Source organism: Roseburia sp. AF42-8 (genome assembly GCF_003435965.1).
Taxonomy (GTDB): Bacteria; Bacillota; Clostridia; order Lachnospirales; family Lachnospiraceae; genus Roseburia_C; species Roseburia_C amylophila.
Window position 1 is genome coordinate 1 of sequence record NZ_QTVB01000002.1, and the last position, 57,671, is coordinate 57,671.

General features: G+C 41.4%; 53 protein-coding genes and 3 pseudogenes (1 of these 56 running past the window's edge). 52 read left to right on the plus strand and 4 right to left on the minus strand.

Features of this window, described 5'->3' with window-relative positions:
* The first annotated feature begins 180 nt into the window (after positions 1–180).
* From argC to holA, 13 genes and pseudogenes are all read left to right on the plus strand, one after another.
* Positions 181–1,235, plus strand: a pseudogene (gene argC / locus DW059_RS17480) (N-acetyl-gamma-glutamyl-phosphate reductase).
* Positions 1,236–1,247: 12 nt separating this feature from the next.
* On the plus strand, positions 1,248–1,709 hold the full coding sequence (locus tag DW059_RS01055) for a GNAT family N-acetyltransferase (RefSeq protein ID WP_117696967.1): 462 nt from the start codon (positions 1,248–1,250) through the stop codon (positions 1,707–1,709).
* A 63-nt stretch (positions 1,710–1,772) separates the two neighbouring features.
* Positions 1,773–2,996: a bifunctional glutamate N-acetyltransferase/amino-acid acetyltransferase ArgJ gene (gene argJ, locus DW059_RS01060; protein WP_022243102.1), complete on the plus strand. Its 1,224-nt coding sequence runs from the start codon at positions 1,773–1,775 to the stop codon at positions 2,994–2,996.
* A gap of 65 nt (positions 2,997–3,061) precedes the next feature.
* Positions 3,062–3,961 (plus strand): acetylglutamate kinase, encoded by a 900-nt coding sequence (argB, locus tag DW059_RS01065; protein WP_022243101.1) that lies wholly within the window; start codon positions 3,062–3,064, stop codon positions 3,959–3,961.
* The gene (locus DW059_RS01070) at positions 3,954–5,147 is read left to right on the plus strand and encodes an aspartate aminotransferase family protein (RefSeq protein ID WP_117696970.1); all 1,194 of its coding nucleotides are present in this window, start codon (positions 3,954–3,956) and stop codon (positions 5,145–5,147) included. Before argB ends, DW059_RS01070 begins: the two co-directional genes overlap by 8 nt.
* Positions 5,148–5,156: 9 nt before the next feature.
* Positions 5,157–5,483, plus strand: a complete 327-nt coding sequence (locus tag DW059_RS01075) for a hypothetical protein (RefSeq protein WP_117696971.1) — start codon at positions 5,157–5,159, stop codon at positions 5,481–5,483.
* Positions 5,480–6,301, plus strand: a complete 822-nt coding sequence (locus DW059_RS01080; protein ID WP_117696973.1) for a hypothetical protein — start codon at positions 5,480–5,482, stop codon at positions 6,299–6,301. The genes DW059_RS01075 and DW059_RS01080 overlap by 4 nt, the downstream gene beginning before the upstream one ends.
* 106 nt (positions 6,302–6,407) lie before the next feature.
* On the plus strand, positions 6,408–6,983 hold the full coding sequence (locus DW059_RS01085) for a helix-hairpin-helix domain-containing protein (RefSeq protein ID WP_117696976.1): 576 nt from the start codon (positions 6,408–6,410) through the stop codon (positions 6,981–6,983).
* Between the two features lie 8 nt (positions 6,984–6,991).
* Positions 6,992–7,681, plus strand: coding sequence for a response regulator transcription factor (locus tag DW059_RS01090; RefSeq protein WP_022243097.1), 690 nt, complete (start codon positions 6,992–6,994; stop codon positions 7,679–7,681).
* 33 nt (positions 7,682–7,714) lie between these two features.
* Positions 7,715–9,163: a sensor histidine kinase gene (locus DW059_RS01095; protein ID WP_117696977.1), complete on the plus strand. Its 1,449-nt coding sequence runs from the start codon at positions 7,715–7,717 to the stop codon at positions 9,161–9,163.
* 10 nt (positions 9,164–9,173) lie between these two features.
* Positions 9,174–10,136 (plus strand): GerMN domain-containing protein, encoded by a 963-nt coding sequence (locus DW059_RS01100; RefSeq protein WP_117696980.1) that lies wholly within the window; start codon positions 9,174–9,176, stop codon positions 10,134–10,136.
* A 203-nt stretch (positions 10,137–10,339) separates the two neighbouring features.
* Positions 10,340–12,739 (plus strand): DNA internalization-related competence protein ComEC/Rec2, encoded by a 2,400-nt coding sequence (locus DW059_RS01105; protein ID WP_256385499.1) that lies wholly within the window; start codon positions 10,340–10,342, stop codon positions 12,737–12,739.
* Positions 12,740–12,782: 43 nt separating this feature from the next.
* Positions 12,783–13,760 (plus strand): DNA polymerase III subunit delta, encoded by a 978-nt coding sequence (gene holA / locus DW059_RS01110; protein ID WP_117696985.1) that lies wholly within the window; start codon positions 12,783–12,785, stop codon positions 13,758–13,760.
* 73 nt (positions 13,761–13,833) lie between these two features.
* Here the strand turns inward: holA and rpsT are convergent, their stop codons facing one another.
* Positions 13,834–14,097, minus strand: coding sequence for a 30S ribosomal protein S20 (rpsT, locus tag DW059_RS01115; RefSeq protein ID WP_022243092.1), 264 nt, complete (start codon positions 14,095–14,097; stop codon positions 13,834–13,836).
* Positions 14,098–14,289: 192 nt separating this feature from the next.
* On the opposite strand from rpsT, the gene gpr reads away from it, so the two are divergent.
* The 15 genes and pseudogenes from gpr to thiI all read left to right on the plus strand — a co-directional run bounded on the left by gpr (position 14,290) and on the right by thiI (position 32,225).
* Positions 14,290–15,237: a GPR endopeptidase gene (gpr, locus tag DW059_RS01120; RefSeq protein ID WP_117696988.1), complete on the plus strand. Its 948-nt coding sequence runs from the start codon at positions 14,290–14,292 to the stop codon at positions 15,235–15,237.
* Positions 15,238–15,297: 60 nt separating this feature from the next.
* On the plus strand, positions 15,298–16,623 hold the full coding sequence (locus tag DW059_RS01125; protein ID WP_242986050.1) for a stage II sporulation protein P: 1,326 nt from the start codon (positions 15,298–15,300) through the stop codon (positions 16,621–16,623).
* A 116-nt stretch (positions 16,624–16,739) separates the two neighbouring features.
* On the plus strand, positions 16,740–18,074 hold the full coding sequence (locus tag DW059_RS01130; RefSeq protein WP_117696991.1) for an MBOAT family O-acyltransferase: 1,335 nt from the start codon (positions 16,740–16,742) through the stop codon (positions 18,072–18,074).
* Between the two features lie 12 nt (positions 18,075–18,086).
* Positions 18,087–18,950, plus strand: a complete 864-nt coding sequence (locus DW059_RS01135) for a GDSL-type esterase/lipase family protein (RefSeq protein WP_117696993.1) — start codon at positions 18,087–18,089, stop codon at positions 18,948–18,950.
* Between the two features lie 27 nt (positions 18,951–18,977).
* A complete protein-coding gene (lepA, locus tag DW059_RS01140) occupies positions 18,978–20,789 on the plus strand; it encodes a translation elongation factor 4 (protein ID WP_022243087.1) in 1,812 nt (603 codons plus the stop codon).
* A 17-nt stretch (positions 20,790–20,806) separates the two neighbouring features.
* Complete coding sequence (hemW, locus tag DW059_RS01145; RefSeq protein WP_117696996.1) at positions 20,807–21,994, plus strand: radical SAM family heme chaperone HemW; 1,188 nt, start codon at positions 20,807–20,809, stop codon at positions 21,992–21,994.
* A gap of 206 nt (positions 21,995–22,200) precedes the next feature.
* A complete protein-coding gene (hrcA, locus tag DW059_RS01150; RefSeq protein WP_022243085.1) occupies positions 22,201–23,244 on the plus strand; it encodes a heat-inducible transcriptional repressor HrcA in 1,044 nt (347 codons plus the stop codon).
* A gap of 20 nt (positions 23,245–23,264) precedes the next feature.
* On the plus strand, positions 23,265–23,918 hold the full coding sequence (gene grpE / locus DW059_RS01155) for a nucleotide exchange factor GrpE (RefSeq protein WP_022243084.1): 654 nt from the start codon (positions 23,265–23,267) through the stop codon (positions 23,916–23,918).
* A gap of 18 nt (positions 23,919–23,936) precedes the next feature.
* A complete protein-coding gene (dnaK, locus tag DW059_RS01160) occupies positions 23,937–25,817 on the plus strand; it encodes a molecular chaperone DnaK (protein ID WP_117696999.1) in 1,881 nt (626 codons plus the stop codon).
* A gap of 77 nt (positions 25,818–25,894) precedes the next feature.
* Entirely contained in the window at positions 25,895–27,070 is a 1,176-nt protein-coding gene (dnaJ, locus tag DW059_RS01165) for a molecular chaperone DnaJ (protein ID WP_117697001.1), read from the plus strand.
* A gap of 280 nt (positions 27,071–27,350) precedes the next feature.
* Positions 27,351–27,881 carry a molecular chaperone DnaJ gene (locus DW059_RS01170; RefSeq protein WP_242986051.1) on the plus strand — a complete coding sequence of 177 codons (531 nt, stop codon included), beginning with the start codon at positions 27,351–27,353 and terminating at the stop codon, positions 27,879–27,881.
* 240 nt (positions 27,882–28,121) lie between these two features.
* Positions 28,122–29,077, plus strand: a pseudogene (prmA, locus tag DW059_RS01175) (50S ribosomal protein L11 methyltransferase).
* Positions 29,078–29,082: 5 nt separating this feature from the next.
* Positions 29,083–29,823: a 16S rRNA (uracil(1498)-N(3))-methyltransferase gene (locus DW059_RS01180; protein WP_022243079.1), complete on the plus strand. Its 741-nt coding sequence runs from the start codon at positions 29,083–29,085 to the stop codon at positions 29,821–29,823.
* A 30-nt stretch (positions 29,824–29,853) separates the two neighbouring features.
* Positions 29,854–31,020, plus strand: a complete 1,167-nt coding sequence (locus DW059_RS01185; protein WP_117697004.1) for a cysteine desulfurase family protein — start codon at positions 29,854–29,856, stop codon at positions 31,018–31,020.
* 17 nt (positions 31,021–31,037) lie between these two features.
* Positions 31,038–32,225 (plus strand): tRNA uracil 4-sulfurtransferase ThiI, encoded by a 1,188-nt coding sequence (thiI, locus tag DW059_RS01190; protein WP_117697007.1) that lies wholly within the window; start codon positions 31,038–31,040, stop codon positions 32,223–32,225.
* Positions 32,226–32,407: 182 nt separating this feature from the next.
* Here thiI and DW059_RS01195 read toward each other — a convergent pair whose 3' ends face one another.
* A complete protein-coding gene (locus tag DW059_RS01195) occupies positions 32,408–32,638 on the minus strand; it encodes an HPr family phosphocarrier protein (protein WP_022243076.1) in 231 nt (76 codons plus the stop codon).
* 89 nt (positions 32,639–32,727) lie between these two features.
* Between DW059_RS01195 and mtaB the strand changes: the two genes are divergently transcribed.
* From mtaB to coaBC, 12 genes are all read left to right on the plus strand, one after another.
* Complete coding sequence (mtaB, locus tag DW059_RS01200; protein ID WP_117697010.1) at positions 32,728–34,080, plus strand: tRNA (N(6)-L-threonylcarbamoyladenosine(37)-C(2))-methylthiotransferase MtaB; 1,353 nt, start codon at positions 32,728–32,730, stop codon at positions 34,078–34,080.
* Between the two features lie 136 nt (positions 34,081–34,216).
* Positions 34,217–34,480 (plus strand): IreB family regulatory phosphoprotein, encoded by a 264-nt coding sequence (locus DW059_RS01205; RefSeq protein WP_022243074.1) that lies wholly within the window; start codon positions 34,217–34,219, stop codon positions 34,478–34,480.
* Between the two features lie 10 nt (positions 34,481–34,490).
* Entirely contained in the window at positions 34,491–34,928 is a 438-nt protein-coding gene (ruvX, locus tag DW059_RS01210) for a Holliday junction resolvase RuvX (RefSeq protein WP_022243073.1), read from the plus strand.
* Between the two features lie 2 nt (positions 34,929–34,930).
* Entirely contained in the window at positions 34,931–35,191 is a 261-nt protein-coding gene (locus tag DW059_RS01215; RefSeq protein ID WP_117697013.1) for a DUF1292 domain-containing protein, read from the plus strand.
* A gap of 66 nt (positions 35,192–35,257) precedes the next feature.
* The gene (locus tag DW059_RS01220) at positions 35,258–36,922 is read left to right on the plus strand and encodes a ribonuclease J (RefSeq protein ID WP_022243071.1); all 1,665 of its coding nucleotides are present in this window, start codon (positions 35,258–35,260) and stop codon (positions 36,920–36,922) included.
* A 15-nt stretch (positions 36,923–36,937) separates the two neighbouring features.
* Positions 36,938–37,282 (plus strand): YlbF family regulator, encoded by a 345-nt coding sequence (locus DW059_RS01225; RefSeq protein ID WP_022243070.1) that lies wholly within the window; start codon positions 36,938–36,940, stop codon positions 37,280–37,282.
* A 15-nt stretch (positions 37,283–37,297) separates the two neighbouring features.
* Positions 37,298–37,687 carry an endolytic transglycosylase MltG gene (locus DW059_RS01230; RefSeq protein ID WP_022243069.1) on the plus strand — a complete coding sequence of 130 codons (390 nt, stop codon included), beginning with the start codon at positions 37,298–37,300 and terminating at the stop codon, positions 37,685–37,687.
* Positions 37,684–38,325: an O-methyltransferase gene (locus DW059_RS01235; RefSeq protein ID WP_117697016.1), complete on the plus strand. Its 642-nt coding sequence runs from the start codon at positions 37,684–37,686 to the stop codon at positions 38,323–38,325. The genes DW059_RS01230 and DW059_RS01235 overlap by 4 nt, the downstream gene beginning before the upstream one ends.
* A 35-nt stretch (positions 38,326–38,360) precedes the next feature.
* Positions 38,361–39,587 (plus strand): peptidase U32 family protein, encoded by a 1,227-nt coding sequence (locus DW059_RS01240; protein WP_117697019.1) that lies wholly within the window; start codon positions 38,361–38,363, stop codon positions 39,585–39,587.
* Positions 39,588–39,590: 3 nt separating this feature from the next.
* On the plus strand, positions 39,591–40,643 hold the full coding sequence (locus tag DW059_RS01245) for a lactonase family protein (protein ID WP_117697022.1): 1,053 nt from the start codon (positions 39,591–39,593) through the stop codon (positions 40,641–40,643).
* A gap of 235 nt (positions 40,644–40,878) precedes the next feature.
* Complete coding sequence (locus DW059_RS01250; RefSeq protein ID WP_022243065.1) at positions 40,879–41,724, plus strand: ECF transporter S component; 846 nt, start codon at positions 40,879–40,881, stop codon at positions 41,722–41,724.
* Positions 41,725–41,729: 5 nt separating this feature from the next.
* Positions 41,730–42,923 carry a bifunctional phosphopantothenoylcysteine decarboxylase/phosphopantothenate--cysteine ligase CoaBC gene (gene coaBC, locus DW059_RS01255; RefSeq protein ID WP_117697025.1) on the plus strand — a complete coding sequence of 398 codons (1,194 nt, stop codon included), beginning with the start codon at positions 41,730–41,732 and terminating at the stop codon, positions 42,921–42,923.
* Between the two features lie 99 nt (positions 42,924–43,022).
* Here the strand turns inward: coaBC and aroC are convergent.
* Positions 43,023–44,125: pseudogene (aroC, locus tag DW059_RS01260) on the minus strand (chorismate synthase).
* 145 nt (positions 44,126–44,270) lie between these two features.
* On the opposite strand from aroC, the gene tgt reads away from it, so the two are divergent.
* The 5 genes from tgt to DW059_RS01285 all read left to right on the plus strand — a co-directional run bounded on the left by tgt (position 44,271) and on the right by DW059_RS01285 (position 48,181).
* Complete coding sequence (tgt, locus tag DW059_RS01265) at positions 44,271–45,422, plus strand: tRNA guanosine(34) transglycosylase Tgt (RefSeq protein ID WP_117697028.1); 1,152 nt, start codon at positions 44,271–44,273, stop codon at positions 45,420–45,422.
* A 97-nt stretch (positions 45,423–45,519) separates the two neighbouring features.
* Entirely contained in the window at positions 45,520–45,855 is a 336-nt protein-coding gene (yajC, locus tag DW059_RS01270) for a preprotein translocase subunit YajC (RefSeq protein WP_022243061.1), read from the plus strand.
* 227 nt (positions 45,856–46,082) lie between these two features.
* Positions 46,083–46,847 carry a type IV toxin-antitoxin system AbiEi family antitoxin domain-containing protein gene (locus DW059_RS01275; protein WP_117697031.1) on the plus strand — a complete coding sequence of 255 codons (765 nt, stop codon included), beginning with the start codon at positions 46,083–46,085 and terminating at the stop codon, positions 46,845–46,847.
* Entirely contained in the window at positions 46,834–47,814 is a 981-nt protein-coding gene (locus DW059_RS01280) for a nucleotidyl transferase AbiEii/AbiGii toxin family protein (protein ID WP_117697033.1), read from the plus strand. Before DW059_RS01275 ends, DW059_RS01280 begins: the two co-directional genes overlap by 14 nt.
* Positions 47,798–48,181, plus strand: a complete 384-nt coding sequence (locus DW059_RS01285; protein ID WP_117697035.1) for a PAS domain-containing protein — start codon at positions 47,798–47,800, stop codon at positions 48,179–48,181. The genes DW059_RS01280 and DW059_RS01285 overlap by 17 nt, the downstream gene beginning before the upstream one ends.
* An 18-nt stretch (positions 48,182–48,199) precedes the next feature.
* Here the strand turns inward: DW059_RS01285 and DW059_RS01290 are convergent, their stop codons facing one another.
* The gene (locus tag DW059_RS01290; RefSeq protein WP_117697038.1) at positions 48,200–48,541 is read right to left on the minus strand and encodes a phenylpyruvate tautomerase MIF-related protein; all 342 of its coding nucleotides are present in this window, start codon (positions 48,539–48,541) and stop codon (positions 48,200–48,202) included.
* Positions 48,542–48,990: 449 nt separating this feature from the next.
* Between DW059_RS01290 and leuB the strand changes: the two genes are divergently transcribed.
* The 7 genes from leuB to DW059_RS01325 all read left to right on the plus strand — a co-directional run.
* On the plus strand, positions 48,991–50,091 hold the full coding sequence (leuB, locus tag DW059_RS01295; RefSeq protein ID WP_022243051.1) for a 3-isopropylmalate dehydrogenase: 1,101 nt from the start codon (positions 48,991–48,993) through the stop codon (positions 50,089–50,091).
* Between the two features lie 50 nt (positions 50,092–50,141).
* Positions 50,142–51,824 carry a dihydroxy-acid dehydratase gene (gene ilvD / locus DW059_RS01300; RefSeq protein ID WP_117697041.1) on the plus strand — a complete coding sequence of 561 codons (1,683 nt, stop codon included), beginning with the start codon at positions 50,142–50,144 and terminating at the stop codon, positions 51,822–51,824.
* Between the two features lie 58 nt (positions 51,825–51,882).
* Complete coding sequence (gene ilvB, locus DW059_RS01305) at positions 51,883–53,556, plus strand: biosynthetic-type acetolactate synthase large subunit (protein WP_117697205.1); 1,674 nt, start codon at positions 51,883–51,885, stop codon at positions 53,554–53,556.
* Between the two features lie 52 nt (positions 53,557–53,608).
* A complete protein-coding gene (gene serC / locus DW059_RS01310; RefSeq protein WP_117697043.1) occupies positions 53,609–54,691 on the plus strand; it encodes a 3-phosphoserine/phosphohydroxythreonine transaminase in 1,083 nt (360 codons plus the stop codon).
* On the plus strand, positions 54,691–55,854 hold the full coding sequence (locus DW059_RS01315) for a phosphoglycerate dehydrogenase (protein WP_117697045.1): 1,164 nt from the start codon (positions 54,691–54,693) through the stop codon (positions 55,852–55,854). The genes serC and DW059_RS01315 overlap by 1 nt, the downstream gene beginning before the upstream one ends.
* A gap of 120 nt (positions 55,855–55,974) precedes the next feature.
* A complete protein-coding gene (locus DW059_RS01320; RefSeq protein WP_117697047.1) occupies positions 55,975–57,213 on the plus strand; it encodes a DUF1015 domain-containing protein in 1,239 nt (412 codons plus the stop codon).
* A 31-nt stretch (positions 57,214–57,244) separates the two neighbouring features.
* Positions 57,245–57,671: the start of a mechanosensitive ion channel family protein gene (locus tag DW059_RS01325; RefSeq protein ID WP_117697049.1), read on the plus strand. It continues 485 nt past the right edge of the window; the window shows 427 of its 912 coding nt (coding positions 1–427); it begins with the start codon at positions 57,245–57,247; its stop codon lies off the right edge, out of view.

Genomic DNA, 57,671 nt, shown 5'->3' on the forward strand with positions numbered 1-57,671 from the left:
TGTATAAAAACGGATAATATATTAATAAAAGAAGACTTATAGAATCATAAATTAACTGAAAAAGCGTGAAAACAGAAAATAATACTTGCATAATGTATAAAACGAATGTATAATTATGCATTGTAAATGGCATGTAAATTCCATGTGTGCCATAATCTTAAGAAGAAAGAAGATGTAAAAATGATTAAAGCAGGAATTATCGGAGCAACCGGATACGCAGGAGCAGAACTGGTAAGAATTCTTATGGGACATCCTTCCGTAGAGATTAAGTGGTATGGCTCCAGAAGTTATATAGATAAGAAGTACGCAGATGTTTACCGTAATATGTTTGAAATCGTAGAGGATACCTGCCTTGATGATAATATAGAAGAGCTGGCAAAGCAGGTGGACGTTATCTTTACAGCAACACCGCAGGGATTCCTTGGTTCTGTATTGAATGAGAAGATTTTATCTGAGACAAAGGTAATTGATTTGGGCGCAGATTACCGTATCAAAGATGTGGCTATTTATGAAAAATGGTATAAAATTGGACATAAGAGCCCACAGTTTATTGAAGAAGCCGTTTACGGACTTTGCGAAATCAATCGTGAAAAGGTGAAAAATGCAAGACTGGTAGCCAACCCGGGATGCTATACTACCTGTTCCATTTTAACTGCATATCCGCTGGTAAAAGAGGGACTGATTGATGCCAATACATTGATTGTAGATGCAAAGAGCGGTACTTCCGGTGCAGGACGTGGAGCAAAGGTCAACAACCTGTTCTGTGAAGTAAATGAAAATATGAAGGCATATGGCGTGGCAGCCACAGACATACACCGGAAATTGAAGAACAGTTAGGTTATGCAGCCGGAAAAGAGATTACCATCAGCTTTACACCACATCTTGTTCCGATGAACCGTGGTATCTTAGCAACAGAGTACGCATCACTGGTGAAGAAAGCAGACGGAAGTTATCCAACCAAAGAAGAGCTTCGTGCAGCTTATGAAAAATATTATAAGAACGAGAAATTCGTCAGGGTATTAGAGGATGGTGTGTGCCCGGAAACCAAATGGGTAGAAGGAAGCAACTATGTAGATGTGAATTTTGTAGTAGATGAGCGTACCGGAAGAGTGATTATGATGGGTGCTCTGGATAATCTGGTAAAAGGAGCTGCCGGTCAGGCAGTACAGAATATGAATTTATTATTTGGATTAAAGGAATCAGAAGGTCTGGAACTGGTACCGATGTTCCCATAAGCAGGAGAGAATATGGCAGAAGCTACATATATATTAAGAACAATGAAAGAAGACGATTTTAACGAAGTCCATGCACTCTGGATGAGCATTCACGGATTTGGCATCCGGAGCATTGATGATTCGGAAGAAAATGTGAAGCGTTTTATCCGAAGAAATCCGGACACCAGTATCGTGGCATGTATGGATGGAAAAATCGTAGGAGCTATTCTTTGCGGACAGGATGGAAGAAGAGGATGCTTTTATCATGTATGTGTCCATGAGGATTACCGGAAACATGGTATTGGAAAAGCGATGGCAATGATGGCAATGGAAGCATTGAAAAAAGAAGGCATTAACAAAGTAAATCTGGTGGCATTTACCAGTAATGAGCTGGGTAATGGATTCTGGAAGAATATGGGCTGGACATTCCGGAAGGATATGAATTATTATGAATTTGATTTGAATCCGGAAAATGTAACTGTATTTAATCCATAAATAAATTCGGAAAGCAGACAGCTTAAGACAAAAGACAGAGGAAAGCAGGACAGGAGGCATATTATGAAAAAAGTAGAAGGCGGCGTTACCGCAGCAGAAGGTTTTCAGGCTGCATCCACAGCAGCAGGTATTAAGTATAAAGACAGAACAGATATGGCAATGATTTATTCCACAGAGCCATGTGCAGTTGCCGGAACATTTACCACGAATGTCGTAAAGGCAGCACCGGTAAAATGGGATAAGGACATTGTAAAGAACAGTGCATTTGCACAGGCAGTTGTAGTAAATGCCGGAATTGCCAATGCATGTACCGGAACAGAAGGATTAGGATATTGCAAAGATACCGCAAAGAAAACTTCAGAGTTAATGGATATTCCGGAGGATGCAGTTCTTGTGGCATCCACAGGAGTAATTGGAAAACAGCTTCCGATTGACCGTATCTGTGCCGGTGTGGAACAGATGAGTAAAAAATTAAGTGGTGATTTAACTAGTGGACATAATGCAGCACTTGCTATTATGACAACAGATACCCATGAGAAAGAGGCTGCAGTGGAGGTAGAGCTTTCCGGTAAGAAGGTTACCATCGGTGGAATGTGTAAAGGCTCTGGCATGATTCATCCGAATATGTGTACCATGTTAAGCTTTATCACAACAGATGCGGCAATTTCAAAAGAAATGTTGCAGGAAGCACTGAGCAGTACCGTAACAGATACTTATAACATGATTTCCGTAGATGGAGACACTTCCACCAACGACACCTGCCTGGTACTGGCAAATGGTCTTGCAGGCAATGAAAAAATCAAAGAGAAGAATGAAGATTACGAAACATTCTGTGAAGCACTTTATTATGTCAATGAAGCATTGGCTAAGATGATGGCAGGAGATGGCGAAGGCGCAACTGCTTTATTTGAAGTAAAAGTAGTGCATGCGGCATCCAAAGAAGATGCGGTTATCTTAAGCAAATCCGTAGTAACATCAAGCCTTACCAAGGCTGCAATCTTTGGACATGATGCTAACTGGGGAAGAATCCTATGTGCATTGGGCTATTCCGGCGTGGAATTTGATCCGGAGCAGGTTGACCTTTACTTTGAAAGTGCAGCCGGCAAGCTGATGATTATCAAAGATGGTGTTGCCGTAGATTATTCCGAGGAAGAGGCAACTAAGATTTTATCTGAAAAAGAAGTAACTGCCATTGCAGATATGAAGATGGGTGAAGCCTGTGCAACAGCATGGGGCTGTGATTTGACCTATGATTATATTAAAATAAATGCAGATTATCGTTCTTAAAAAAGATTTGATTGAAAAAATATACGAAAAAAGATTTTTTAAGAAAAGGAAAGAGGATTGGACAGATGGAAGAAAACAGTATGCAGGAAATATTGAAAAAAGCTGAGGTATTAATTGAGGCATTGCCATATATCCAGCGTTTCAACCGCAAAATTATCGTAGTAAAATACGGCGGAAGTGCAATGGTAGATGAAGAGTTAAAGCAGAGCGTTATCCAGGATGTAACTCTTTTAAAACTAGTTGGTTTCAAACCGATTATCGTTCATGGTGGCGGTAAGGAAATCAGCAAATGGGTTGCAAAAGCCGGAATGGAGCCGGAATTTATCAATGGACTTCGTAAAACCGATGCACCTACCATGGAAATTGCAGAAATGGTTCTTGGAAAAGTCAATAAATCACTGGTTCAGATGGTAGAAAAGCTTGGCGTGAACGCAGTAGGTATCAGCGGTAAAGATGGTGGACTGCTGAAGGTAAATAAGAAATTATCCAATGGACAGGATATCGGGTATGTGGGTGAAGTTAAGGAAGTAAATCCAAAGATTTTATATGATCTTCTCGAAAAAGATTTCCTGCCGATTATCTGCCCGGTAGGTCTTGATGATAATTATGATACTTACAATATCAATGCGGATGATGCAGCATGTGCAATTGCCCGTGCCGTACAGGCGGAAAAACTTGCATTCCTTACAGATATTGAAGGTGTATACAAAGACCCGGATGATAAATCTACACTGATTTCCGAACTTAAGATTTCAGATGCACACAAGCTGATTGAAGATGGTTATATTGGCGGCGGAATGCTTCCAAAATTAAATAACTGTATCGATGCCATTGAAAATGGTGTGTCCAGAGTACATATCTTAGATGGTAGAATTGCACATTGTCTGTTACTGGAAATCTTTACAAACCGTGGAATCGGAACAGCAATTTTAGGAGATGCGGAGGAAAAGTTTTATCATGAATAAACAGGAATATATGGATTGTGAAGATAAAGCATTATTACATACTTATAATCGTTTCCCACTGGTATTAGATCATGGTGAGGGCGTATATCTTTATGATACCGATGGAAAGAAGTATCTTGATTTTGCGGCAGGTATTGCGGTAGAAGCGTTAGGATACAGTAATGAAGCATATAAGCAGGCATTGAAGGATCAGATTGATAAAATTACACATACTTCAAATCTTTATTATAATGTCCCGATTATGGAAGCTGCAGAGAAATTCTTAAAAGTTTCCAAAATGGACAGGGTTTTCTTCACCAACAGTGGAGCAGAAGCCATTGAAGGAGCAATTAAGGCAGCAAAAAAATATGCCTATACCAGAGATGGTCATGCAGACCATGAGATTATTGCCATGAACCATTCCTTCCATGGAAGAACCTTGGGAGCATTATCAGTAACCGGAAATGCCCATTACAGAGAACCGTTTGAGCCACTCTGTGGTGGTGTGAAATTTGCAGATTTTAATGATATTGAAAGTGTAAAAGCACAGGTAACAGAAAAAACATGTGCCATTATCTTTGAAACCGTGCAGGGAGAAGGCGGTATTTATCCGGCAGAGGAATCCTTTATGAAAGAGATTTCTGCACTCTGCAAAGAGAAAGATATTCTTCTTATTTTAGATGAAATCCAGTGTGGAATGGGAAGAACCGGAGAAATGTTTGCATGGCAGCATTATGGAATCAAACCGGATATTATGACCAGTGCCAAGGCATTGGGCTGTGGAGTGCCGGTAGGAGCTTTTGCCATGACAGAACGTGTGGCAGAGAAATCCTTGGCACCGGGTGACCATGGAACCACATATGGAGGTAATCCGTTTGTCGGAGCAGCGGTCAGTAAGGTAATGGACTTATTTGAAGAATTAAAGCTTACAGACCATGTAAAAGAAATCGCAGTTTATCTGGAAAGCGAACTGGATAAGCTGGTAGAAGAATATGATTTTATTACAGCCCGCCGTGGTATGGGACTGATGCAGGGGCTTGTAAGCACAAAACCAGTTGGAACCATCGCAGCAGAAGCATTAAAAGAAGGTTTAATTATTATAACAGCCGGCGCAGATGTAATCCGTATGGTGCCGCCACTTGTGATTGAAAAAGAGCATGTGGATGAAATGATAACGAAACTGAAAAACGTACTGGATCGTATGTAGGCAGGGTATATGAAAAAGAAAACAAAGGAAATCATAGAAACAACAACGCTGGCAGTGGGAGTTATCCTGCTGTCAGCGGCTGCTTTTTACAGCAGCAAAGAAACCGGGAAAACAGAGTTAAAAACAGACAGAAAAGAGCAGATAACATCTGAGCAGGAAACAAAAGAAGCATATGAAGCAGCGCAAAAGGAGCTATCCTTTTGGTACAGCGATGCAGACTGCAGGAATTATTTTGAACAGTGTGCAGTGGATTATTATGCCAAAACCGGTATCGCAGTGGGAATCCGTTATGTAGATGAGGATCTTATCTTGAACAGATTTATGATGCAACGATGACGGAAGAAGACTATCCGGATTTGTATCTTGCCTGGAATGATGCAAAAGACAAGGCGTATTTATATGGTGTTGCAACGGAAGAAGAATACCCATTGTTTTTTGATACACTGGTGATGGTATATCAGAAAGAGAATTTCCTGGAAGCACCGGAGAGTATTTCGGAAATTTTAGACTATGGACAGAATAACCTTTTAGGAGAAGGTGTAGGAAATCTGCTGGAATGGAATGTGGCAGATGGATTTTATGATTATCCATTTGTGGGGACTGAAGTGGAATGGAATGAGACGGACTATACCCTTTTGACGACATATGGAGAAAAATATAATGATGAATTAACTTTCTTTAAAAACCTTTCAGAAACTGTGGGGATTGATACGGATGAAATTGACAGAAATCAGGTGGTGGAGAATTTTAATCAGGGAGCATCTTTGTGTGCAATCATTGATTCTGATGATTTAAATAAGATGACAGCAGAAAATTATGGCGTTTGCGGGCTGCCGATGTTAGACGATACCACACCGATGCAGGGGGTTGCCAGAACGGGGATCCTTTTGGTAAATGAATTTTCGGGGGAAAAAGATATGGCGTCTGATTTTGCTGCTTTTATAGAAAAAGAAGAAGTGGATACCCTGCATGCAATGACTGGTCATATTTCTACAGATGAAGGTGCCAGCCGGGATGAAACAGAACAGGCAGCTTTTATGCAGTATCAGAACAGCCAGCTGGTACCGGATGCTGCAAATGCAGGTGAGTTCTGGTCAGAATTTACAAGGCAGATGAAGGCATTGTGGAATGGTGGAAGCCTGCCACAGGAATAATTTGAAAATACTACTTGTATAAAGGGCAAATTTTCGTTAAAATAGAAAACAGTAAGCATTAGGGGACTTTCTTGCATAACAGAATTTATGTAAGGGAGTGATACAGATGAAAAAAGTCGGGTTATTAGCTCTGGCTTTATATTGTGGGATTATATATACGGCATGTGGAAAAGAAGATACCGTATATTTTGAGCCGGATACGCAAATGGAGAGTGAAGAGGTTACAGAAGCTGTCTTATGCCCGCCGGCTTCTTGTTATGTATATGTCTGTGGTGAGGTAGTGCACCCGGGAGTATATGAAGTGGAAGATGGAGCCAGAATCTGCGATGTATTGGAGCTGGCAGGAGGTTTTAACGAGGCTGCAGCAAAAGAGGCACTCAATCAGGCAGAACCGGTTGTTGACGGACAGATGATAAAGGTGCCGGATCAGGAAACTTACCTTTTGCAGCAGACAGGGAGTGCTGATTCGGCAGCAGAGCCGGAGGATGGCAGAATCAATCTGAATACTGCATCAAAGGAACAGCTTATGACACTTTCCGGAATTGGAGAATCAAAAGCTGAGACAATTATTTCTTACCGGGAAAAAAATGGCGCATTTCAGACTATTGAAGATTTAATGAATATTCCCGGAATTAAAAATGGCGTTTTTGAAAAAATAAAAGATAATATAAGGGTTAACTGAGGTGTAAAATGGCAAAAAAAGTTCTGGTTGTGGACGACGAAAAATTAATAGTGAAAGGAATCCGTTTTTCATTGGAACAGGATGGAATGGAAGTAACCTGTGCGTATGATGGTGAAGAGGCACTGCATCTGGCACAGGAGAATAAGTTTGATATGATTTTACTGGATATCATGCTTCCGAAGATGGATGGATTTGAAGTGTGTCAGGCAATCCGGGAGTTTTCTAATATGCCAATTGTCATGCTGACAGCAAAAGGCGATGATATGGATAAAATCTTAGGACTGGAATATGGTGCAGATGATTATATTACCAAGCCGTTTAATATTCTTGAGGTGAAAGCCAGAATCAAAGCAATTATGCGAAGAACTGCTGCCAGTGAACCGAAGGAAGAAAATTCCAAAGTGATAGAGAGCGGCGATTTAAAATTAGACTGTGAGAGCCGCAGACTGTTTGTCCAGGGAAGAGAGATTAATCTGACAGCCAAGGAATTTGACTTGTTAGAGCTTCTTGTTATGAATCCGAATAAGGTATACAGCCGTGAGAATCTGCTGAATCTGGTATGGGGTTATGAATATCCGGGCGATGTCAGAACGGTGGATGTTCATGTGCGTAGACTGCGTGAGAAGATTGAACCGAATCCGAGTGAGCCAAAATATGTGCATACGAAATGGGGTGTAGGTTATTTCTATCAGAAATAACAGCGATATAGCAGAGGATGAAGGTACAGACTTATGAATAGAAAAAAAGGTATTCGCAATTTTTTGAAAAGCATGAAATTCCGGCTGATTTGTCTTTTTATGCTGATTGGTATTTTGACCGGAATTTTAATCCGGACCGGAATTTTAACTGCGTATGAGAAACATGCGGTTTCTAACCGGAGTGTAGATGTAATTGGTCAGGCAAAGATTCTTGCAAACCAGATGGTCTCCACAGATTATATCAATGGAGCGGAGTCGGAAAGCATCACTTCACAGCTGCAGCAGATGTCACGTGTTTATGATGGAAGAATTCTTGTGATAGATTCTTCTTTTCATATTATAAAAGATACTTATGATCTGGATACCGATAAAACAATTATTTCAGAAGAAGTCATAAAGTCATTCCGCGGTGAGGATTCTATGAATTATGATGTGGATAATCATTATGTGGAAATGACTATTCCGCTGACTACAGATAACGTAGAGTCAGGGGAGAAGAGTATTATCGGAGTGCTTCTTATCAGTGTTTCGACAGATAGTATTCTTGCCAATCTGGAATATATGAGAAATGCTGCATTAGTGCTTCAGATTTTCGGGGCAGTTTTTCTGTTTGCAGTCAGCGTATTTTTATCCGTTCGTCTGACAAACCCGTTGAAGAATATGGCATCCTCTATTGCTGAGATTCAGAATGGATATGGAACCAGTGATGGGGAGCTGATGATTAAGGATTATTCTGAAACAGTTCAGATTTCGGAAAAATTTAATAAACTTTATAGCAGAATGAAGATGCTGGATGACTCCAGACAGGAATTTGTGTCCAATGTGTCCCATGAGCTGAAAACACCGCTTACTTCTATGAAGGTACTGGCAGACTCACTGAATGGACAGGAAGATGTTCCGGTAGAACTGTATCGTGAATTTATGTTAGACATTGGAAATGAAATTGAACGTGAAAATAAAATTATTAATGATTTGCTCTCGCTGGTTAAGATGGACAAGTCTGCATCAGATTTGAATATCACGTCAGTTAACATCAATGAGATGCTGGATTTAATTTTAAAGAGATTAAAACCGATTGCGGAAAAACAGCATGTAGATCTGGTGTTGGAAAGTTTCCGGCCTGTTACAGCAGAAATTGATGAGGTAAAGCTGACGCTTGCCATTACCAATCTGGTGGAAAATGCAATCAAATACAATAAGGAAGACGGTTGGGTACATGTGTCCCTGAATGCAGATTATCAGTATTTCTATCTTAAGGTAGAGGATTCCGGCATCGGTATTCCGGAGGATTCCTTAGAGCATATTTATGAAAGATTCTATCGCGTAGACAAGTCCCATTCCAGAGAAATAGGTGGAACCGGACTTGGACTTGCCATTACAAGAAATGCAATATTAATGCACCGTGGTGCAATTAAGGTATTTAGTACAGAGGGTGAGGGAACGCTCTTTACTGTGCGGATTCCGCTGAATTACATTGCCTAGGAGGTCTGGCATGAAGAAAATTGCAGGATGGCTGAGTTTTATCCTTCTGGTATCGCTGTTCACAGGGTGTGGCAGACAGGAGACAGATGACCCGGCGTATTATATTTATTATCTGAATAAAGAAAAAACAAAAGTGGTAGAGCAGCCATATGATTTAAAAGAGGGCAAGACAGAGGACATGATATCCACTCTTTTAGATGCGTTGTGCACCAATACGGATAGCGTGGAGTATCAGAAACCGGTTCCTGGTGATGTTACAATTACAGACTGGTCACTGGAAAGCAATCAGCTGTTTCTTTACTTTAATGATAATTATTCCAAAATGCAGTCTACGGATGAGGTGTTGTGCCGGGCAGCAGTGGTAAAGACACTGGTACAGCTTCCGGATGTAAAATATGTATCTTTTTATGTGGGAGATGCACCGTTGGCAGACAGCCGGGATAATGTAATCGGACTGATGACAGAAGAAAGCTTTGTTGAGAATCCGGGAAAACAGATTAATTCCATTCAGACAACAACATTACATTTATATTATGCAAATGCTGATGGAAACGGACTGGTAGAATGCGAAAAAGAAGTACAGTATAGCAGTAACATTTCCTTGGAAAAACTGATTATGGAGAATCTTTTAAAGGGACCGGATGATAAGAATTTGAAAGCACCACTTCCGGAAGGAACAAATCTTGTCAATGTTACGACAACCAATGGAATCTGCTATGTTACATTAGATGAGGCGTTCCTGAATCAGAATTATGAAATACAGGAGCCAATTGTCATTTATTCTATTGTAGACTCTTTATCGGAGATTTCAACCATTAGTAAGGTGCAGATTTCTGTAAATGGAAAGACCAGCGGTGTTTACCGGGATAGTTTTGCATTAGACCAGCTTTATGAACGGAACCTTGACTATGTGGTAAGTGCAGATGAGAACGAGACGGTATCTACAGAAGCACAAACAGAAGAGACACCTTAGTAGAAGGTCTTAAGAAGAAGTATCTTATAAGTAACATATCTTATAAGCAACATATTAAGAAGAAACATCTTAGAAAAATATTTAGGAGGGGTTATATCGAAATTATAAAACGCCCCTTATGCTATGGAACGATATTGTTCCTGTGTGGTATTATTGTCTGCCTGTCTGTTCCGACGGTCATAAAAGTTATCATTATCAGTTTTGTGGCAGGGTGTCAGATGTATCTGCTGTATGCCCTGCGGCAAAGAAAACGGAGGGTATACCGGTTTACAGCAGTACTTGGAATAGGATTTTTTCTGCTGGGAATTGCAAGAATCTGGTATATGCAGCAGCAAAGCTATACCATTGAGACGATTTTAAAAGAGCAGGAGACCAGCCTTTCTGTAGAAACAGATGCTTCCAGAGGCTGGCAGACGGAAAATGAAAAGACAATTTTACAGGGGAAGATAGAGAAAAAAGAACGAAAAAACAATCAGACAAGATTATATCTTAATCATGTTTTCTTACGGATTGGAGATAAAACCTATAAAACCAATTCTGTCCTGGTTCGACTGAAGCAGGAACCATCTGACCAATCGTGTCGTATTGGAACAACCATTGTATTAGAAGGAAATATCCGACAACTGAATCGCGCTGCCAATGATGGTAATTATGATGAATTTCAATATTATCACAGTCTGAATATGGATTATCATTTTGATGCCGAAAGGATTTGTGGCGAATATGGAAGAGAAGATGTACTGGCAGAGAAATTATTTATAATAAAAGAAAAATTAAAAAAAGATTATATAAATAATTTATCGAAAAGAAATGCTGGGATTCTTGGAACAATGCTTTTAGGAGATAAAGAACTTTTGGAAAAGGAAGTTTCAACAGTCTTTCAACAGGCAGGAGCCAGCCATGTGCTGGTAATCAGTGGAATGCATATTTCCTGCATTGGACTGTTCTGTTATGGACTTCTTAGAAAAAAAGGAAATTCTCTTTGTGCCTGTACGGCAGCGGTTGTATTTTTGTTCTGTTATGTGAAAATGACCGGGATGGGAATATCTGCTATCCGGGCATGGATTATGTTTGCACTTCTTATGGCAGCAAAGCTGTCCGGGCGAAGCTATGATAGCAGAACCGCTCTTTCTGTGGCAGTGCTGGTGCTTTTATGGAAAAACCCGTATCTGGTTGAAAATGCAGGACTCCAGTTTTCGGTAGCTGCAATTCTTGGTGTGGTAGTAGTGGCAAAATGTATTGGACAGTTGTTTCCAAGGGAGCAAAAACAGCAAACACAGGAACGGAAAACAGGCGATAAGGCGGCAAATAAAATACGGGAAATATGGAAACGGCAAATCCGGCAGAACTTTTTAGTTTCGCTTTCCGTTCAACTTACAACACTTCCACTGGTGGCATACTATTATTATGAAGTGCCGGTCTATGCTTTGCTTCTGAATCTGTTGATAGTTTCTTTGTTGAGTGTAGTTTTAATAAACGGGATAGCTGCAACATTGCTCATGTGTATGGGAAAAATTGTTGTAGGAAGACTGTTTGCGGGACCGGTAATCATGATGTTGGAATTATTGCTGGACGGAATTTATGTTGGAGTCAGCTGGTGCAGCCGGCTCCCGGGAGCTACGAAGATAGTAGGACAGTGGCCGATACAGCGCATCATATTCTATTATCTGATGCTTGCAGCCGCCTGCTTGCTGATAAAAAAACGGACAAAGAAAAGCGGAAACAGAGATGGGAATAGAAATACAAATACAAATATACTCCTTAGAAAGTTTACGATTGTTTTGATTGGAAGCGTGGTGTTACTTCTGGTTCTTCGTCCGGTAAAGAGTAATCATCTTATGGCAGTTCTTGATGTGGGGCAGGGAGATGGCATCTATGTACGACTGGGGGAAGATACCAATCTTTTTTTGGATGGCGGAAGCACTGATGTGTCTAAGGTGGGAACGTATCGGATTTTGCCATTTCTAAAAAGCAATGGAATCACGAAGATAGATTATTGGTTTATAAGCCATTATGACGAAGACCATGTGAACGGATTGTTAGAAGTTCTTGAGACGGAGTATTCTGTTGAAAATATTATATTGCCTGGAAAACAGCCGGATGTAAAGAATTATCAGAGCATATGTGCACTGGCAGAGCAGAGAAACATTCCAATCTTATATATGAAAGAAGGAGATTGCATAAGAAGTGGCGAGGATACCATAAGCTGCCTCCTTCCGGACGGAGAGTATCAGGCAGAGGATGAGAATGGAAAATCCATGATATTGCTCTATCAGACGAAATATATTTCCGGGATATTTACCGGAGATGCCGGAGAAGCAGAAGAAAATTGGCTCTTAGAAAAGCAGCGGTTGTGGAAAGTAGATTTTCTTAAAGTAGGACATCATGGCTCAAAGTATTCCTCGACAGAAAAATTTTTAAAAGCACTTTCGCCGGAACTGGCATTGATTTCCTGTGGGGAAAACAACCGATATGGACACCCTCATCAGGAGACTATAAATCGATTAAAAGAAGCTTCGGCAGAAATTTTTGATACGATGGAAGGCGGTCAGATTTCACTGGAAGAGGAAAAGGGAAAGATCACAATTCAAAGCTTTCGGTAAGTATGCTTTGATAAAGAAGTAAAAATATAGTATAATATCCTTTATGAAAACAATAGATAATGACATTAAAATGGGACAATTAAAAAACGTATATCTTTTATATGGAACGGAAGACTATCTGAAACGGCAGTATCGTGATAAGCTAAAACATGCACTGGTAGAGCCGGATGATACGATGAATTTTTCGGCATATGAGGGAAAGGATATTAATCCAAAGGAACTGATTGATTTATCGGAGACACTGCCATTCTTTAAAGAAAAGCGTATGATTCTGGTGGAAAACAGTGGCTTCTTTAAAAACAGCTGTGATGACCTGGCAGAATATATGAGCCAGGTGCCGGAATCCACCTGCTTTGTTTTTGTGGAAGAAGAAGTGGATAAGCGTTCCAAATTATTTAAAGCGGCATCCAGGGCTGGAAGTGCCGTAGAATTTGAGACCCCGAAGGAAGATATGCTGATTCGCTGGATACTGGGCAGAATCCAGCGGGAAGGGAAGAAAATTACCCAGTCCGTGATGCAGCTTTTCCTGTCAAAGACCGGTTCCGATATGGAAAATATTGATAAGGAATTAGAAAAGCTTATCTGTTATACATTGGATAAGACAGAGATTTCTGCGGCAGATGTAGAGGCAATCTGTACCGGACAGACGGAAAATAAAATCTTTGAAATGATTGATGCCATCTCTGCTAAGAATCAGAAGAAGGCTTTGGACTTATATTACGATTTACTGGCATTAAAGGAAGCACCCATGCGGATTTTATTCCTGATTGCAAGACAGTTCCAGAATCTGCTTTTGATAAAAAGCATGTCAGCAAAAGGATATCCTGCTGTCAGTATTGCAAAGACTGCAGGGATGCCAAGCTTTGCAGTGCAGAAGAATCTTCGGCAGGCAGGAGCTTTTAAAATAAATCAGTTAAAGGATGCAATTGAAGACTGCGGACAGGCAGAAGAGGATGTCAAGACGGGAAGAATGGCAGACCAGTTAGCCGTAGAACTTCTGATTGTAAAATACAGTGCATAAAAAAAGAACGTTTCGAATGACGGTACGAAACGTTCTTTTTTATAATCGTTTATAATCTATGCTCTTCCGGCAATTATGCCATTTTGTTCACAGCTTTGTTTAAGCGTGAAATCTTTCTGGAAGAAGTGTTCTTGTGATAAACACCCTTAGTAGCAGCTTTGTTGATTTCAGATGTTGCAGCAACTAATGCAGCAGCAGCAGCCTCTTTATCGTTTGCAGCGATTGCAGCGTCTACTTTCTTAATAGATGTTTTAACTTTTGATCTAATAGCCTTGTTTCTATCAGCTTTGGTCTGATTTACAAGAATTCTTTTCTTAGCAGATTTAATGTTAGCCAACCTGTACACCTCCAATATGATTGTTTTATTGTTTTTGGTTGTTTCATTAAAGCCGGACACGGACGTTCTAATGTAAACATACTATGATAGTTTATCCCACATATTTACATCTGTCAATACATATTTGGAGAAAAAATGTAAAAAATAATAAAGAAAATTTATTTGGAAAAATTATTTACAGGAAGTGAAGCTATGTTTCAGGTAAGAACAGACCTCGCATTAGAGACGAGAGAAAAATTTGATGAAGATCATATTGAAGTAAAGGGAGTACGGGTGGATGAGGAAAGAATTTCACCGGAAATCATGATTACAAGGGTATTTATTGACACAGAAAACGGAGCAAAGGCAATGAAAAAACCGAAGGGAACATATATTACCATTGAGGCTTCGGACATGATGGAAGAAGATGAGGATTATCACAGAGAAGTGTCCGGGCAGCTGGCAAAAGTGATTGAAACCATGCTGCCGGGGAAAAAAGAAGAACTCAAGATATTGGTAGTGGGTCTTGGCAACCGGGAAGTGACACCGGATGCATTAGGACCTTATGTAGTAGATAATATGATGATTACCAGGCACATTATCAAGGAATATGGACAATATGCCTTTGGAAATAAGGCGACGAGCCAGATAAGCGGAATTGTGCCGGGCGTAATGGCACAGACCGGCATGGAATCAGGAGAGATTGTCCGGGGAGTCATTGAAGAGACGAAACCGGATATTGTAATGGTGGTGGATGCACTGGCGGCCCGCAGCGTGAAGCGTCTGAACCGTACCATCCAGATTACGGATACCGGAATCAATCCCGGTTCCGGTGTGGGCAATCACAGGCACGCCATTAATAAAGAAAGCATGGGAATTCCGGTAATTGCCATAGGAATTCCTACCGTAGTAGATGCCGCAACGATAGTTTCGGATACCATGAGTGACTTAATCGGAGCCATGCGGGAGTCAGCGCAGCTAAAAAGCGTGGGAAATGGGCTGGCAGGTCTGGATGAAATTGAAAAGCATGAGCTGGCAAGAGAACTTTTATCTCCACATTTGAATGCAATGTTTGTAACCCCAAAAGATATTGATGAAGCGGTAAAAAGGCTGAGCTATACCATATCAGAGGGACTGAATCTGGCATTCTCCCGGTTCTAAAGGGACAGAAGCTGCATAGAATATAGTGTTTGCTATGGCAGAACAGGAGGTGCTGGCAGCATGAGAGTCTATGGGCAAAGATATCAGGGAAAAACGGAACTGGTCAGGAAACGAAAAAAATGGTACAGGCAGTCTGCTATTGCACTTTTTCTGTTGTATGCATTTTTTCTTATGGTGAAAGCGGGAACCGGAAGGGAAACACTGGCAAAACGTTTTTTTTCTTATATACAAAATGAGATATCCATGTCCATGACCAGACAGTATATTCCGACTGTTGCCTATATGGCAGAGGGCAGGCAGGAACAGACACTGAGTGATTTTTTGCTGGAAAAAGTGACAGACCAGATACCACTTATCGGATATGCAGATACCATAAGGACTTATGATACGACAATTGAGAGCAGCCTTTCAGAAGAAGAGATTGTTGCACTGGAAGGAAAGGATGAAGCGGAAGTAGAGGCTAAGCAGATGGCGGAGGCAGCCAGCAGAGAGAATCAGGACTGCATAGTGGCAGAAATGGAGCAGGAAAATGCGCAGGCAGGAGCAGATGCGGCAGCAGAAGCGGCAGCAGAAGCGGCAGAGCAGCCGGCAGCCCCGGATAATACAGCAGTCAGCTCTCAGCCGTTGGTGGAGATTCCAAGAGAAAAATTAAATGATTTTGATTATCTGATTCAGAATTTTTATCAGGTGGACAATACAACAACCATCAATAGCAGTCAGTTAAATGCAGAAGAATTGTTAAATATGGATTTAACCATAAAAACGCCGGCAGACCAGCCGCAGATTCTGATTTACCATACCCATTCCCAGGAAATGTTTGCAGATTCCGACCCAAATGATGTAATGACGGGCGTTATGGGAACAGGGGAATATCTTACCAGCCTGTTACAGGAAAAATATGGATTTCAGGTCATGCATCATATGGGACAGTATGATGTGGGAGACAGAGATCACGCCTATGCCAATGCGGAGGGGCCCATTGAGCAGCTGTTAGCAGAGAATCCGAGCATAGAAGTGGTAATAGATTTACATCGTGATGCAGTGGATAAGCATATGGTGCGGGAGGTAAACGGGGTGCAGATGGCACCGATTATGTTCTTTAACGGACTGAGCCGGACAAAGGCGTTAGGAGATATTTCTTATCTCAATAATCCAAACCTTACCGGGAATCTTGCTTTTTCCCTGCAGATGCAGATTGCAGCGGCAGAGTATTATCCGAATCTTACCCGCCCGATTTATTTAAAAGGATACCGGTATAATATGCATTTTAAAGAGAAATATCTTTTGATCGAAATGGGTTCCTATACTAACACGCAGGAGGAGGCACGCAATGCCATGGTTCCACTGGCAGACCTTTTGAACAGAGTGCTGCATGGAGAAAATTAGAAAAACATTTCGTAATGAAAATGTAATAACTTTTTCGGAAAAACACATTGAAATCACTTGCATTTCTTATATAATAAAAGAGATGCGTAAAATAAAACGAAAGATATGGAGTTATCATGGAATTTTCAAGCTTAGAATTTTTATTTCGGTTTTTGCCGATTTTTCTTATTATATATTATCTGGTACCGGTAAAGTATAAAAATCCGGTACTTTTCTTTGGCAGTCTGGTATTCTATGCCATGGGAAACTGGAAGGATGCACTTCTTTTATTGTTTTCCATGAGTCTGAACTACATTCTGGTATTACTGATGGATCATATAAGTAGGAAGAGCAGCAGAAATACCATGCTTGTGATTTTGCTTTGCTATAATATCGGATTATTGTGTATATTTAAATATACAAGATTGTCGCTTCCGCTTGGAATCAGCTTTTATACTTTTACCATGCTTTCCTATGTGCTGGATGTCTATAAGAAGAAAACAGCAGCGTTGAGGGATTATCTGGAGTATGGAACTTATATCCTTTTGTTCCCAAAGCTGATATCCGGACCGATTGCCCAGTTTGCCAATATGGCAGGGCAGTTAAAGAAACATCCAATCCGTCTGGAGAAAATCGAACATGGTCTGACTCTTTTTATCATAGGATTGGGATATAAAGTAATTATTGCAAATCATCTGGCAATTCTCTGGCGTGATATTCAGGGCATTGGCTTTGAGAGTATTTCCACACCGTTAGCGTGGATGGGAGCATTCGGTTATTCTGCACAGTTATTCTTTGATTTCCAGGGATATTCCCTGATGGCAATCGGAATCGGAGAGATGCTTGGATTTGATTTGCCGAAGAACTTTGACCATCCGTATCGTTCCAGGACAGTGTCTGAGTTTTACCGCCGGTGGCACATTACACTGGGAAGATGGTTCCGTGATTATTTATATATTCCCTTGGGAGGCAACCGGAAGGGAAATGCGTGGACATTTTTCAATCTGCTGATTGTCTGGGTTGTAACCGGAATGTGGCATGGTTCTACCATTAATTTTCCATTATGGGGCTTGATTTTATTTGTATTTATTGCGTTGGAACGATTTGTAATCAGAAATTTTTTAGAGAAACATGGATGGCTGGCACACCTTTACATCTGGTTTGTAATCCCTCTGACCTGGGTCGTGTTTGCAATTACGAAGTTATCTGATTTGAAAGTATATTTTGCAAGACTGTTCCCGTTCTTTGGAACCGGAATCGCAGTCAATGCAGGCGATTATCTGAAATACGGCAGAACCTATGGAGTGTTTTTCCTATTGGCATTTGTGGTATCACTTCCTTTTATGGATAAGATATTAAAAAAATGCTGGAAGAAGTGGTGGATGAAAGCAATTTTGTTTGTTGTATTATGGATTTGTATTTATCAGATTGCAAATGGACTGAACAATCCGTTTATGTATTTTAGTTTTTAATGGGAGGCTGTCATGAAGAAATGGAAGAAATGTCCGCTTCTTATTGTTACGGTAATCAGTATGCTGCTGGTAAGCGGTGTTGCATTAGCCGGAACAAAGGGCGCATATAAAGAATATAATAAGGACTGGCCGAAGGTTCCGGCGGTGGCTGGCATGATGCAGGCATCCAAAGAGGGCATTCTGCCATGGGATAAGGCAGAACCGGAGGAGGATTTGGAAAGCGTATATGCTGACAAAGAGGGGCTGGCAACGGAAGAAGCAACAGAAGCAGTTGCAGATACGGAGGCAGAAGTGGATAAGACTTATACTTTTACCGATGTAACCCAGGATTATTTTGATGATGCAGTATTTATCGGAGATTCCAGAACCGTTGGCTTAAGAGACTATGGCGGCTGGGATAATGCAACTTATTATGCCAGTATCGGACTTACGGTCTATGATATGTTTGATACGCCGATTGTCGAGGAAAACGGCGCGAAGATTACCGTTGAAGAAGCATTAAGCGAGCATCAGTTTGGTAAAGTCTATCTGATGATTGGAATCAACGAAATGGGAACCGGTACAGTAGACAGCTTTATGAAAGCATATGAAGAAGCTGTCAATCATATCCGGGAATTACAGCCGGATGCACTGATTTTCTTACAGGGCATTATGTATGTAAAACAGGAAAAGTCAGAGACCGACCCGATTTTTAACAATCCGGCAATCAAAGAACGGAATGACAGAATTGCAATGCTTGCAAATAATCACGATATATTTTATATTGATGTAAATGAAGTAGTGACTGACGAAACAGGAAATCTGAATCCGGAATATACTTATGATGAGATTCACCTGCTGGGAAATATTATTCCCTGTGGACGGATTTCCTTTTGAAACATGGAATAAAGAAGGAGTAAATATATGTCAATCGACCAGAGTAAGATTCGTAATTTTTGTATCATTGCCCATATTGACCACGGTAAATCAACCCTTGCAGACCGTATTATCGAAATGACAGGGCTTCTGACCAGCCGCGAAATGCAGGCGCAGGTTTTAGATAATATGGATTTGGAGCGGGAACGTGGAATTACCATTAAGTCCCAGGCAGTCCGTATTATATATCATGCCAAAGATGGAGAAGAATATATTTTTAATTTGATTGATACACCGGGACATGTGGACTTTACCTATGAAGTATCAAGAAGTCTTGCTGCCTGTGACGGTGCTGTGCTGGTAGTAGATGCGGCACAGGGGATTGAGGCACAGACCCTTGCCAATGTATATCTGGCATTAGACCATGATCTGGAAGTGATTCCAGTCATTAATAAAATTGATCTGCCGAGTGCAAGACCGGAAGAAGTAGTAGAAGAAATTGAAGATGTGATTGGAATTGAGGCACAGGATGCACCACGGATTTCTGCCAAAACAGGGTTGAATGTGGAAGAAGTATTAGAGCAGATTGTGCATAAATTACCGGCACCAAAAGGGGACGCCAAAGCGCCTCTTCAGGCGTTGATTTTTGATTCTGTGTATGATGCTTATAAAGGTGTTATTGTATTCTGCAGAATCCGGGAAGGTTCCGTAAAACCGGGGACAACCATCCGCATGATGGCAACCGGAGCAGAAGCAGATGTAGTAGAAGTAGGATATTTCGGAGCCGGACAGTTCATTCCATGTGATGAGTTAGAAGCCGGAATGGTAGGTTATATTACTGCCAGCCTTAAGAATGTGAAAGAAACCCGTGTGGGTGATACCATAACAGAAGCAAAGCGTCCTTGTGATGCACCATTGCCGGGATATAAGAAAGTTAATCCGATGGTATACTGTGGATTATATCCAACAGATGGAGCCAAATATCCGGATCTTCGTGACGCTTTGGAAAAATTACAGTTAAATGATGCCGCCTTACAGTTTGAACCGGAGACTTCCATTGCATTGGGCTTTGGTTTCCGCTGTGGTTTCTTAGGACTGCTTCATTTAGAGGTAATTCAGGAGCGGTTAGAGAGAGAATTTAATCTTGATTTAGTAACGACAGCACCAGGCGTTGTATATCGGGTACATAAGACGGATGGTACCATGATAGAATTGACAAACCCATCCAATCTTCCGGATCCATCCGAAATCGAATATATGGAAGAGCCGATGGTTGCAGCAGAAATTATGGTGACATCCGAATATGTAGGTGCCATTATGGATTTGTGCCAGGAACGCCGTGGTATCTATAAGAGTATGGAATATATTGAGCAGACCCGTGCAGTTATTAAATATGACCTTCCGTTAAATGAAATTATTTATGATTTCTTTGATGCATTGAAATCCCGTTCCAAAGGATATGCGTCCTTTGATTATGAGATGAAGGGTTATGAGCAGTCAGAGCTTGTGAAGCTGGATATTCTTATTAATAAAGAAGAAGTGGATGCTCTTTCCTTTATTGTATTTAAGGATACCGCCTATGAGCGTGGAAGAAAGATGTGTGAGAAGTTAAAGGAAGAGATTCCGAGACATTTATTTGAGATCCCGATTCAGGCAGCCGTTGGAAGCAAGGTAATTGCCCGTGAGACAGTAAAAGCAATGCGAAAAGATGTGCTGGCAAAATGTTACGGCGGTGACATCAGCCGTAAGCGTAAACTGTTAGAGAAACAGAAGGAAGGTAAGAAACGTATGCGTCAGGTGGGAAATGTAGAGATTCCACAGGAAGCATTTATGAGTGTACTGAAGTTAGATGAGAAATAGATGACAGGAGAACATAGATGGAACTTTATGTGCATATTCCTTTTTGTGTAAGAAAATGTGAATATTGTGATTTCTTATCAGCACCTGCGGACGAGCGGTTACAAAACCGCTACGTGGGTGCTCTTTTGCATGAAATCAGATATTACGGACAGACAATGGGACGTCCGGCTCTTTCTACTATATATATAGGGGGCGGAACACCGTCTCTTTTAGCACCGGAATATATCGCACTTCTTTTAAAACAGATTCAGGTAAGCTTTGAGGTGGAAGCAGATGCAGAGATTACCATAGAATGTAATCCCGGAACTTTAAATGAGGAAAAACTTCTTACCTATAAAGAAGCAGGCATTAACCGTCTCAGCATAGGGTTACAGTCTGCCTTTGATGATGAATTAAAGATATTAGGAAGAATCCATACTTACCGGCAGTTCTTGGAGAATTATGAATGTGCCAGAAGATGTGGATTTGAAAATATCAACGTTGATTTGATGAGTGCCCTGCCTTATCAGAGTACGGAGAAATTTGTCACCAGCTTAAAGCGTGTCATAGCATTAAAACCGGAACATATTTCAGCCTATTCCCTGATTATCGAAAAGGGAACACCATTTTATGAAAAATACAAATTCGAGGCAGTGCTCCGGGAAGCCGGAAAGCCGACAGAGCATCTGCCATCTGAAGAGACAGAGTATGAAATTTATAAAAAGACTCAGGAGATTCTTGCAGAGGCAGGTTATGAGCATTATGAAGTATCCAATTATGCAAAGCAGGGGAAAGAGGCAAGGCATAATATCGGATACTGGAAGCGGGTACCGTATCTTGGGGTAGGACTTGGGGCAGCTTCCTTGATTGGAGAAGTACGCTACAGTAATATAAGAGAGATTGAAGCGTATATCAAAGCATGCGGTAATATTTCGGCGAAGGAAATAGATGGAGTACCGGCATTGAATCTCCATGAGAGTGCAGATGCAATCAGCCGCCATGCCCAGATGGAAGAATTCATGTTTTTAGGCCTGCGTATGTTAAAGGGAGTTACAAGAACAGAATTCAAAGAGACTTTCGGCGTGGAAATAGAAGCAGTATATGGCGAAGTCTTAAACCAGCTTCAGGAAGAGGACTTAATCGAGAAAAAAGCCGGTGTAATAAAGCTCAGCGACCACGGTATGGACATCAGTAACTATGTACTCGCCCAGTTTTTACTGGATTAAGTAGTGCGGTGTTGAACCGCATTGAATCAGAACAAATCTAAAGAAATTATAAAATTATAAAATGCTGTTGACAAAAAAAACGAATGGTGCTATCTTAAGTACATAGAAATTAGCACTCTTTCAAGTTGAGTGCTAACAACAAAGAAAAAGCAGTACAAAAAGCTTTTCCAAATACCTATAAAAGTTTCATTTTCAGGAGAACGTGAATGAACGAGAACGAATTAGATGAAAGAAAAACAAAAATCTTAAATGCAATCATTCGCAACTATCTGGAAACGGGTGAGCCGGTTGGTTCAAGAACCATTTCCAAGTATACGGATTTGAACTTGAGTTCCGCAACAATCCGGAATGAGATGTCGGACTTGGAAGAGATGGGATATATTTTGCAGCCACATACATCGGCAGGAAGAATTCCATCCGATAAGGGATATCGCTTCTATGTAGATAATCTGATTGCAGAGAAGGACAAAGAAGTATCCGATATGAAAGAGTTCGTAATTGAACATACGGAGAAGATGGAACAGGTATTGCAGCAGGTGGCAAAGTTGTTGGCGAACAACACGAATTACACCACCATGATAACAGCACCGCAGTATCACCACAACAGCCTGAAGTTCATCCAGTTATCCAATGTGGATGATGAACATATTCTGGCAGTTGTCGTATTGGAAGGCAATCTTGTGAAAAATAAGATGATTCCGATAGAAGAGCCGATAGATAATGAGCATATGTTAAAACTTAACATGCTTTTGAATACACATTTAAATGGATTGTCATTAGATCAGATTAATCTGGGCACCATAGCAGTGTTGAAAGAGAAAGCCGGTATCCATTCCAAAGTCATCAGTGATGTATTGGATGCAGTAGCAGAAGCAATCAGCGAAGACGAGGATTTGGAGATATATACCAGCGGTGCAACGAATATCTTAAAATATCCGGAGTTATCGGATTCGCAGAAAGCAGGAGAGCTTTTAGATGCGTTAGAAGAGAAGAAACAGTTAGTAAGTCTGGTGACGGATAACCTCAGCAATGAGGAGAACGGCATACAGGTTTATATAGGAGATGAATCTCCAATTCAGACCATGAAGGACTGCAGTGTGGTAACAGCTACCTATGAACTTGGTAAAGGCGTGAAGGGAACGATAGGAATTATCGGACCGAAGCGTATGGATTATGAGAACGTCATGGATAATCTGAAAAATTTGAAATCACAACTAGAAGGCATATTTGATAAGCCGAAGAAAGAATAGCATAGAAAGGTGGCAAGGAAGTGGCAGAAGAAAAGAAAGAAGAAGTGCTTGAGGAAGTATTAGAAGACTTAGAAGCAGAGGATGCAAAAAAGCAGGAAGAAGCACAGAATACCGCCTCAGAAGAAAAAGAAGTTGAGGCAGAAGAAAAAACGGAAGATACCGAATCTGAACCGGAAGAAATAGAGAAAGAAGATGAGGAGAAAAAGAAAGGTATCTTTAAAAAGAAAGACAAGAAAGATAAGAAGGACGAACAGATTGAAGATTTAACCGACCGGCTGAAACGTCAGATGGCAGAATTTGAAAACTTCCGTAAGAGAACGGAAAAGGAAAAGAGCCAGATGTATGACATGGGAGCCAGTGCAATCTTAGAGAAAATCCTTCCAGTTATCGACAATTTTGAAAGAGGGCTTGCAGCTGTACCGGAAGAAGACAAAAACAATGGCTTCGTAGAAGGTATGGATAAGATTTATAAGCAGATGATGACAGTGCTGACAGAAGTTGGTGTAACACCGATTGAAGCAGCCGGTCAGGAGTTTGACCCGAATCTCCATAATGCAGTAATGCATGTGGAAGATGAAGAACTCGGTGAGAATGTAGTAGCCGAGGAGTTACAGAAAGGTTACAAGTACAAAGAAAATGTAATCAGACATAGCATGGTAAAAGTAGCGAATTAAGCATAGGAGGATAAGAACATGAGTAAAATTATTGGTATTGATTTAGGAACAACAAACAGTTGTGTGGCAGTTATGGAAGGTGGAAAACCTACCGTTATAGCAAACCAGGAAGGTGCAAGAACAACACCATCTATCGTAGCATTTACAAAAACAGGTGAGCGTCTGATTGGTGAACCAGCAAAACGTCAGGCAGTAACCAACGCAGAGAAAACAATCTCTTCCATTAAGAGACATATGGGAACCGATTACAAAGTAAGCATTGATGACAAACAGTATTCTCCACAGCAGATTTCTGCAATGATTTTACAGAAATTAAAAGCTGATGCAGAAGGATATTTAGGAGAAAAAGTATCAGAAGCAGTTATTACTGTACCGGCATACTTCAATGATGCACAGCGTCAGGCAACCAAGGATGCAGGTAAGATTGCAGGACTTGATGTAAAACGTATCATCAACGAGCCGACAGCAGCAGCACTTGCTTATGGACTGGACAACGAAAAAGAACAGAAAATTATGGTATACGACTTAGGTGGTGGTACATTTGATGTATCTATCATCGAAATCGGTGACGGAGTCATCGAAGTATTATCTACAAATGGTGATACCAGATTAGGTGGAGATGATTTCGATAACAAGATTACACAGTGGATGATTGACGAATTCAAGAAAGCAGAAGGCGTTGACTTATCTACTGATAAGATGGCTCTTCAGAGATTAAAAGAAGCTGCAGAGAAAGCTAAGAAAGAGTTGTCTTCAGCAACAACAACCAATATCAACCTGCCATTCATTACTGCAACAGCAGAAGGACCAAAGCACTTTGATATGAACTTGACAAGAGCAAAATTCGATGAGTTGACACATGACTTAGTAGAAAGAACAGCAATTCCGGTACAGAACGCTATGAAGGATGCAGGCGTAACCAATGCAGACTTAGGCCAGGTATTATTGGTTGGTGGTTCTACACGTATCCCGGCTGTTCAGGATAAAGTAAGACAGTTAACAGGCAAAGAGCCAAGTAAATCCTTAAACCCGGATGAGTGTGTAGCACTTGGTGCTTGTATCCAGGGTGGTAAATTAGCAGGAGATGCCGGCGCAGGTGATATCCTTCTTCTGGATGTTACTCCATTGTCACTGTCTATCGAGACCATGGGTGGAGTTGCAACAAGACTGATTGAGAGAAATACAACAATTCCTACAAGAAAGAGCCAGATTTTCTCAACAGCAGCAGATAATCAGACAGCAGTAGATATCAACGTAGTGCAGGGTGAGCGTCAGTTCGCGAGAGATAACAAATCCCTTGGACAGTTCCGTCTGGATGGTATCCCACCAGCACGTCGTGGAGTTCCTCAGATTGAAGTTACTTTCGATATCGATGCAAACGGTATTGTAAATGTATCTGCAAAAGACTTAGGAACCGGAAAAGAACAGCATATTACAATTACTGCCGGATCTAACATGTCTGATGCAGATATCGATAAAGCAGTAAAAGAAGCAGCTGAATTTGAAGCACAGGACAAGAAGAGAAAAGAAGCAATTGACACCAGAAATGATGCAGATTCCTTCGTATTCCAGACACAGCAGGCATTAGACCAGGTTGGAAATAACCTTGATGCGGCAGATAAATCTGCAGTAGAGGCTGACTTAAATGCACTGAAAGCTTTAGTAGATGCAAATCCACAGGCTGAAAACATGACAGAGGATCAGGTTGCTGAGATGAAAGCAGCAAAAGAGAAACTGATGGAAAGTGCACAGAAAGTATTTGCTAAGATGTATGAGAATGCTCAGGCAGCTCAGGGAGCCGCTGGTGCAGGCCCTGATATGGGAGCAGGTGCAGCCGGTGGAGCAGCTGCAGGTTCCGCAGATGATGATGTGGTAGATGCTGATTACAAAGAAGTATAATTCTACAGATAAAAAGCAGTAGAAAGGGTTGGCAGTTTTACTGTCAACCCTTACAAACGGTAAAGAGGGAATAGATTATGGCAGAACAGAAAAGAGACTATTACGAGGTCTTAGGCGTTGATAAAAACGCAGATGACGCAGCAATAAAAAAAGCATATCGTGTCCTTGCCAAGAAATATCATCCGGATATGAACCCGGGGGATAAAGAAGCAGAAAAGAAATTCAAGGAAGCATCTGAAGCATATGCAGTACTGAGCGACCCGGAGAAGAGAAAACAGTATGACCAGTTTGGCCATGCAGCCTTTGATGGAGGTGCCGGCGGAGCAGGCGGATTTGATTTCTCAGGTATGGATATGGGAGACATTTTTGGAAGCTTTGGAGACATTTTCGGAGATTTCTTTGGCGGCGGAAGACGCAGCAGCAGCAACGGACCGATGAAGGGAGCCAATGTACGTGCCAGTGTCAGAATTACATTTGAAGAGGCAGCATTTGGCTGTGAGAAAGAAATTGATTTAGTATTAAAGGATGAATGTAAGACCTGTCATGGTACAGGAGCGAAGCCGGGAACCAGTCCGGAGACCTGTAGCAAATGTCAGGGAAAAGGAAAAGTGGTATATACCCAGCAGTCCTTATTTGGTATGGTACAGAATGTACAGACCTGTCCGGAATGTAACGGAAGCGGTAAAATTGTTCGTGACAAATGTCCGGACTGTCGTGGAACCGGCTACATTGCCAGCAGGAAGAAGATTAAGGTCAGCATTCCTGCCGGAATTGATAACGGTCAGAGTGTAAGAATCCGTGAAAAAGGTGAGCCGGGGGTAAATGGCGGACCAAGAGGAGATCTTCTGGTAGAAGTAGTAGTATCCCGCCATCCAATCCTTCAGAGACAGGGCATGGATGTATATTCAACAGCACCAATCAGTTTTGCACAGGCAGCATTGGGCGGAGAAGTAAGAATTACAACCATCGACGGCGATGTGGTCTACGAAGTAAAACCTGGTACACAGACCGACACCAGAATCCGTCTGAAAGGAAAAGGAATCCCATCCCTGCGTAACAAGGCAGTCCGTGGTGACCAGTATGTTACACTTGTGGTTCAGGTCCCGACCGGATTAAATGAAGCTGCAAAAGAGGCACTGCGCCAGTTTGATGCAGAGACCGGTAATTCATTAAAGACACAGAATGGTGCGGCAGGCACGAAAAAGAAAAAGGGATTTATGGGAAAAATTAAAGAGTCCTTCGATGATTTATAAAAATGATAAAGCTGTTTCCTGAAAAATGGAGGCAGCTTTTTTTACGCGAGTAGCGAGAAAAATCGCATGCTTGCAGATTTGGCGAGCACCGCGATAACTCGAGAAACTCGCAAAGCGTGTTTCTCGTAGTTGAGTATTGTGATAATTCGGGAAAACTGCAAAAGTGAGTTTCTCGTTGTTGCATTTTGTGACAACATATTGTATACTGTTTCTGATTCATAAGTTTTTTGTAACCATATGTTGATTTAGGCAACCGTTTATGAGACAAGGAGAGAGATTTATGAAGCAGCATAACAGCGCTGTGATTAAGAAGGATGCAGCACAGTTTGATAAATGGTGTTTTCAGCAGACTGTGGAACTGGAACATACAAGGAGAGAACTGGAAAATTCCAAACGCGAGATGGAACACCATCAGAGGGAGTTAGAACGTCAGAAGCGGAAATTCGAGATGGAGAAGAATCTTGAACAGGAGCGGATGAAGCGGGAACAGCATCTTTTTGACATGAAGTGGAAAATATTAGAAAGTGAACTTCAGAAACTTGCTGCCGAAAAGCAGAAAATGGAGCGTCAGAGAGACTTTTACAGCAGAGTACATGAATTTGAACAGGAGAATAGAAACCAATCATCCAATGTGGTGAAGGGAGAAATGTTCTTTATGGGCGTGGGCAATGAAAAATCATTGCGGAAGCGTTATAAGGATTTGATTAAAATATATCATCCGGATAATCTCAATGGAGACACCGGTACCATTCAGGAAATTAACCGGGAATATCAGGTGCTGATGCAGAAACTGGAAGTAAAATATCAGTAATAAGATTGCAATAATAGCACAGCAATGACATAGCAATAAACAGGAAAATCAGCGGGCAGAAGAAATATGTTCCGCTGTTTTTGTGTTACCAGACATGCATAGGCGTCGCTATGTATCTAAAGAAGCTGTCTGCTGGTTGCCGTTGATTCCCTTACAGTTGCGAAAAATAAAAAGCTATGTTAAGATTAAAATGTTTGCTTTTTATAATAGAAGGTTAAGATAAGAACAGGAGCAGAAACTATGAAATGGGATAAATATACAATAGATACAACAACAGAAGCTGAGGATTTTATCAGCATGATGTTATCAGAAAATGGCATTGAAGGAATTGAAATCGAAGATAATGTACCATTGACGAAAGAAGAAACAGGAGAAATGTTTATTGATTTTCCGCCGGAGCTTCCACCAGACGAAGGAAAAAGCAAAGTCAGCTTTTATTTAGAGGCAGGCGAAGACCATACCGAGACTTTAAAGGCAGTCCGCATTGGTTTAGAGCAGTTAAGAAGCATGGTAGAAATCGGAAGCGGAGATATTACCTCCAGCCAGACCGAGGATATTGACTGGATTAATAACTGGAAACAGTTTTTTCAGTCTTTTTATATCGATGATATTTTAATCAAACCAACCTGGGAACCATTAAAGGAAGAGGATAAAAATAAATTCTTAATCGAGATTGACCCGGGTATTTCCTTTGGAACTGGAAAGCATGAGACAACACAGCTTTGTATCCGCCAGATTCGTAAATATTTAAAAGAGGGCGAGCGTGTTCTGGATGTAGGATGCGGCAGTGGAATCTTATCCATTGCAGCATTAAAGCTTGGTGCAGGCAGCGTAGTGGGCACGGATGTGGATGGAGATTGTATCACATCAACTCATGAAAATATGACAGTCAATCATCTGGCAGAAAATTCAGGTGAATTTTATGTTGGAAACCTGATTGACGATAAAGCATTTCAGGAAAAGATTGGCACAGGTTATGATCTGGTCGTAGCGAATATTTTAGCGGATATTATTATTCCGATGGCACCGGCACTTTATCAGTGTGCGAAAGAGCAGGGAGTGCTTATTACTTCCGGAATTATTGATTTTAAAGAAAACGAAGTAAAAGAAGCTTTAGAGCAGGCAGGCTTTGAAATCTTAGAAGTCAACCATCAGGCGAATGGGTCAATGTAACTGCACGGAAAAATCAGAGGTAAAATAGATGCATCAGTTTTTTGTTGAAAAAAGCCAGGTGGGCAAAGAATATGTTACCATAACCGGAAGCGATGTAAATCATATCCGGAATGTACTGCGTATGAAAATCGGAGAGACGATTCGCATCAGTGACCGGGAAGGTGGCAATTATTTTTGTAAGATTGCAGAAACCGGAGAAAATTTCGTGCAGGCAGACATAGTATCTGTGGACGAAGAAGGAACCGAGCTTCCGTCTAAAATCTATTTATTTCAGGCACTGCCGAAGGGAGATCGGATGGAAACGGTGATTGAAAAGGCAGTAGAACTTGGTGTCTATGAAATCATTCCGGTAGCCATGAAATACTGTGTGGTAAAGCTGGAAGGAAAAAAGGCAGCACAACGGGTACAAAAATGGCAGGCGCAGGCAGAGACTGCAGCAAAACAGTCAAAGCGCAGTATCATTCCAAAGATTCATGAAGTAGTATCTTTCAAGGAAGCCTTAAAGCTGGCAGAAAACTGTGATATCCGCTTAGTGCCTTATGAAAATGAAAATGGCATGGAAGGGACCAGGACAGTATTAGAGCAAATCGAACCGGGGAAGAGTATCAGCATTATGATAGGACCGGAAGGCGGATTTGCAGAGGAAGAGATTGCAAAAGCAAGAGAGACCATGCAGTCCATATCCTTAGGAAGAAGGATACTTCGGACAGATACAGCAGGTATCTGCATGATGTCCATGCTGATGCTGCAATTAGAGAGCCGTATATAACGAAAAAACAGTAAGAAAGTGTAGAAAAGTATGGAAGCATATCTGGATAATTCTGCGACCACCCGCTGCAGTGACCGGGCGTGTCAGTTAATGGTAGACCTTCTGACGAAGGATTATGGCAATCCATCTTCCCTTCATATGAAAGGAATTGAGGCAGAACGATTTGTTGAGACTGCAAAGAAGAAAATAGCAAAAACATTAAGAGTATCAGAAAAAGAAATCATCTTTACATCCGGTGGAACGGAGTCAAATAACCTTGCGATTATCGGTGCTGCAATGGCAAACCGCAGAGCGGGAAATCATATTATAACCACATCCATTGAACATGCATCCGTAGAGAATCCAATGGAATTCTTAAAGGAGCAGGGCTTTGACATTACTTATCTTTCTGTGGATGAGAATGGAATTATTTCACTGGAAGAATTAGAAGAAGCAGTAACGGAACAGACTATTCTTGTTTCCATGATGCAGGTAAATAATGAAATCGGAGCCATCGAGCCGGTTGCAGAAGCTGCAGAGCTTATTAAGAAAAAGAATCCGGCTACACTGATTCATGTAGATGCAATCCAGTCTTATGGAAAAATGTATATCTATCCAAAGAAGCTTGGCATAGACATGCTTTCCGTCAGCGGACATAAGATTCATGGTCCAAAGGGAAGCGGATTCCTCTGGGTGAAGGAAAAGACGAAATTAAAGCCGCTGATATTAGGCGGTGGACAGCAGAAGGGAATGCGTTCCGGAACAGAAAATGTACCGGCAATTGCAGGTCTTGGAGAAGCAGCAGAAGAAATCTATGAGAATCTGGATGAAAAGAGAGCGCATCTTTACGGATTAAAGCAGCGTTTTATCAACGGAATCGAAAAGCTGGAAGGAACCCATGTAAATGGAAAGACCGGAGAGGATTCTGCACCACATATCGTCAGCGTCAGCTTTGAAGGAATCCGAAGTGAAGTATTATTACATTCACTGGAAGACAGGGGGATTTATGTATCTTCCGGTTCTGCCTGTTCTTCCAATAATCATGCAGGCAAACAGAAGGGAAGCAAGACCCTTAGAAACATTCATTTAAAGGAAAACCTTCTGGATTCCACACTGCGTTTTTCCTTCAGTGTGCATACAACGGAAGAAGAGATTGATTACGCATTAGAAGTACTGGGAGAGCTGCTTCCGGTATTGAAGAAATATACAAGACATTAAAAGAGAAAGGAAATCATATGTATAAATCATTTCTGGTAAAATATGGAGAAATCGGAGTAAAGGGAAAGAACCGTTATATTTTTGAAAATATGTTAATGGAGCAGATCCGCCATGCGTTAAAGACAGCAGAGGGCGAGTTTGAAGTAACCAAAGAGCAGGGAAGAATCTATGTCAATGTAGTATCCGATGACTATGATTATGACGAGACCGTAGAAGCATTAAGCCGTGTATTTGGTATTGTAGGATTCTGTCCATTACTTCAGGTAGAGGATGAAGGCTTCGATAAATTAGCGGAGACAGTGGTAGATTATCTGGGTAAAGAATATCCGGAAAAGAACTTTACCTTTAAAGTAAATGCAAGGAGAGCAAGAAAGAATTATCCTCTTGATTCCATGGAAATCAATGCTGAACTGGGTGGAAAAATCTTAGATGCGTTCCCGGAGAGCAAGGTAGATGTGCATAACCCGGAGGTTATGGTCTGCATTGAAATCAGAAGCCTTATCAATATTTATTCCAAGGAAATTCCGGGACCGGGTGGAATGCCGGTAGGTTCTAACGGAAAAGCAATGTTATTATTATCCGGCGGAATCGACAGTCCGGTAGCAGGTTATATGATTGCAAAACGTGGAGTAGCGTTGGACGCAACTTATTTTCATGCACCGCCATATACTTCAGAACGTGCAAAACAGAAGGTAGTGGATCTGGCAAAACTGGTAGCAAGATACAGCGGACCTATCAATCTTCATGTAGTGAATTTTACCGATATCCAGCTTTATATTTATGAGAAATGTCCACATGAGGAGCTTACTATTATCATGCGCCGCTATATGATGAAACTGGCAGAGCATTTTGCTAAAGAAAACCGCTGTTTAGGACTGATTACCGGAGAGAGTATCGGACAGGTTGCAAGCCAGACCATGCAGTCATTAGCGGCAACCAACGAAGTATGTACCATGCCGGTATACCGCCCATTGATTGGATTTGACAAGCAGGAAATCGTAGAAGTGTCAGAAAAAATTGATACCTATGAGACATCTATCCAGCCGTTTGAAGACTGCTGTACCATTTTTGTGGCAAAGCATCCGGTTACCAAACCGAACATTGAATACATCAAGAAATCTGAAACAAAGTTAGAAGAGAAGATTGATGAACTGATGCAGACTGCAATTGATACGGTAGAAGTGATTCATGTAGAAGCAGAGTAGTGTGAATAGAAATAGAATGCTGTTTAGAAGCAGAATATTACGTAGAAACAGATAATATATAAAAGCAGAGCAATATATAGAAACGGAATTAAATAAGGGACTCGCACAGCGTAGCGGGTTCCTGCACAAATAAAAAAAGGGATTGCTTTCGCAATCCCCCCAATTCATTTACATCAATTCAATTATACAAGATAAGGTTTTAATGCTTCCATAATCTCATCCAGATTAGACTCTGCATGGATTGCTAAGTCGATTGGTTTGGATAAATCTAAGCTGAAGATACCCATGATAGATTTAGCATCGATAACGTATCTTCCAGAGATTAAGTCGAAATCAAATTCGAACTGTGTGATTGCGTTTACGAAGGATTTCACCTTATCGATTGAGTTTAATGAAATTTGAACTGTTTTCATAGTAAGACCTCCTTGGTTGCTATAAATACTTTTTCTTAATAGTAACTTCTTTGGAGGTAAAAGTCAACTAGAAGTGAGGAAAAAATCGAATGAAAAAAGCAGCATTGCACAATTTGGGATGCAAGGTGAACGCATATGAGACGGAGGCTATGCAGCAGTTATTAGAACAGGCAGGTTATGAGATTGTTCCTTTTACGGAACAGGCGGATGTCTATGTAATTAACACCTGTTCGGTAACCAACATGGCAGACCGGAAATCCCGCCAGATGCTTCATAAAGCAAAAAAAGAAAATCCGGACAGTATCGTTGTCGCTGCCGGCTGTTATGTCCAGACTTCATCGGAAGAAGCAGCAAGGGATTTATCCGTGGATATCATTATCGGAAATGACAAGAAACATGAACTGGTGGAGCTTATTGAAAACTGTATGAACCAGAAGAAAAATGCAAACGAAGAAACTGAAGGAGTGGATGACTGGAAGGAAAATATCTGCGATATTAATGAGAAAGGCAGAGCATATGAAGCGCTGTCTATCAGCCGGACAGAAGAACATACCAGAGCTTTCTTAAAGGTGCAGGATGGCTGCAACCAGTTCTGCACATATTGTATTATTCCATATGCGAGAGGTAGAATCAGAAGCCGTAAGGCAGAAGAGGTCGTGCGTGAAGTGGAGACACTTGCAACAAATGGCTGTAAGGAAGTGGTACTGACCGGAATCCATTTAAGTTCCTATGGATTAGACCATGGAGATAATCTTTTACATCTGATTCAGGAAGTGCATAAAGTAGAAGGTATCCGCCGGATTCGTCTGGGTTCCTTGGAGCCTGGAATCATCGATGAGAATTTTGTGAAAGAGCTGGCAAAATTAGAAAAAATCTGTCCGCATTTTCACCTGTCCCTGCAAAGCGGATGTGATGCAACCTTAAAGCGGATGAACCGGAAATATGATACAGCCACTTATGAAGCAGGCTGTAAGCTGATTCGGAAATATTTTACCCATCCGGCAATTACCACAGATGTTATCGTAGGATTCCCGGGAGAAACAGAGGAAGAATTTGAGGCAACGAAGGAATTCTTAGAGCGGATTCATTTTTATGAGATGCATATTTTCAAGTATTCCAAGCGCAAAGGTACGAAGGCAGCAGTGATGCCGGATCAGGTGCCAGAACAGGTGAAGACAGAACGCAGTAAGGTGCTTTTGGCACTGGCACAGGAAATGTCAGAAGAATTCCGGGAGTATTATGTTGGCAGACCGGAAGAAATATTATTAGAAGAAACCGATGAAATCGCAGGAAATGTATATTTTACCGGATATACCAAAGAATATGTAAAGATAGCAGTGCCGGAGGCAGAAGGGGAAGAAAATATTTTGGTGAAAGGCATCGTGACCGGACGGATTTCAGCAGATGTATACCGGATGGAAAATATTGAAAAAGCAGAGTAGAATTATCGGGAAAAGATAAGTGTATGAGAAGTGTATTTTGAATAATGGTTGAATTTTGCAGTACTTTATATTAGAATAGATTTAGCGATGCTTTTTCATTAGGAAGAACAAAAGAGCAAAATAAGGGCGTGAAAAAATGCAGAACATGAATAACACACAATATTTTAGAGTTGAAAAAGAACCGGAAATCAGGGTACATGATGTACTTAAGATTGTATACGAGGCATTATCCGAGAAAGGATACAATCCGGTCAATCAGATTGTTGGATATATTATGTCTGGTGATCCGACTTATATTACCAGTCACAATAATGCAAGAAGTCTGATTATGAAAGTAGAACGTGACGAACTTGTAGAAGAGATATTAAAGGAATATATCCATACAAATTCATGGAAGTAGGAGGCAGTTGATGCGGATAATCGGTCTTGACTTTGGTTCTAAAACCGTTGGAGTTGCCGTTAGCGATGAACTGCTTATTACTGCACAGGGAATTGAGATTGTGCGCAGAAAATCAGAAAATAAGCTGCGTCAGACATTGGCACGTATTGAAGAATTAATCAAAGAATATAACGTGGAGAAAATTGTTCTCGGCTTTCCGAAAAATATGAATAATAGTGAAGGCGAGCGTTGTGAAAAAACCTTAGAATTTAAAGAAATGTTAGAAAGGCGTACCGGACTTACAGTAGAGCTGTGGGACGAACGCCTTACTACTGTTGCGGCGGATAATCTTATGATGGAAGCCGGAATCCGAAGAGAGAATCGCAAAGAATATGTGGATCAGATAGCGGCATCCTTTATTTTACAGGGATACCTTGACTATCTGCAGAATGAAAAGAATCAGGAGTAAATATGGAAAAAGTAAATTTTACAGACCCGGATACCAATGAGCCAGCAGAATTTTATGTATTAGAGCAGACAACCATACGGGGAATCAATTACCTTCTTGTCACAGTAGACGAAGAGGGTGATTCGGATGCATTTATTTTAAAAGAAACACAGAATGAAGATGATCACAATACCATCTATGAAATGGTGGAAGATGATAAAGAGTTAGAAGCACTTGCAAAAATTTTCGCAGAATTAATGGAAGATGTAGACATTGAATTCTAGGAGAACTTATGTAATTGCGGACAAATGCAATGAGCGCGAAAAGAAAGAATTTATGGAGGTAATATTTTGAAAAAAGAAGCAAACTCAAAATTGAAAATCATTCCATTAGGCGGATTAGAGCAGATTGGAATGAACATAACTGCCTTTGAATACGAAGACAGTATTATTGTTGTGGACTGCGGTCTGTCATTCCCGGAGGATGACATGTTTGGTGTAGACCTTGTTATCCCGGATGTGACTTATTTAAAAGATAATATTGACAAGGTAAAGGGATTTTTTATTACCCATGGTCACGAAGACCATATCGGAGCAATCCCTTATATTTTAAAAGAAGTCAATGTGCCGATTTATGCAACCAAGCTTACGATTGCAATTATCGAACACAAGTTAGAAGAGCATAATATGCTCAAGAAAGTAAAACGTAAGGTAGTAAAATACGGACAGCATATTAACTTAGGCTGCTTCCGCGTGGAATTTATCCGTACCAACCATAGTATTCAGGATGCGGCAGCTCTTGCCATTTATTCACCGGCAGGAACAGTTGTCCACACCGGAGACTTTAAAGTGGATTATACACCGGTATATGGTGATGCTATCGATTTACAGCGTTTTGGTGAGATTGGTAAGAAGGGTGTACTGGCATTGATGTGTGACTCCACCAATGCAGAGCGTCCTGGCTTTACCATGTCGGAGCGTACCGTAGGAAAGACCTTTGATAATATTTTTGCTGACCATAAGAACACACGAATCATTATTGCAACTTTTGCATCCAATGTAGACCGTGTACAGCAGATTATGAACTCTGCCAATAAGTATGGCAGAAAAGTAGTGATTGAAGGACGAAGCATGGTAAATATCATTACGATTGCGTCTGAGCTGGGATACCTTACCATCCCGGAGCAGACCCTGATTGATATTGAACAGCTGAAGAATTATCCGGATGAGCAGACGGTTATCATTACAACAGGAAGCCAGGGAGAATCCATGGCGGCATTATCCCGTATGGCATCCGGCATGCATCGTAAGATAACAATTAAACCAAAGGATACCATTATTTTTAGTTCCAACCCGATTCCGGGTAATGAAAAAGCAGTGTCCGGTGTCATTAATGAACTGACCATGAAAGGTGCAGAGGTTATTTTCCAGGATGTTCATGTTTCCGGTCATGCCTGTCAGGAGGATATCAAACTGATTTACTCACTGGTAAAACCGAAATATGCAATTCCGGTTCATGGAGAATACCGTCATCTGGTTGCCCAGGCTAAGATTGCAGAAGAACTTGGCATTGATAAAGAAAATATTTTCCTCTTGTCTTCCGGTGATGTATTAGAACTGGATGAGGAAAGCGCAGCAGTTACCGGACATGTACAGGTAGGCGATGTCATGGTAGACGGACTTGGTGTTGGTGACGTAGGAAATATTGTATTGCGTGACAGACAGCATCTGGCAGAAGAAGGAATCATTATTGTTGTAATGACATTGGAAAGTGGCTCCGGAATGGTGCTGGCAGGACCGGACATCGTATCCAGAGGATTTGTCTATGTACGTGGGGCAGAAAGCCTGATGGAGGAAGCCCGTCATGTATTAGAGGGAACCATGGAACACTGCATGGATAAGAATATTACAGACTGGAGCAAGATTAAGACAGAAATCAAAGATGCTTTAGGTGATTTTGTCTGGAAAGAGACAAAGCGCAGACCGATGATTATTCCAATTATTATGGAAGTTTAATGTGGGTGGATGAACATGAGCGTAGTAGAAGATAAGGTAACAGAACTTGTAAATGCAATTCAGGATACCAATGAATATAAGCGTTATCAGGAAGCAAAGAATAAGCTGCATGCGAATCCGGAATTAGAGCAGATTGTATTTGCATTCCGCCAGAAGAATTACCAGATCCAGAACAGTAAAAATGTGGATCTGTTCTGGGAAGTAGACCAGCTGGAGCGGGAAAATATAGATATCCGCAAGAATCCGGTTGCAGAAGAATTTATGACAGCAGAGCTTGCATTCTGCCGTCTGCTGCAGAAAATTAATTTCAGACTGGTTGGCGGCCTGAATTTTGAAGTAGGTTTTGTAAACGAAAGATAATGGAGAGGTTGTGCGATGAGTGCCAGTAAGATTGTGATGAAAATTGTCCGAATCAGTTTTTCTGTTCTTGTTGTTGTACTGGTGATTTTTGTACTTTTTAAGGCAGGAAGCTATGCATATGATTTCGGATATCGCGTGTATACAGAGCAGCCGGTGTCATCCGGTGATGGCAAGGATATTGTGGTTCAGATAGAGGCTGGAATGTCCGGTAGTGATATTGGAAGTATGTTAGAGGAGAAAGGACTTATCCGTGATGCCAGGCTTTTTGCAGTGCAGTTAAAGCTTTCTGCGTATTCTAAAAAAATCAAACCGGGAATATATACGCTGAATACTTCCATGACAGCGAAAGAAATGATGGAAGCCATGTCACCGGTTTCGGAAAAAGATACAGAGGGTACAACGTGATAGTAGAGGAACGATTAGTAACGTATATCAATTCCTTAGACAGTGGAAATACACCGCTTTTAGAGGAAATTGAGGCAGAGGCAAAGAAGAATTATGTGCCGGTTATCCGTAAGGAAATGCAGAGCTTTTTAAAATCCATGCTGGCATTAAAGCGGCCGGAGCGGATTTTGGAAGTGGGAACTGCAGTAGGATTTTCTGCACTTCTGATGGAAGAATATAATCCGGTGCCATGCCGGATTACAACCATAGAAAATTACGAGAAAAGAATTCCTATTGCACAGGCAAATTTCAAACGTGCCGGAAAAGAGAAAGAAATCACACTGATTCCGGGAGATGCCACAGAGGTGTTAAAGACGTTAGAAGATCCTTATGATTTTCTTTTTATGGATGCGGCAAAGGGACAGTATATCAATTTCCTGCCGGATATTCTTCGGCTGATGAAGCCTGGAGCATTACTGGTATCTGACAATGTGCTGCAGGAGGGGGATATTATCGAATCCCATTATGCAGTAACCAGAAGAAACCGGACCATTCATAAGAGAATGCGGGAATATCTTTATGAACTGACACACAATGACAGTCTTACCACATCGGTGCTTCCGATTGGAGACGGCGTTACCATTAGCATTAAGAAATAGATGATACAGATTGAAATATTAGGAGAAATAAATCAATGAGACCGGTAGAATTACTGATTCCAGCCAGCAGTCTGGAAGTATTAAAAATTGCAGTCATTTATGGAGCAGATGCCGTATATATCGGCGGAGAAGTATTTGGACTTCGTGCGAAGGCAAAAAACTTTTCCATGGAGGATATGGCAGAGGGCATCCAGTTTGCCCATGAGCATGGTGTAAAAGTTTATGTAACAGCAAATATACTGGCTCACAATGGGGATTTGGAAGGTGTAAGAGAGTACTTTACACAGTTAAAGGAAATCAAGCCGGATGCCCTGATTATTTCTGACCCGGGTATTTATACCATTGCAAAAGAAATCTGCCCGGAAATCGAGCGTCATATCAGTACCCAGGCCAATAATACCAACTATGGAACGTATCAGTTCTGGTGGAACCAGGGCGCAAAGCGTGTGGTAACAGCAAGAGAGCTTTCTTTAAATGAGATTGCTGAGATTCGCAAAAATATTCCGGATGAAATGGAAATCGAGACATTTGTGCATGGAGCAATGTGTATTTCTTATTCCGGAAGATGTCTTTTAAGCAATTATTTTACCGGAAGAGATGCCAACCAGGGAGCCTGCACTCATCCGTGCCGCTGGAAATATGCAGTGGTAGAGGAAAAACGTCCGGGAGAGTATCTGCCGGTTTATGAAAATGAACGTGGTACCTATATTTTTAACTCCAAGGATTTGTGCATGATTGAGCACATCCCGGAACTGATTGAGGCAGGTATTGATTCCTTTAAGATAGAAGGACGTATGAAGACAGCACTTTATGTTGCTACTGTGGCACGTACTTACCGGAAAGCCATTGATGATTATCTTACCTCACCGGAGAAATATAAAGAAAATATGGACTGGTATTTAGAACAGATTTCTAACTGTACTTATCGCCAGTTTACCACCGGCTTTTTCTTTGGAAAGCCTTCGGAAGAGAGCCAGATTTACGATAATAACACTTATATCAAAGAGTATACCTACCTTGGAATTGTAGGAGAACGCAACGAAGAGGGATTATATCGAATTGAACAGAGAAATAAATTCTCCGTAGGGGAACAGATTGAAGTCATGAAACCGGATGGAAGAAATATTCCGGTTACCGTAAAACGGATTGTGGACGAAGATGGAAACGAAATGGAATCAGCACCACATCCAAAACAGGTGCTTTACATTGATTTAGGACAGGAACTGGAGATGTATGATATTTTACGCAGACAGGAGGAATGACCTATGGAAGAAAAGTATGTTGTTTATGTCGGAACGTATACCCATGAGAACAGTATCGGAATCCATTTATATGATTTGGATGCAAAAAGCGGAGAAATGAAGGAACGGAAAGTGGTTCCCATCAATAATCCTTCCGATTTGCTGGTATCGAAGGATGGCAGATTCTTATATTCCATCGCAGATGAAGGCGTGGAAGCATTTCACATTCTGCCGGACGGAGACCTTGAGCCAATGAACAAGCAGTGGATTGGCGGTATGCGTGGCTGTTATGTGGAAGTGGACAGTAAGAACCGTTATCTTTTCGTAGGCGGTCATCATGATGGCAGAGTGACCATGATGAAGTTGGAGGAAGACGGCAGCATCGGAGAAATCGCAGACGGTATTTTTCATAAGGGAATGGGACGGACCATTGCAGAGCGAAGCTCCAAGCCACATGTAGACTGCGTGAAGCTGACACCGGACGAGAAGTTCTTGTGTGCAGTGGATAATGGATTAGATCATGTAAAGATTTACCGGATTGATTATGAAAAGGGAAAGATGAAGTTAGCAGATATCATCCGTTGTCCGTTGGAATCTGCACCGCATATGATCCGCTTCAGCCGTGATGGAAGATTTGCTTATATTCTTTATGAGCTGTTGAATCAGATAGAGGTATTTTCCTATATGTTAGAAAATGACCAGCCGCATTTTGAGAAGATTCAGACTATTACAACAACGACACCAAAGGAAGCTGATGTCTGCGCTGCATCCGGTTTGGAAGTGACAATGGATGGCGAATATTTATTCTGCAGTAATGCAGGTGCAAACTCCGTATCGATTTATAAAATTGATAAAGAGAGCGGATGTCTTACCATGATGTGTAATTCGAAAATCAGTGGTGATTATCCGAAAATGATTGGTATCTGTCCGGATAGAATGCATTTCATGAGTCTTAATAATGAGACCAATGAGATTACCATGTTTAAGGTGGATTATGAGAAGAAGTACATTCTGATGGAAGAGAGACCAATTCCGGTAGATAAACCGAATTGCATTTACATCCATAAACTAAGTTAGAAGCGAACTGCGGGAAACATGCTTTAACCAGGCATTTTTCGGTATTCATGTAAAAAGGGTAAAAAAAGATGTCATTTGTTAAAAAAATAACAGACGACATCTTTCTTTTTTGGAAAAACTATGATAGAATAACACGGTTGAAGCCTACCGGTCCGGAGGCTATCAATGGAAGTGCTTGGCCGCAAAGCCTTAAAATGCGGAGAAAAAAGAAAATTTAAGAAAAGAGGAAGAGACTATGAGTGAAAAAAACGTAGCTTTTACCAGGGACAGAAGTATCCCAAAATCTTATGAGCTGGTTCTGACAGCTTTATTTACCGCCATTATCGTCGTAATGGCTTTTACCCCGTTAGGATTTATTCCTTTAGTAGTAATTAATGCAACGATTATCCATATACCGGTTATTTTAGGTGCAATTTTCTGCGGACCGAAAAAAGGTGCCTTTTTGGGATTTGTATTTGGATTAACCAGTTTTATTAAAAATACATTGATGCCAACTTCTATGTCAGCATTTGTATTTTCACCGATACTGGCAAGCAGCATCGATGGCGCAGCAGGAGTGGTAAAGAGTACCATTATCTGTTTTGTACCACGAATTTTAGTAGGTATCATCCCATATTTCGTATATCGTGGAATTGTAAAATTAACCACATCCAGCCATGCAAAGGCTGCAAAGGTAATCAGTAATCTTGTAATCAGTGTACTTTTACTGGTTGGTATCCATGCGTTCTTTGCTAAAATGCTGACAACAGATTCGAAGGAAATGATTGGCTGGATATCAGGTGCAGCTGCAGCAGTTATTTATTTTATTGTAGTGGAACTGACCGGGAGAAAGAAGGATGGCAGATTCTTGGGCTATGTCTATGCCGGCGTGACTGGTGCATTGACCAATACACTGCTTGTAATGCCGATGATTTATATTTTCTATAAAGAGGCATATGCCAATGCATTGAGCATTGAGCCGGGCGCAGTTATGGGCGTAATCCTTGGCGTTATCAGCTTTAATGGAATTATAGAAGCAATTGTAGCAGCCGTTCTGGTAGCAGCAATTGGAATGGTATTGAATAAAGTACACAGGAGGTAATTCATATGTTAAAGGGCAGGAATATATTACTGGCAGTGACAGGCAGTATTGCAGCATATAAAGCGGCTTCGCTTGCCAGTATGCTGGTAAAGCAGCACGCAGATGTGCATGTGATTATGACGAAAAATGCAGAGCAGTTTATATCACCGGTTACCTTTGAGACACTGACTGGTAATAAGGTGATTGACGACACCTTTGACCGCAACAGCGGATATCATGTGGCACATATTGCTATGGCACAGGAAGCAGATGTGGTGATGATTGCTCCGGCATCTGCAGATGTCATTGCAAAGCTGGCACACGGAATTGCAGATGATATGCTCACTTCTACCATGTTAGCCTGTGAGGCTCCGATATATCTTGCCCCGGCAATGAATACACATATGTTTGATAATCCGTTAACACAGGATAATCTTAAGAAGCTAAGAACATATGGTTATCACATTATTGAGCCATCCTCAGGCTATCTTGCCTGTGGCGATACCGGAAGGGGAAAACTTCCGGAACCGGAAGAACTGTTAGAATATATTCTGCAGGAAGCTGCCTGTGAGAAAGACCTGACAGGAAAGAAGGTTCTCATCACAGCAGGAGCCACCCGGGAGGCAATTGACCCGGTACGTTATGTGACCAACCATTCCACCGGAAAAATGGGTTATGCACTGGCAAAGAATGCGGCAAGAAGAGGGGCAGAGGTAACACTGGTCACCGGACCGACCAGCCTTGAAGAGCCATTTTTTGTAAATACAATTCCGGTTGTTACGGCAGAAGAAATGTATCAGGCTGTCACAGATGCATTTGCAGAACAGGACATTGTAGTCATGGCGGCAGCAGTAGCGGACTACCGTCCAAAGACCGTTGCGGATGAAAAAATCAAAAAGGCCGATGGCGGACTGATGTTGGAAATGGAACGCACGAAAGATATTTTAGGAACAGTTTCTGCCCGGAAGGAAAACCAGTTCCTGTGTGGATTTTCCATGGAGACACAGCATCTGAAAGAAAATTCCAAAGCCAAGTTAGAAAAGAAGAAGCTTGATATGATTGTTGCCAATAATCTTAAGACAGCGGGAGCCGGATTTGGTACCGATACCAATGTGGTAACTTTGATTACAGAATCAGAAGAAAAAGAGTTTCCGATTATGTCGAAGGATGAAGTTGCCTCAGCTATCTTTGATGAGATTCTAAGCAAAATGCAGGCGTAGAAAATAATAATAATAATAATAATAATCCCTGTCAGCGGAAGGTCACCTGAGTTTGTGACTTGTAGCAGACAGGGATTTTGCTATTTCTGATAGAAGCCTTTATTTCTTGTAGAAATCTTTGATTCCATCCATCCGGGCACTCATGTTAGAAAGCATGGCATCGAAAATAGTAATGGCAGCCATGGATTCGACAACCACAACAGCTCTTGGAACGATAATCGGATCGTGACGTCCCTTGATATTGATTTCGATTTCCTCGCCGTTTTTATTTATGGTCTTCTGGGTGGAAGCAACGGAAGGAGTCGGCTTGATGGCAGCACGGAATACAATCGGCGAGCCATCACTCATGCCGCCTAAGATACCGCCGGCGTGGTTGGTTTCTTTTGTGACAGAACCGTTTTCATCCGTTACAAAGGCATCGTTGTTGGTAAGTCCGGTAGCAGCAGCAACTGCAAATCCATCACCGATTTCAAAGCCTTTTACAGCACCAATGGAGAAAATTGCTTTGGCTAAATTTGCATCGATTTTTTCGAATACCGGGTCACCGATTCCGGCAGGAACACCGGTAATAACACATTCGATAATACCGCCGGCAGAGTTCTGCATGGCTTTGCATTCTTCCAGATAGGAAGCAGCTTTTGCAGCAGCATCTGCATCCGGCATATAGAGCGGATTCTTCGTGATTTCTGCGGTGTCAAATCTGGTTTCGTCAATGGTGATGGGACCGATGCTCTTACTGTAGGTGAGAATCTCAATGCCAAGTTCCTTTAAAATCTTTGCGGCAACCGCACCGGCAGCCACACGTCCGATAGTTTCACGGCCGGAAGAACGTCCGCCACCACGGTAATCCCGGAAACCGTATTTGGCATCAAAGGTAAAGTCAGCATGTCCCGGACGATAGTAGGAAGCAATCTCACGGTAGTCTTTGGAATGCTGGTTTTCATTTACCACAATCAGTGAGATTGGAGTTCCGGTGGTTCTGCCTTCAAAGACACCGGAAAGAATATGTACTGCATCATCCTCTTTCCGCGGGGTAGAGAAAGCAGATTGTCCCGCTTACGCCGGTTTAAATAGGTCTGTATATCTTCTTCACAAAGGGAAAGTCCGGCAGGACAGCCGTCAATTACGACACCGATTCCTGATCCGTGTGATTCTCCCCAGGTTGTAATTTTAAAGTTAGTTCCAATAGTTGAGCCTGCCATAGCATCCTCCTGATTTGTTTTTGTAAAAAAGTCAGACTCTATTATAGAAGATTTTTCAGATACTGGCAATCCCACAGTTGCAAAAAGTGCGAAAACAAGGTATGCTAGGATAGTATTTGTAAAAAGAATAGAAACAGGAGATTATATGTACGAATTATTAAAACAGGATGGAAGAGCAAAGAGGGGCATTTTTCATACCGTACATGGTGATATACAGACCCCGGTGTTTATGAATGTAGGAACGGTCGCTGCCATAAAGGGAGCTGTTTCTACCGAAGACTTAGAGCAGATTAAGACACAGGTGGAATTATCCAATACCTATCATCTGCATGTACGTCCGGGAGATAAATTAATCAAAGAGCTGGGCGGACTGCACAAGTTCATGGTGTGGGACAAACCAATCCTTACCGATTCCGGTGGATTCCAGGTATTTTCACTGGCAGGACTCCGTAAAATCAAAGAAGAGGGAGTCTATTTCCATTCTCACATTGATGGAGCAAAAATTTTCATGGGACCGGAAGAAAGTATGCAGATACAGTCTAATCTGGCATCCACCATTGCTATGGCATTTGATGAATGTGCACCGGCACTGGCTGACCGTGGATATGTAGAGGCATCCGTAGCCAGAACAACCCGCTGGCTGGCACGCTGTAAGGCGGAAATGACAAGACTGAATGGGTTGGAAGATACCATTAATAAAAATCAGATGCTGTTTGGAATTAACCAGGGAGCCATTTATCCGGATATCCGGATTGACCATGCAAAGCGAATCAGTGAATTGGATTTAGATGGCTATGCAGTAGGTGGACTTGCAGTAGGCGAGACCCACGAAGAGATGTATGATATCTTAGACCAGACCGTTCCATATCTGCCACTTGAGAAACCAACCTATCTTATGGGTGTCGGAACTCCGGCAAATATTTTAGAGGCAGTAGACCGTGGCGTGGATTTCTTTGACTGTGTATATCCGACCCGTAATGGCCGCCACGGACATCTTTATACCAATCAGGGAAAGATTAACCTTTTCAATAAGAAATATGAAAAGGATATGCGCCCAATCGAGGAAGGCTGTCAGTGTCCGACCTGCCGCCGCTACAGCAGAGCCTATGTCCGCCATTTGTTAAAGGCAAAGGAAATGCTTGGTATGCGTCTTTGCGTATTACACAATCTGTATTTCTACAATACCATGATGGAAGAAATCAGAGACGCCATTGATGCCGGCAATTATAAGTCATACAAAGAGGAAAAACTCTATGGTATGAACCAGATAAACAGGGAAAAAGAGGCACAAATCTAAAAAAAGAATGAAATATCGGGAAAATACTTGTGAAACGCAGTCTTTTTGTGTACAATGTTTTTCATGAACTTAAGTTTGTAATTCAGGAGGAAAAGAAATGTCTATTTTAGCATCACAGCAGGCACAGGCCTGGGGAAGCATTATTATGTGGGTAGTAATTATGGTTGTATTTGTATACTTCTTCATGATTCGTCCACAGAAGAAAGAAGCAAAGAAGAAAGAGCAGATGATGTCAGAGTTGGCAGTAGGTGATACCGTACTGACAACCAGCGGTTTCTACGGAATCGTAATTGACGTATCTGAAGATGATACTGTTATCGTTGAGTTTGGCAGCAACAGAAACTGCCGTATCCCAATGCAGAAAGCCGCAATTGCAGCAATCGAAAAACCGGAAGAAGCAGTAGAAGCAAAAGAAACCAAAGAGAAGAAATAAGATAAGACCTTAGAAAATCCGTGGAGTGTGCGAGATGTACAAGCCACGGATTTTTTTATGTGAGAAACCCGCAAATCGTGTTTCTTATAGTTTGCAAAGAAAAAAAGTTTAAAAAAACATACAAACAGTTTAAAAGCAAACTGTTTGAAATAAAAAATAAACTTGAAATACACTGTTAAATAAGTTAGTATAGATAATAATAAAAGAAAAAATGAGGTTAATCATTTATGAATGTATATTATGAACTGCTAAAAAAACCGGTATTTACATTAAATGATGTGAATCAGTTTTATCATAATATGGAATCAGCCAGTTCAGCAGTTCGACGGTTGTTGAATAAGGGGCGCATTGTTCGGATAAAAAAGAATATGTACACTTGCATAAGTGGAGAAACAGATAGTCCTGTTGCAAACAAGTACCAGATAGGATGTGCTATTACGGAATCATCGTATATATCGCATCATACAGCAATGGAATATTATGGTATGGGTGATCAGATATATTATGATATATATGTTTCGTCTAAAACACCATTTAAAGAGTTTGAATTTGATGGTTATAATTATTGTTATGTTGCTTCAAAGTGTGATATCGGTATTGAAGAGATTATGTACAGTGGTGGTATACGGGTGACAACTAAGGAGAGGACAGTTGTTGACAGTATTAAAGATATGGATAAAATAGCCGGCATTGAGGAGGTAATAGCAGATATAGAAGCAGTGACACACTTACAGGAAAAACGTTTGTTACAGTATCTGCAAGCGTATCATAATCAGTTCCTGTATCAAAAGACAGGGTATCTGCTTTGGGCGTATAAAAATAAGCTTGGATTAAGTGATGATTTTTTTGAATTTTGCAGGGGAAAAATCGGAAAAAGTAAGCGATATCTGACGAAGGAGATGACGGGTGGAAAATATGACAACAGTTGGAAGCTGGTTGTTCCAAATGATATATATGGCATGAAAAATGGGGTGTTACATGATAGCATATAAAAAAATTGAATTAGAAAAAGCGGCAAAACAGGCAGGATTTGTCAGAGATACATTTGAAAAAGTGCTACGTTTGAAAGAAGTGTTGAAATATATTAACAGTGATCCGTATTTAAGGGAGCATTTGGCGTTAAAAGGTGGTACAGCAATTAATATGACAATATTCAATCTGCCACGTTTGTCGGTAGATATTGATTTGGATTTTACTCCGAACTTATCCAAAGATGATACGCAGATGCATAGAAAACAGATTACAGAGCAATTATGTGAATACATGGAAGAATTGGGGTATCACCGGTCTGAAGCATCAAGATATAGCCATAGCTTAGATGCATTTTTGTTTTTATATCAAAATGCAGGCGGAAATAGGGATAATATCAAGGTGGAAATTAATTATTCCTTGCGGTCGCATTTGTTTGAACCCACAAACAGGAAAATTGTGACGGATATGTTTCGGGAAGATGTGATGATTCGGACGTTACATCCGATGGAAATTTTTGCTGCCAAGGCAAATGCATTAATGAGCAGGGCTGCAGCGAGGGACTTATATGATTTCAATAATATGATAACATATGGTTTATTTGGAAAAGAGGAAGAAATTCTTCTACGAAAATGTATTATATTTTATGCTTCAGTATCAGCAGAAGTAATTAACAGGAATTTTGACACATCTGCAATTGATGGCTTGAATTTTACGAAAATCAGGAGAGATTTGTTTCCGGTTTTGAGGAAGAAAGATAATTTTAATCTGGAAGAGAGAAAGAAGAAGGCAAAAACATATATACAGGAACTTATGATGTTGACACCAGAAGAAAGAGAATATTTAGAGGCATTTGAAAGAAAAGAGTATAGACCAGAGTTGTTGTTTGATGATAAAGTAATTTTAGATAATATTTGTAGTCATCCTATGGCAATATGGAAAATGAAAGAACAGAAAGAAAAGGAGCATAACCATGCAGACAGACATTAACGCAACATATTTTAAAAGCATCATTGACCAGGATCGTTGTTCCGTTGTGATATGCAATTTAAAGCACGAAATCATTTATATGAATCCAACTGCAGTAAAAAGCTATGAGAAATGGGGCGGTGAAAGCCTTATTGGAAGAAGTCTTTTAAACTGCCATAATGAAGAATCGCAAAAACGCATCCAGCAGGTAATCGACTGGTTCGCAGCAGATGAAAGCCACAATCTCATCTATACCTCCCATAATGAGAAGCAGAATAAAGATGTGTATATGGTTGCGTTAAGGGATGCTGAAGAAAAGCTGATTGGCTACTATGAGAAGCACGAATTCAGAAATGCGGAAACCATGGAAAAATATGATTTGTGGTAAAATCCCTTTTCTAATCCCCTAGAAATTACTGTCATTCCATCCCCAGTCCTCGGTCGGGAAGTAAGCAACGTAGATTCGCTTCTTCGGAATACCAAGTTCAGTTTCTAAGAGAGAGCAGACTTTTCTTGTCATAAGATTCATCTGTGGCTTAGTCGGATAGCCGTAGCATTTCACTTCTACATAAGCAATATCTTTGGTGCTCCCTAAAAAACAAAGAGAAGCATTACCCTCGAACCCGGTCATAACCCAGTTCTCGCCTTTGCCAATGCAGTCTCTGGTAATGGTGCAGAGTGCTTTGGACAGGGTATCTTTTTTGGCAATATCTAAAGTAGCAGTAGTTTTCATGTTAATAAATGGCATTGTTAGTCCTCCTTACGAATGGATAAGTTAATTGGCTCGTTATATAGGTGAGAGTGAAAAAGCTATGATTCATCAGAACATGGATGTGAATCTGCACCGGTTGCCGTACGGTATTAGTATTGCGGTAGAAATGCCTGCTGCCCCTTACCGTTTTGCCTCGCATCCATATCTGATGAATCATAGAACCTTTCTCATCTCCTATAAAATACCTACCTCAAGTCTACTGTACCAATCCCATTCTGACAAGAAAAAGATTTGTATAATAACAACAAATCATACCAAAAGAATAGAATATAACCACAGATTATAAATACTATGAGAAACTATAATGGTAAAATTTATTGAATTCTTCGGATAAATAAGCTATGATATAGGATAATGAGCATTACCATAATCAGTAGTTATGAAATTGGGATGCATGCAATAGGAAAAGAAAGAAGGATTTACCCATGAATTATAATGTTGGAGTAATTGCCGGTGACGGAATCGGACCGGAGATTGTAAGCGAAGCAAGAAAGGTGTTAGATGCCATCGGAGCAAAGTTTGGACACACCTTTACATATGACGAGATACTGATGGGCGGTTGTTCTATCGATGCAACCGGTGTACCGCTGACCGATGATGCCATTGCGCATGCAAAAGCGGCAGATGCAGTTCTGATGGGTTCCATCGGAGGAAATACAGCAACATCCCCTTGGTACAAATTAGAGCCATCCCTTCGCCCGGAGGCAGGTCTTTTAAAATTAAGAAAGGCATTGAACCTTTTTGCTAACTTAAGACCAGCATATCTTTATGAAGAATTAAAGGAAGCATGCCCACTGCGTGATGACATCATCGGAGACGGATTTGATATGATGATTATGCGTGAGCTGACCGGCGGACTTTATTTCGGAGAGAGAAAGACAGAAGAAGTGGACGGTGTGATGACGGCAACCGATACTTTGACATATAACGAAAATGAAATCCGCAGAATTGCAAAACGCGGATTTGACATTGCCATGAAACGCCGCAGGAAAGTGACCAGCGTGGATAAGGCAAACGTACTGGATTCCTCCAGACTCTGGAGAAAGATTGTAGAAGAAGTAGCAAAGGATTATCCGGAAGTAACATATGAGCATATGCTGGTAGATAACTGTGCCATGCAGTTGGTAAAAGACCCGAAGCAGTTCGATGTAATTTTAACTGAGAATATGTTTGGAGATATTTTATCGGATGAAGCAAGTATGGTAACCGGTTCCATCGGAATGCTATCCTCTGCAAGCTTAAATGATACGAAATTCGGTCTTTATGAGCCAAGCGGCGGTTCTGCACCGGATATCGCAGGAAAAGGAATTGCAAACCCAATTGCAACCATTTTAAGTGCAGCCATGATGTTAAGATATTCCTTTGATCTCGATAAAGAAGCAGATGCCATTGAAAATGCCGTAAAGAAGGTATTAAAGGCAGGCTATCGTACCATTGACATTATGCCACAGGAAGAAGCAAAGAAAGCAACCGTAACCCAGGTAGGAACAGCCAGAATGGGTGACTTAATCGTAGAGAATCTGTAAGAGATAAGAAATTTTCAGACAGAACAATAAAAAAGAGAGGAAGAACGAAGATGAAGAGTGATAATGTAAAAGCCGGAATGCAGCAGGCTCCGCACAGAAGTCTTTTTAACGCTTTGGGATTTACCGAAGAAGAAATGAAGAAACCAATGGTTGGTATCGTAAGTTCTTATAATGAAATTGTACCGGGCCATATGAATCTGGATAAAATTGTAAACGCTGTAAAATTAGGTGTTGCAGAAGCAGGTGGAGTACCGGTTGTATTCCCTGCTATCGCAGTTTGTGATGGAATTGCCATGGGACATATCGGAATGAAATATTCCCTGGTAACAAGAGACTTAATTGCAGATTCCACAGAGTGTATGGCATTAGCCCATCAGTTTGATGCACTGGTTATGGTGCCAAACTGTGATAAGAACGTACCGGGACTTCTGATGGCAGCAGCAAGAATTAATGTACCTACCGTATTTGTTTCCGGTGGTCCGATGTTAGCAGGTCATGTAAAGGGACGTAAGAGAAGCTTATCTTCCATGTTTGAGGCAGTAGGCTCCTATGCAGCAGGTACAATGACAGAGGAAGAAGTAAGGGAATACGAAGAGAAAGTATGTCCGACCTGTGGTTCCTGTTCCGGTATGTATACCGCAAACTCCATGAACTGTCTGACCGAGGCACTTGGTATGGGCTTACGTGGAAACGGAACCATTCCTGCCGTATATTCCGAGCGTATCAAATTAGCAAAACATGCCGGAATGGCAGTTATGGATATGTATCGGAAAGATATCCGTCCAAGAGATATTATGACAAAGGATGCTATTTTAAATGCACTGACCGTAGATATGGCGTTAGGCTGCTCTACCAACAGTATGCTTCACCTGCCTGCAATCGCACATGAAGTAGGATTTGATTTTGATATTTCCTTTGCAAATCCAATCAGTGAGAAGACTCCGAACCTCTGCCATTTGGCACCGGCAGGCCCGACCTATATGGAAGACTTAAATGAAGCCGGCGGTGTCTATGCTGTCATGAAAGAATTAGCAGATGCAGGACTTTTACATACAGACTGTATGACCGTAACCGGTAAGACCGTAGGCGAGAATATCAAAGATGCAGTCAATAAGAATCCGGAAGTTATCCGTCCACTGGATAATCCGTATAGTAAGACCGGTGGTCTTGCCGTATTAAAAGGAAATCTTGCTCCGGACGGCGGTGTTGTAAAACGTTCCGCAGTCGTAGAAGAGATGATGGTTCATGAAGGACCGGCAAGAGTATTTGACTGTGAGGAAGATGCCATTGCAGCAATCAAGGGTGGCAGAATTGTTGCCGGTGATGTAGTCGTGATCCGTTACGAAGGACCAAAAGGCGGCCCTGGTATGCGTGAGATGTTAAATCCGACTTCTGCAATCGCAGGTATGGGACTTGGTTCTTCCGTAGCATTGATTACAGACGGACGTTTCTCCGGCGCAAGCCGTGGAGCTTCCATCGGTCATGTTTCACCGGAAGCAGCCGTAGGCGGACCAATCGCATTGGTAGAAGAAGGCGATATCATTAAGATTAACATTCCGGAAATGAAGTTAGAGCTTGCAGTATCCGATGAAAAACTGGCAGCCCGTAAAGCAAAATGGCAGCCAAGAGAACCGAAGGTAACAACCGGATATCTGGCACGTTATGCTTCCATGGTTACTTCAGGAAACCGCGGTGCAATTTTACAGATTCCAGGTACCGGGGAAGAAAAATAAGAACCGGTAATCTGTAAATATACAGCAGAAAGATAAGTTGGAAAGAGAGGAAATTTCAATGCTCTTAACAGGTGCTGAAATCGTAATAGAATGTTTGAAAGAGCAGGGCGTGGATACGGTATTTGGTTATCCGGGTGGTGCAATTTTAAATGTATATGATGAGTTATATAAACATAGTAATGAAATAAAACATATTTTAACTTCCCATGAGCAGGGAGCTTCCCATGCGGCAGACGGATATGCAAGAAGCACCGGAAAAGTTGGTGTGTGCTTTGCCACCAGCGGACCGGGTGCAACTAATCTGGTAACCGGAATCGCAACCGCATATATGGATTCTGTTCCAATGGTAGCAATTACCTGTAATGTCAATGTGCCGCTTCTTGGCAAAGACAGTTTCCAGGAAATTGATATTGCAGGAATTACCATGCCAATTACCAAGCACAACTTTATTGTAAAAGATGTCAATGATCTGGCAGATACCATCCGCCGGGCATTCCGCATTGCAAAAAAAGGAAGACCGGGTCCTGTTCTTGTGGATATTCCAAAGGATGTCACTGCAAATAAGACAGAGTATAAAACACAGCGTATTGAACCGGTACTGCGTGTGACAGAAACCATCCGGGAGGAAGACTTAGAAGAAGCAGCAGCTTTGATTCAGAAAGCGAAAAAACCATATATCTTTGTGGGCGGCGGTGCCGTAATTTCCGACTGTTCGGATGAATTGAGAGAATTTGTGGATAAGGTGGATGCACCGGTTTGTGATACCCTGATGGGAAAAGGTGCATTTAACGGAACGGATGAACGTTATACCGGAATGCTTGGAATGCATGGAACCAAAACTTCCAATCTTGGAGTCAGCGAGTGCGATCTTCTGATTGCAGTAGGTGTCCGTTTCTCAGACCGTGTGCTTGGAAATGCTAAGAAATTTGCCCATCATGCAAAAATCTTACAGTTTGATGTGGATGCGGCAGAGATTAATAAAAATATCATGGTAACAAACAGCGTGATTGGTGATTTAAAGAAGATTCTTGCAAGAATCAATCCGATGTTATCTCCGATGGAGCATAAAGAGTGGATGGAGCACATCATGGAATACAAGAAAGAATATCCATTGAGCTATCATCCGGAAGGATTAAGCGGTCCGTTCGTAATCGAAGAAATCTATCGTCAGACCAACGGAGATGCTATCATGGTAACGGAGGTCGGACAGCATCAGATGTGGGCAGCACAGTATTATAAATACAAACAGCCGAGAACACTTCTGACATCCGGCGGACTTGGAACCATGGGTTATGGACTGGGGGCAGCAATCGGTGCGCAGATAGCAAATCCGGATAAACAGGTTATCAATATTGCCGGTGACGGATGTTTCCGTATGAATATGAATGAGATTGCAACAGCAGTCCGTCAGAAGCTTCCGTTAATCGAAGTTATCATTAATAACCATGTGCTTGGAATGGTAAGACAGTGGCAGACACTTTTCTATGAGAAGCATTATTCTGCAACTGTTTTAGACGATGGAGTAGATTTTGTAAAACTGGCAGAAGCCATGGGAGCAACGGGATATCGGGCAACCAGTCAGGCAGAATTTGTCGATATTTTGAAAAAAGCACTTGCAAGTAGTACACCAGTTGTTATAGACTGTATAATTGATAGTGATGATAAGGTGTGGCCAATGGTAGCACCGGGGGCAGCTATATCTGAGGTGTTTACCGAGGAAGATTTAAAATAATAAGCCATTACATATAGAAAGATATGTGTAAGAAGTGAGGAGGAATTAGAAAATGAGCAGAGTATATAATTTTTCTGCAGGTCCGGCAGTATTACCGGAAGAAGTTTTACAGGAAGCAGCAGATGAGATGTTAGACTACAGAGGATGTGGAATGTCCGTAATGGAGATGAGTCATCGTTCCAAAGTATATGACAACATCATCAAAGAGGCAGAAGCTGATTTAAGAGACTTAATGAATATCCCGGATAATTACAAGGTATTATTCTTACAGGGTGGAGCTTCCCAGCAGTTTGCTGCAATTCCAATGAACCTGATGAAAAATAAGAAAGCTGCATACATTGTAACTGGACAGTGGGCTAAGAAAGCTTACCAGGAAGCAAAAATGTATGGGGATGCAGTAGAAGTAGCATCTTCAGCAGATAAGACCTTCTCTTATATTCCGGATTGTTCAGATCTGGATATTCCGGAAGATGCAGATTATGTATATATCTGTGAAAACAATACAATTTATGGAACCAAGTTCAAAGAACTTCCAAATACCAAAGGACATACACTTGTTGCAGACGTATCTTCCTGCTTCTTATCAGAACCGGTTGATGTAACCAAATACGGAGTAATCTACGGCGGCGTTCAGAAGAACGTTGGACCTGCAGGTGTTGTAATCGTAATCATTCGTGAAGACTTAATTACAGATGATGTTCTTCCGGGAACACCTACCATGTTAAAATACAAGACTCAGGCAGATGCAGATTCTCTTTACAATACACCACCATGCTACGGCATTTATATCTGTGGTAAAGTATTCAAATGGTTAAAGAAGATGGGCGGACTTGAAGTTATGAAACAGCGTAACGAAGAGAAAGCTAAGATTCTTTATGATTTCTTAGACCAGAGCAAGTTATTCAAGGGAACTGTAGTTCCAAAAGACCGTTCTCTTATGAACGTACCATTCGTTACCGGTGATGCTGACTTAGATGCAAAATTCGTCAAAGAAGCAACCAAAGCCGGTTTTGTAAACTTAAAGGGACACAGAACCGTTGGCGGTATGCGTGCCAGCATTTACAATGCAATGCCAAAAGAGGGTGTTGAGAAGCTGGTAGCATTTATGAAGAAGTTTGAGGAGGAGAACGCATAATGTTTAACTATACATGTTTAAATCCAATCGCTGGTGTAGGCTTAGACCTTTTGTCAGATGAATATAACAAAGTAGAAGATATCAAAGATGCACAGGCAGTCCTGGTAAGAAGTGCAGCAATGCATGATATGGAACTTCCAAAGACTTTGGAAGTTGTTGCAAGAGCCGGTGCAGGTGTAAATAATATCCCATTGGATAAATGTGCAGAAGCAGGTATCGTAGTATTCAATACACCGGGTGCAAACGCAAATGGTGTAAAGGAACTGGTATTTGCAGGAATGTTATTGGCAGCCCGTGACGTAGTCGGTGGAATCGAATGGGTAAAAGGCGAGGAAGGCAATGCAGATGTTGCAAAACTTGCTGAGAAACAGAAGAAGAACTTTGCCGGAAGCGAAATTGCAGGAAAGAAGCTTGGCGTTATCGGACTTGGTGCCATCGGTGTTAAAGTAGCAAATGCTGCAACACATCTTGGAATGGAAGTATACGGATATGACCCATACATTTCTGTAAATGCTGCATGGAGTTTATCCCGCAATGTAAATCATGTAAATGCTGTAGAAGAAATTTACAAGAACTGTGATTATATCACAATTCATGTTCCGCTTTTAGATTCTACCAAGAAAATGATTAATGCAGAAGCAATTGCAATGATGAAACCTACCACTGTAGTATTGAACTTTGCAAGAGACTTACTGGTTGATGAAGAGGCAATGGTAGCAGCATTAGAGGAAGGAAAGATTGCAAAATATGTCAGCGACTTCCCAAATCCAACCACAGTTGGAAAGAAAGGCTGTATCGTAACTCCTCATATTGGAGCTTCTACCGAAGAATCCGAAGATAACTGTGCAGTAATGGCAGTAAAAGAGATTCGTGATTTCTTAGAGAATGGAAATATTACACATTCTGTAAACTATCCGGACTGCAATATGGGCGAGTGCAAGAGTGCAGGAAGACTGTTACTGTTACACCGTAACGTAAAGGGAATGATTAGCAGCTATACTTCTATTTTAGGAGATGCAAATATCAACATTTCTGATATGACCAATAAGAGCCGTGGCGATTATGCATGTACATTGCTTGATGTAGATGCACCTGTTACCAAAGAAGTAGAAGAGAAACTTCAGACCTTAGATGGTGTATTAAAGGTTCGTATTGTAAAATAATAAATGCAGGTGAGAAAAAGATAATATATGGACTGCCCGGTTACGCCGCGACAGTCCATTTCTCTTACGCAGGAAACTCACAAAGCGTGTTTTTCGCAATTACGCAGGAAGGAGAAAACAATGGCAGATATCAGACCATTTTTATGTATCAGACCAAGAGAGGATGAGGCGGCAGAGATTGCAGCACTTCCGTATGATGTATATAACAGAGAGGAAGCAAAGAAAGCGGTAGAAGGACATGACAAAAGCTTTCTTCGCATTGACCGTGCCGAGACACAGTTTGATGATTCCGTAGACACTTATGCACCGGAGGTATATAAGAAAGCCCATGACATGCTCTGGGATATGGTAGCAGAAGGTGATTTCGTAAAAGAAGAGAAACCGTGCTATTATATTTACGAACTGACCATGGACGGAAGGGTGCAGACCGGTATTACAGCCTGTGCTTCGATTGATGATTATCAGAATCAGGTCATTAAAAAACATGAGAATACCAGAGCAGATAAAGAGCAGGACAGAATCAACCATGTAAATATCTGTGATGCACAGACCGGACCGATTTTCTTAGCATACCGTTCCAATGATGTCATCAATGCAGTGGTAGAGAAGGTAAAGAAGACAGCACCTCTTTATGATTTTGTGGCAGAGGATGGAATCGGACATCGTGTATACAGAATTGCAGAGGCAGAAGATATTGCGGCTATCGAGGAAGCATTTGCAAAGATAAAAGAAATTTATATCGCAGACGGTCATCACCGTGCAGCATCCGCAGTAAAGGTAGGACTGATGCGGAGAGCAGAGCATCCGGATTATGACGGAACTGAGGAATTTAACTATTTTTTATCCGTATTATTCCCGGATGACCAGCTTATGATTATGGATTATAACCGTGTGGTAAAAGACTTAAATGGAATGACAGAAGAGGAATTCCTTGGAAAGATGAACGACCTGTTTGAAGTGGGAGCACCACAGAAGAAAGCGGTTCATCCGGCTGAAAAAGGAAGTTTCAGCATGTACCTTGGGGATAACTGGTATGCCTGCCGGATGAAAGAAGCGGATTTAAGCAGTGACCCGGTAGATGGGCTGGACGTATCAATTTTACAGAATGTGTTACTGCATCCGGTACTTGGCATTGAAGACCCGAAGACCGATAAGCGGATTGATTTCGTAGGTGGAATTCGTGGACTGGAGGAATTGGAGCGCAGAGTACATAGTGACTGTAAAGTGGCATTTGCCATGTATCCGACCAGCATCGGAGAGTTGTTTGCAGTAGCAGATGCTGGAAGACTGATGCCGCCGAAATCCACCTGGTTTGAGCCAAAACTTCGCAGTGGATTATTTATTCATGCACTTTCATAATAACTTTCATAAATAACTGGAGGATATTAAAATGGGATTTTATCTGACCGCATTAGAGGCCAGCACAGAGGGCATTACAGCGGAAGAAGTCAGCGATGCTATTGAACAGATGAAGAAACCGGGCGTGATACGTACTTACCTGGAGGGGCTGGTGCCGGATTTACTGGCGTTTCTCTTTCAGGTGGTGATTGCCTGCGTGGTATATGCCATTGGCGTAAAGTTAATCAAACTTTTCCGGAAACTCGTCCGGAAATGGCTGGATAAAAAGGATGCTGACAAGGGTGTAAAACAGTTTATGGATGCACTGGTCAAGTGCATTGGATATTTCTTCTTGATTGTAATCATTCTTTCGCTTTTTGGAATTGCAACCACATCTGTAATGGCAATAGCAGGTTCTGCAGGACTGACGGTAGGCCTGGCACTGCAGGGAAGCTTATCCAACTTTGCCGGCGGCGTAT

Excerpts from the sequence above, each read along its gene's own strand:
- DW059_RS01055 (WP_117696967.1), top strand. The coding sequence starts at position 1,248 with ATGGCAGAAGCTACATATATATTAAGAACAATGAAAGAAGACGATTTT.
- argJ (WP_022243102.1), top strand. The coding sequence starts at position 1,773 with ATGAAAAAAGTAGAAGGCGGCGTTACCGCAGCAGAAGGTTTTCAGGCT.
- argB (WP_022243101.1), top strand. The coding sequence starts at position 3,062 with ATGGAAGAAAACAGTATGCAGGAAATATTGAAAAAAGCTGAGGTATTA.
- DW059_RS01070 (WP_117696970.1), top strand. The coding sequence starts at position 3,954 with ATGAATAAACAGGAATATATGGATTGTGAAGATAAAGCATTATTACAT.
- DW059_RS01075 (WP_117696971.1), top strand. The coding sequence starts at position 5,157 with ATGAAAAAGAAAACAAAGGAAATCATAGAAACAACAACGCTGGCAGTG.
- DW059_RS01080 (WP_117696973.1), top strand. The coding sequence starts at position 5,480 with ATGACGGAAGAAGACTATCCGGATTTGTATCTTGCCTGGAATGATGCA.
- DW059_RS01085 (WP_117696976.1), top strand. The coding sequence starts at position 6,408 with ATGAAAAAAGTCGGGTTATTAGCTCTGGCTTTATATTGTGGGATTATA.
- DW059_RS01090 (WP_022243097.1), top strand. The coding sequence starts at position 6,992 with ATGGCAAAAAAAGTTCTGGTTGTGGACGACGAAAAATTAATAGTGAAA.
- DW059_RS01095 (WP_117696977.1), top strand. The coding sequence starts at position 7,715 with ATGAATAGAAAAAAAGGTATTCGCAATTTTTTGAAAAGCATGAAATTC.
- DW059_RS01100 (WP_117696980.1), top strand. The coding sequence starts at position 9,174 with ATGAAGAAAATTGCAGGATGGCTGAGTTTTATCCTTCTGGTATCGCTG.
- holA (WP_117696985.1), top strand. The coding sequence starts at position 12,783 with ATGAAAACAATAGATAATGACATTAAAATGGGACAATTAAAAAACGTA.
- gpr (WP_117696988.1), top strand. The coding sequence starts at position 14,290 with ATGTTTCAGGTAAGAACAGACCTCGCATTAGAGACGAGAGAAAAATTT.
- DW059_RS01125 (WP_242986050.1), top strand. The coding sequence starts at position 15,298 with ATGAGAGTCTATGGGCAAAGATATCAGGGAAAAACGGAACTGGTCAGG.
- DW059_RS01130 (WP_117696991.1), top strand. The coding sequence starts at position 16,740 with ATGGAATTTTCAAGCTTAGAATTTTTATTTCGGTTTTTGCCGATTTTT.
- DW059_RS01135 (WP_117696993.1), top strand. The coding sequence starts at position 18,087 with ATGAAGAAATGGAAGAAATGTCCGCTTCTTATTGTTACGGTAATCAGT.
- lepA (WP_022243087.1), top strand. The coding sequence starts at position 18,978 with ATGTCAATCGACCAGAGTAAGATTCGTAATTTTTGTATCATTGCCCAT.
- hemW (WP_117696996.1), top strand. The coding sequence starts at position 20,807 with ATGGAACTTTATGTGCATATTCCTTTTTGTGTAAGAAAATGTGAATAT.
- hrcA (WP_022243085.1), top strand. The coding sequence starts at position 22,201 with ATGAACGAGAACGAATTAGATGAAAGAAAAACAAAAATCTTAAATGCA.
- dnaK (WP_117696999.1), top strand. The coding sequence starts at position 23,937 with ATGAGTAAAATTATTGGTATTGATTTAGGAACAACAAACAGTTGTGTG.
- dnaJ (WP_117697001.1), top strand. The coding sequence starts at position 25,895 with ATGGCAGAACAGAAAAGAGACTATTACGAGGTCTTAGGCGTTGATAAA.
- DW059_RS01170 (WP_242986051.1), top strand. The coding sequence starts at position 27,351 with ATGAAGCAGCATAACAGCGCTGTGATTAAGAAGGATGCAGCACAGTTT.
- DW059_RS01180 (WP_022243079.1), top strand. The coding sequence starts at position 29,083 with ATGCATCAGTTTTTTGTTGAAAAAAGCCAGGTGGGCAAAGAATATGTT.
- DW059_RS01185 (WP_117697004.1), top strand. The coding sequence starts at position 29,854 with ATGGAAGCATATCTGGATAATTCTGCGACCACCCGCTGCAGTGACCGG.
- thiI (WP_117697007.1), top strand. The coding sequence starts at position 31,038 with ATGTATAAATCATTTCTGGTAAAATATGGAGAAATCGGAGTAAAGGGA.
- DW059_RS01195 (WP_022243076.1), bottom strand. The coding sequence starts at position 32,638 with ATGAAAACAGTTCAAATTTCATTAAACTCAATCGATAAGGTGAAATCC.
- mtaB (WP_117697010.1), top strand. The coding sequence starts at position 32,728 with ATGAAAAAAGCAGCATTGCACAATTTGGGATGCAAGGTGAACGCATAT.
- DW059_RS01205 (WP_022243074.1), top strand. The coding sequence starts at position 34,217 with ATGCAGAACATGAATAACACACAATATTTTAGAGTTGAAAAAGAACCG.
- ruvX (WP_022243073.1), top strand. The coding sequence starts at position 34,491 with ATGCGGATAATCGGTCTTGACTTTGGTTCTAAAACCGTTGGAGTTGCC.
- DW059_RS01215 (WP_117697013.1), top strand. The coding sequence starts at position 34,931 with ATGGAAAAAGTAAATTTTACAGACCCGGATACCAATGAGCCAGCAGAA.
- DW059_RS01225 (WP_022243070.1), top strand. The coding sequence starts at position 36,938 with ATGAGCGTAGTAGAAGATAAGGTAACAGAACTTGTAAATGCAATTCAG.
- DW059_RS01230 (WP_022243069.1), top strand. The coding sequence starts at position 37,298 with ATGAGTGCCAGTAAGATTGTGATGAAAATTGTCCGAATCAGTTTTTCT.
- DW059_RS01240 (WP_117697019.1), top strand. The coding sequence starts at position 38,361 with ATGAGACCGGTAGAATTACTGATTCCAGCCAGCAGTCTGGAAGTATTA.
- DW059_RS01245 (WP_117697022.1), top strand. The coding sequence starts at position 39,591 with ATGGAAGAAAAGTATGTTGTTTATGTCGGAACGTATACCCATGAGAAC.
- DW059_RS01250 (WP_022243065.1), top strand. The coding sequence starts at position 40,879 with ATGAGTGAAAAAAACGTAGCTTTTACCAGGGACAGAAGTATCCCAAAA.
- coaBC (WP_117697025.1), top strand. The coding sequence starts at position 41,730 with ATGTTAAAGGGCAGGAATATATTACTGGCAGTGACAGGCAGTATTGCA.
- tgt (WP_117697028.1), top strand. The coding sequence starts at position 44,271 with ATGTACGAATTATTAAAACAGGATGGAAGAGCAAAGAGGGGCATTTTT.
- yajC (WP_022243061.1), top strand. The coding sequence starts at position 45,520 with ATGTCTATTTTAGCATCACAGCAGGCACAGGCCTGGGGAAGCATTATT.
- DW059_RS01275 (WP_117697031.1), top strand. The coding sequence starts at position 46,083 with ATGAATGTATATTATGAACTGCTAAAAAAACCGGTATTTACATTAAAT.
- DW059_RS01280 (WP_117697033.1), top strand. The coding sequence starts at position 46,834 with ATGATAGCATATAAAAAAATTGAATTAGAAAAAGCGGCAAAACAGGCA.
- DW059_RS01285 (WP_117697035.1), top strand. The coding sequence starts at position 47,798 with ATGCAGACAGACATTAACGCAACATATTTTAAAAGCATCATTGACCAG.
- DW059_RS01290 (WP_117697038.1), bottom strand. The coding sequence starts at position 48,541 with ATGCCATTTATTAACATGAAAACTACTGCTACTTTAGATATTGCCAAA.
- leuB (WP_022243051.1), top strand. The coding sequence starts at position 48,991 with ATGAATTATAATGTTGGAGTAATTGCCGGTGACGGAATCGGACCGGAG.
- ilvD (WP_117697041.1), top strand. The coding sequence starts at position 50,142 with ATGAAGAGTGATAATGTAAAAGCCGGAATGCAGCAGGCTCCGCACAGA.
- ilvB (WP_117697205.1), top strand. The coding sequence starts at position 51,883 with ATGCTCTTAACAGGTGCTGAAATCGTAATAGAATGTTTGAAAGAGCAG.
- serC (WP_117697043.1), top strand. The coding sequence starts at position 53,609 with ATGAGCAGAGTATATAATTTTTCTGCAGGTCCGGCAGTATTACCGGAA.
- DW059_RS01315 (WP_117697045.1), top strand. The coding sequence starts at position 54,691 with ATGTTTAACTATACATGTTTAAATCCAATCGCTGGTGTAGGCTTAGAC.
- DW059_RS01320 (WP_117697047.1), top strand. The coding sequence starts at position 55,975 with ATGGCAGATATCAGACCATTTTTATGTATCAGACCAAGAGAGGATGAG.